General features: G+C 67.7%; 58 protein-coding genes (2 of these 58 running past the window's edge). 29 read left to right on the top strand and 29 right to left on the bottom strand.

Translation table 11 applies throughout. The features are described from left to right. Positions 1-951, bottom strand: partial view of an FAD-binding oxidoreductase gene (locus tag ACH0AE_RS13540; RefSeq protein ID WP_294442107.1) — the 5' portion only. Its footprint begins 498 nt before the window's first position; the window shows 951 of its 1449 coding nt (coding positions 1-951); the start codon lies at positions 949-951; the stop codon falls past the left edge of the window. Between the two features lie 58 nt (positions 952-1009). Here ACH0AE_RS13540 and ACH0AE_RS13535 point away from each other — a divergent pair, with 58 nt between their 5' ends. The 4 genes from ACH0AE_RS13535 to ACH0AE_RS13520 all read left to right on the top strand — a co-directional run bounded on the left by ACH0AE_RS13535 (position 1010) and on the right by ACH0AE_RS13520 (position 3630). Further along, positions 1010-1471, top strand: coding sequence for a hypothetical protein (locus tag ACH0AE_RS13535; RefSeq protein ID WP_294442108.1), 462 nt, complete (start codon positions 1010-1012; stop codon positions 1469-1471). A 97-nt stretch (positions 1472-1568) separates the two neighbouring features. Further along, positions 1569-2957 carry a DEAD/DEAH box helicase gene (locus ACH0AE_RS13530; protein ID WP_294442109.1) on the top strand — a complete coding sequence of 463 codons (1389 nt, stop codon included), beginning with the start codon at positions 1569-1571 and terminating at the stop codon, positions 2955-2957. Positions 2958-2959: 2 nt separating this feature from the next. Continuing rightward, a complete protein-coding gene (locus ACH0AE_RS13525) occupies positions 2960-3430 on the top strand; it encodes an NUDIX domain-containing protein (RefSeq protein WP_294442110.1) in 471 nt (156 codons plus the stop codon). After that, positions 3424-3630 (top strand): DUF1289 domain-containing protein, encoded by a 207-nt coding sequence (locus ACH0AE_RS13520; protein ID WP_406875798.1) that lies wholly within the window; start codon positions 3424-3426, stop codon positions 3628-3630. The genes ACH0AE_RS13525 and ACH0AE_RS13520 overlap by 7 nt, the downstream gene beginning before the upstream one ends. Here the strand turns inward: ACH0AE_RS13520 and ACH0AE_RS13515 are convergent. From ACH0AE_RS13515 to ACH0AE_RS13480, 8 genes are all read right to left on the bottom strand, one after another. Next, positions 3616-4425, bottom strand: coding sequence for an energy transducer TonB (locus ACH0AE_RS13515; RefSeq protein ID WP_294442112.1), 810 nt, complete (start codon positions 4423-4425; stop codon positions 3616-3618). The genes ACH0AE_RS13520 and ACH0AE_RS13515 overlap by 15 nt on opposite strands. Positions 4426-4486: 61 nt before the next feature. After that, complete coding sequence (locus tag ACH0AE_RS13510; protein ID WP_294442113.1) at positions 4487-5101, bottom strand: glutathione S-transferase family protein; 615 nt, start codon at positions 5099-5101, stop codon at positions 4487-4489. Between the two features lie 51 nt (positions 5102-5152). Next, positions 5153-6025, bottom strand: coding sequence for a dienelactone hydrolase family protein (locus ACH0AE_RS13505; RefSeq protein WP_294442114.1), 873 nt, complete (start codon positions 6023-6025; stop codon positions 5153-5155). A gap of 91 nt (positions 6026-6116) precedes the next feature. Next, on the bottom strand, positions 6117-6854 hold the full coding sequence (locus tag ACH0AE_RS13500) for an NYN domain-containing protein (RefSeq protein WP_294442115.1): 738 nt from the start codon (positions 6852-6854) through the stop codon (positions 6117-6119). A gap of 98 nt (positions 6855-6952) precedes the next feature. Further along, a complete protein-coding gene (locus ACH0AE_RS13495; RefSeq protein ID WP_294442116.1) occupies positions 6953-7717 on the bottom strand; it encodes a ZIP family metal transporter in 765 nt (254 codons plus the stop codon). Between the two features lie 71 nt (positions 7718-7788). Next, positions 7789-8244, bottom strand: coding sequence for a GNAT family N-acetyltransferase (locus tag ACH0AE_RS13490; RefSeq protein ID WP_406875797.1), 456 nt, complete (start codon positions 8242-8244; stop codon positions 7789-7791). Beyond that, on the bottom strand, positions 8244-9380 hold the full coding sequence (locus tag ACH0AE_RS13485; protein ID WP_294442118.1) for a M14-type cytosolic carboxypeptidase: 1137 nt from the start codon (positions 9378-9380) through the stop codon (positions 8244-8246). Before ACH0AE_RS13485 ends, ACH0AE_RS13490 begins: the two co-directional genes overlap by 1 nt. Next, positions 9377-9976: a hypothetical protein gene (locus ACH0AE_RS13480; protein WP_294442119.1), complete on the bottom strand. Its 600-nt coding sequence runs from the start codon at positions 9974-9976 to the stop codon at positions 9377-9379. The genes ACH0AE_RS13485 and ACH0AE_RS13480 overlap by 4 nt, the downstream gene beginning before the upstream one ends. A 130-nt stretch (positions 9977-10106) precedes the next feature. On the opposite strand from ACH0AE_RS13480, the gene ykgO reads away from it, so the two are divergent. Continuing rightward, a complete protein-coding gene (gene ykgO / locus ACH0AE_RS13475; RefSeq protein WP_003046794.1) occupies positions 10107-10232 on the top strand; it encodes a type B 50S ribosomal protein L36 in 126 nt (41 codons plus the stop codon). Between the two features lie 17 nt (positions 10233-10249). Beyond that, positions 10250-10864 carry an HAD family phosphatase gene (locus ACH0AE_RS13470; protein ID WP_294442120.1) on the top strand — a complete coding sequence of 205 codons (615 nt, stop codon included), beginning with the start codon at positions 10250-10252 and terminating at the stop codon, positions 10862-10864. A 36-nt stretch (positions 10865-10900) separates the two neighbouring features. Here the strand turns inward: ACH0AE_RS13470 and pyk are convergent, their stop codons facing one another. Beyond that, positions 10901-12355, bottom strand: coding sequence for a pyruvate kinase (gene pyk, locus ACH0AE_RS13465; protein ID WP_294442121.1), 1455 nt, complete (start codon positions 12353-12355; stop codon positions 10901-10903). 72 nt (positions 12356-12427) lie between these two features. Here pyk and ACH0AE_RS13460 point away from each other — a divergent pair, with 72 nt between their 5' ends. The 3 genes from ACH0AE_RS13460 (at position 12428) to ACH0AE_RS13450 (ending at position 14627) form a co-directional block, all read left to right on the top strand. After that, positions 12428-12721, top strand: coding sequence for a DUF1244 domain-containing protein (locus ACH0AE_RS13460; protein WP_294442122.1), 294 nt, complete (start codon positions 12428-12430; stop codon positions 12719-12721). 113 nt (positions 12722-12834) lie between these two features. Continuing rightward, positions 12835-14223, top strand: coding sequence for an amidohydrolase family protein (locus tag ACH0AE_RS13455; RefSeq protein WP_294442123.1), 1389 nt, complete (start codon positions 12835-12837; stop codon positions 14221-14223). A 161-nt stretch (positions 14224-14384) separates the two neighbouring features. Beyond that, on the top strand, positions 14385-14627 hold the full coding sequence (locus ACH0AE_RS13450) for a DUF2312 domain-containing protein (RefSeq protein ID WP_227771924.1): 243 nt from the start codon (positions 14385-14387) through the stop codon (positions 14625-14627). A 79-nt stretch (positions 14628-14706) separates the two neighbouring features. On the opposite strand, the gene ACH0AE_RS13445 is transcribed toward ACH0AE_RS13450, so the two are convergent. Further along, positions 14707-16170, bottom strand: coding sequence for an ATP-binding protein (locus ACH0AE_RS13445; RefSeq protein ID WP_294442124.1), 1464 nt, complete (start codon positions 16168-16170; stop codon positions 14707-14709). Between the two features lie 94 nt (positions 16171-16264). On the opposite strand from ACH0AE_RS13445, the gene ACH0AE_RS13440 reads away from it, so the two are divergent. From ACH0AE_RS13440 to ftsH, 11 genes are all read left to right on the top strand, one after another. Continuing rightward, positions 16265-16801, top strand: coding sequence for a DUF1003 domain-containing protein (locus ACH0AE_RS13440; protein WP_406875796.1), 537 nt, complete (start codon positions 16265-16267; stop codon positions 16799-16801). Between the two features lie 47 nt (positions 16802-16848). Then, positions 16849-17592, top strand: coding sequence for a YebC/PmpR family DNA-binding transcriptional regulator (locus ACH0AE_RS13435; RefSeq protein WP_294442126.1), 744 nt, complete (start codon positions 16849-16851; stop codon positions 17590-17592). 10 nt (positions 17593-17602) lie between these two features. Beyond that, positions 17603-18106 carry a crossover junction endodeoxyribonuclease RuvC gene (gene ruvC / locus ACH0AE_RS13430; protein ID WP_294442127.1) on the top strand — a complete coding sequence of 168 codons (504 nt, stop codon included), beginning with the start codon at positions 17603-17605 and terminating at the stop codon, positions 18104-18106. A gap of 78 nt (positions 18107-18184) precedes the next feature. After that, positions 18185-18781 carry a Holliday junction branch migration protein RuvA gene (gene ruvA, locus ACH0AE_RS13425; protein ID WP_294442128.1) on the top strand — a complete coding sequence of 199 codons (597 nt, stop codon included), beginning with the start codon at positions 18185-18187 and terminating at the stop codon, positions 18779-18781. Positions 18782-18853: 72 nt separating this feature from the next. Continuing rightward, positions 18854-19876: a Holliday junction branch migration DNA helicase RuvB gene (ruvB, locus tag ACH0AE_RS13420; RefSeq protein ID WP_294442129.1), complete on the top strand. Its 1023-nt coding sequence runs from the start codon at positions 18854-18856 to the stop codon at positions 19874-19876. Between the two features lie 54 nt (positions 19877-19930). Next, positions 19931-20281 carry a hypothetical protein gene (locus ACH0AE_RS13415; RefSeq protein ID WP_406875795.1) on the top strand — a complete coding sequence of 117 codons (351 nt, stop codon included), beginning with the start codon at positions 19931-19933 and terminating at the stop codon, positions 20279-20281. A gap of 107 nt (positions 20282-20388) precedes the next feature. Further along, positions 20389-22662, top strand: coding sequence for a phosphoenolpyruvate--protein phosphotransferase (gene ptsP / locus ACH0AE_RS13410; protein ID WP_294442131.1), 2274 nt, complete (start codon positions 20389-20391; stop codon positions 22660-22662). Between the two features lie 158 nt (positions 22663-22820). Further along, positions 22821-23711 carry a helix-turn-helix domain-containing protein gene (locus tag ACH0AE_RS13405; protein ID WP_294442132.1) on the top strand — a complete coding sequence of 297 codons (891 nt, stop codon included), beginning with the start codon at positions 22821-22823 and terminating at the stop codon, positions 23709-23711. A 66-nt stretch (positions 23712-23777) separates the two neighbouring features. Then, positions 23778-24719: an outer membrane protein assembly factor BamD gene (locus tag ACH0AE_RS13400; protein WP_294442133.1), complete on the top strand. Its 942-nt coding sequence runs from the start codon at positions 23778-23780 to the stop codon at positions 24717-24719. 4 nt (positions 24720-24723) lie between these two features. Beyond that, positions 24724-25707 carry a tRNA lysidine(34) synthetase TilS gene (tilS, locus tag ACH0AE_RS13395; protein WP_294442134.1) on the top strand — a complete coding sequence of 328 codons (984 nt, stop codon included), beginning with the start codon at positions 24724-24726 and terminating at the stop codon, positions 25705-25707. An 85-nt stretch (positions 25708-25792) separates the two neighbouring features. Then, positions 25793-27763 carry an ATP-dependent zinc metalloprotease FtsH gene (gene ftsH, locus ACH0AE_RS13390; RefSeq protein ID WP_294442135.1) on the top strand — a complete coding sequence of 657 codons (1971 nt, stop codon included), beginning with the start codon at positions 25793-25795 and terminating at the stop codon, positions 27761-27763. Between the two features lie 176 nt (positions 27764-27939). Here the strand turns inward: ftsH and ACH0AE_RS13385 are convergent, their stop codons facing one another. From ACH0AE_RS13385 to ACH0AE_RS13370, 4 genes are all read right to left on the bottom strand, one after another. Continuing rightward, the gene (locus ACH0AE_RS13385) at positions 27940-29055 is read right to left on the bottom strand and encodes a DUF3667 domain-containing protein (protein WP_294442137.1); all 1116 of its coding nucleotides are present in this window, start codon (positions 29053-29055) and stop codon (positions 27940-27942) included. A gap of 100 nt (positions 29056-29155) precedes the next feature. Beyond that, entirely contained in the window at positions 29156-30403 is a 1248-nt protein-coding gene (locus tag ACH0AE_RS13380) for a cytochrome P450 (RefSeq protein WP_294442138.1), read from the bottom strand. 55 nt (positions 30404-30458) lie between these two features. Continuing rightward, the gene (locus ACH0AE_RS13375; protein WP_294442139.1) at positions 30459-31715 is read right to left on the bottom strand and encodes an ABC transporter permease; all 1257 of its coding nucleotides are present in this window, start codon (positions 31713-31715) and stop codon (positions 30459-30461) included. Next, a complete protein-coding gene (locus ACH0AE_RS13370; RefSeq protein ID WP_406875794.1) occupies positions 31712-32641 on the bottom strand; it encodes an ABC transporter ATP-binding protein in 930 nt (309 codons plus the stop codon). The genes ACH0AE_RS13375 and ACH0AE_RS13370 overlap by 4 nt, the downstream gene beginning before the upstream one ends. A 75-nt stretch (positions 32642-32716) precedes the next feature. Between ACH0AE_RS13370 and queG the strand changes: the two genes are divergently transcribed. Continuing rightward, entirely contained in the window at positions 32717-33760 is a 1044-nt protein-coding gene (gene queG, locus ACH0AE_RS13365; RefSeq protein ID WP_294442141.1) for a tRNA epoxyqueuosine(34) reductase QueG, read from the top strand. Here queG and ACH0AE_RS13360 read toward each other — a convergent pair. After that, entirely contained in the window at positions 33735-34100 is a 366-nt protein-coding gene (locus tag ACH0AE_RS13360) for a hypothetical protein (protein WP_294442142.1), read from the bottom strand. The genes queG and ACH0AE_RS13360 overlap by 26 nt on opposite strands. Next, positions 34097-34786, bottom strand: a complete 690-nt coding sequence (locus tag ACH0AE_RS13355; protein WP_406875793.1) for an EI24 domain-containing protein — start codon at positions 34784-34786, stop codon at positions 34097-34099. Before ACH0AE_RS13355 ends, ACH0AE_RS13360 begins: the two co-directional genes overlap by 4 nt. 144 nt (positions 34787-34930) lie before the next feature. Between ACH0AE_RS13355 and ACH0AE_RS13350 the strand changes: the two genes are divergently transcribed. The 4 genes from ACH0AE_RS13350 (at position 34931) to ACH0AE_RS13335 (ending at position 39216) form a co-directional block, all read left to right on the top strand. Further along, positions 34931-35923, top strand: coding sequence for an adenosine kinase (locus tag ACH0AE_RS13350; RefSeq protein ID WP_294442144.1), 993 nt, complete (start codon positions 34931-34933; stop codon positions 35921-35923). 92 nt (positions 35924-36015) lie between these two features. Continuing rightward, the gene (locus ACH0AE_RS13345; protein ID WP_406875792.1) at positions 36016-36429 is read left to right on the top strand and encodes a hypothetical protein; all 414 of its coding nucleotides are present in this window, start codon (positions 36016-36018) and stop codon (positions 36427-36429) included. A gap of 30 nt (positions 36430-36459) precedes the next feature. Continuing rightward, on the top strand, positions 36460-38925 hold the full coding sequence (hrpB, locus tag ACH0AE_RS13340) for an ATP-dependent helicase HrpB (protein ID WP_294442146.1): 2466 nt from the start codon (positions 36460-36462) through the stop codon (positions 38923-38925). A gap of 9 nt (positions 38926-38934) precedes the next feature. Continuing rightward, entirely contained in the window at positions 38935-39216 is a 282-nt protein-coding gene (locus ACH0AE_RS13335) for an ETC complex I subunit (RefSeq protein WP_294442147.1), read from the top strand. A 49-nt stretch (positions 39217-39265) separates the two neighbouring features. On the opposite strand, the gene ACH0AE_RS13330 is transcribed toward ACH0AE_RS13335, so the two are convergent. The 7 genes from ACH0AE_RS13330 to thpR all read right to left on the bottom strand — a co-directional run bounded on the left by ACH0AE_RS13330 (position 39266) and on the right by thpR (position 46233). Further along, a complete protein-coding gene (locus tag ACH0AE_RS13330) occupies positions 39266-40171 on the bottom strand; it encodes a hemolysin family protein (protein WP_294442148.1) in 906 nt (301 codons plus the stop codon). After that, positions 40172-40681 carry an rRNA maturation RNase YbeY gene (ybeY, locus tag ACH0AE_RS13325; RefSeq protein WP_294442149.1) on the bottom strand — a complete coding sequence of 170 codons (510 nt, stop codon included), beginning with the start codon at positions 40679-40681 and terminating at the stop codon, positions 40172-40174. A gap of 56 nt (positions 40682-40737) precedes the next feature. Continuing rightward, on the bottom strand, positions 40738-41742 hold the full coding sequence (locus tag ACH0AE_RS13320) for a PhoH family protein (protein ID WP_294442150.1): 1005 nt from the start codon (positions 41740-41742) through the stop codon (positions 40738-40740). A 229-nt stretch (positions 41743-41971) separates the two neighbouring features. Further along, entirely contained in the window at positions 41972-43312 is a 1341-nt protein-coding gene (miaB, locus tag ACH0AE_RS13315) for a tRNA (N6-isopentenyl adenosine(37)-C2)-methylthiotransferase MiaB (RefSeq protein ID WP_294442151.1), read from the bottom strand. Between the two features lie 10 nt (positions 43313-43322). Continuing rightward, positions 43323-44057 (bottom strand): 1-acyl-sn-glycerol-3-phosphate acyltransferase, encoded by a 735-nt coding sequence (locus ACH0AE_RS13310; RefSeq protein ID WP_294442152.1) that lies wholly within the window; start codon positions 44055-44057, stop codon positions 43323-43325. 7 nt (positions 44058-44064) lie between these two features. Beyond that, positions 44065-45642 (bottom strand): MFS transporter, encoded by a 1578-nt coding sequence (locus tag ACH0AE_RS13305; protein ID WP_294442191.1) that lies wholly within the window; start codon positions 45640-45642, stop codon positions 44065-44067. A 48-nt stretch (positions 45643-45690) separates the two neighbouring features. Continuing rightward, on the bottom strand, positions 45691-46233 hold the full coding sequence (gene thpR / locus ACH0AE_RS13300) for an RNA 2',3'-cyclic phosphodiesterase (RefSeq protein WP_406875791.1): 543 nt from the start codon (positions 46231-46233) through the stop codon (positions 45691-45693). Between the two features lie 119 nt (positions 46234-46352). Here thpR and ACH0AE_RS13295 point away from each other — a divergent pair, with 119 nt between their 5' ends. The 4 genes from ACH0AE_RS13295 (at position 46353) to ACH0AE_RS13280 (ending at position 48983) form a co-directional block, all read left to right on the top strand. Next, complete coding sequence (locus ACH0AE_RS13295) at positions 46353-47099, top strand: Bax inhibitor-1/YccA family protein (protein WP_294442154.1); 747 nt, start codon at positions 46353-46355, stop codon at positions 47097-47099. 84 nt (positions 47100-47183) lie between these two features. Further along, positions 47184-48005, top strand: coding sequence for a transglutaminase family protein (locus tag ACH0AE_RS13290; protein ID WP_294442155.1), 822 nt, complete (start codon positions 47184-47186; stop codon positions 48003-48005). A 25-nt stretch (positions 48006-48030) separates the two neighbouring features. Continuing rightward, the gene (locus ACH0AE_RS13285; protein WP_406875790.1) at positions 48031-48249 is read left to right on the top strand and encodes a hypothetical protein; all 219 of its coding nucleotides are present in this window, start codon (positions 48031-48033) and stop codon (positions 48247-48249) included. 182 nt (positions 48250-48431) lie between these two features. After that, positions 48432-48983: a hypothetical protein gene (locus ACH0AE_RS13280; RefSeq protein ID WP_294442157.1), complete on the top strand. Its 552-nt coding sequence runs from the start codon at positions 48432-48434 to the stop codon at positions 48981-48983. 15 nt (positions 48984-48998) lie between these two features. Here ACH0AE_RS13280 and ACH0AE_RS13275 read toward each other — a convergent pair whose 3' ends face one another. The 5 genes from ACH0AE_RS13275 to ACH0AE_RS13255 form a co-directional block, all read right to left on the bottom strand. Next, on the bottom strand, positions 48999-49751 hold the full coding sequence (locus ACH0AE_RS13275; RefSeq protein WP_294442158.1) for an extensin family protein: 753 nt from the start codon (positions 49749-49751) through the stop codon (positions 48999-49001). Further along, entirely contained in the window at positions 49751-50509 is a 759-nt protein-coding gene (locus ACH0AE_RS13270; RefSeq protein ID WP_294442159.1) for an NUDIX domain-containing protein, read from the bottom strand. Before ACH0AE_RS13270 ends, ACH0AE_RS13275 begins: the two co-directional genes overlap by 1 nt. A 672-nt stretch (positions 50510-51181) precedes the next feature. Continuing rightward, positions 51182-51976, bottom strand: a complete 795-nt coding sequence (cobS, locus tag ACH0AE_RS13265) for an adenosylcobinamide-GDP ribazoletransferase (protein WP_294442160.1) — start codon at positions 51974-51976, stop codon at positions 51182-51184. Position 51977: 1 nt separating this feature from the next. Next, complete coding sequence (gene cobT / locus ACH0AE_RS13260; protein WP_294442162.1) at positions 51978-52997, bottom strand: nicotinate-nucleotide--dimethylbenzimidazole phosphoribosyltransferase; 1020 nt, start codon at positions 52995-52997, stop codon at positions 51978-51980. Continuing rightward, positions 52994-54380, bottom strand: partial view of a cobyric acid synthase gene (locus ACH0AE_RS13255; RefSeq protein ID WP_294442163.1) — the 3' portion only. It continues 74 nt past the right edge of the window; 1387 of the gene's 1461 nt are visible here — the last part of the coding sequence; the start codon falls outside the window, past its right edge; it ends in the stop codon at positions 52994-52996. The genes cobT and ACH0AE_RS13255 overlap by 4 nt, the downstream gene beginning before the upstream one ends.

Below are 54380 nucleotides of genomic sequence, written 5' to 3'. Positions count from 1 at the left end.
GTCCGCAACGATGCCGTCCGCAATGGCGGCGGCGAGCACCTGTTCGACGACCGACTGGGGCGAAGCGTCGCTGCCCGACACCGCCTCTATCAGGACGTGCCACGGATGGTCGTCCGACAGCGGCGCGCGGGCGCCCGGCACATGCGCCAATACCGCAGCGAGCGATTCGGCCGGCAGCAGCTCGAAGCTTTCCACCGCCTCCGTCGTCGCCTGAAAGCGGCGCAGCAGGGTGAGCGCGGCGTCGGGCGAGGCGAGGCCGACCCATGCCACGGTGCGCGCGATGATGGCGGGCGCAAGCCGGAGCGTCGCCGCGGTGACGACGCCGACCGTGCCTTCGGCGCCGATCAGCAGTTGCGTCAGATCATAGCCGCGATTGTCCTTCTTCAGCGCGGACAGGCCCTGGTACAGGCTGCCATCGGGCAGCACCGCCTCGATCCCCGCGACGAGCCCGCGCATCGTTCCCCAGCGCAGCACCTGCGTGCCGCCGGCATTGGTGGAGACGAGGCCGCCGATCGTCGCCGAGCCGCGGCTGCCGAGCGTCAGCGGGAAGCGGCGGCCGGCCCGGTGCGCGGCCTCGTGCAGGTCGGCGAGGATGACGCCGGCCTCGGCCACCGCAAGGTTCGCTTCGGCATCGATGGCGCGAATCGCGTTCAGGCGGCGCAGCGACAGGATGGCGGCGCTGCCGTCCGGCGGCGGCGTCGCGCCGCCCACCATCGAGGTGTTGCCGCCCTGCGGCACCAGCGGCACGCCGGCGGCCGACGCCGCGGTGACGATCGCCTGCACTTCGGCCACGGAGGCGGGCTGGAGCAGGATCGCAGCGTGGCCGTGCCAGCGCTGGCGCCAGTCCGTTTCCCACGGGCTGATGAGATCACGGTCGGTGACGATCGCTGCGGGCGGCACGACCGGCGCAAGCGATTGCAGAAGACGGGTTTGAGAAGGGGTCACTGCCATATATTCGCCCCAATTCATCCGATGTTCAAACAGTTCAGGCCACCGACCGCCCGATCCGATGTCATTCCTTGCCCGTCCTGCCCTGCCCCTCGCGCTACTTGCCCCGATCGTCGTTTCGGCGAGCGGGCCGCGTAGCATGGAGGGCGCGGCGGTCGCGCAGATCGGCTTTCGCGAGCGCGTGGTGATCCGGATCCCGCGCCTGCCGCCGCGTCGCGCTTCGGCGGACGAGGGGATCACCTGGCACGAACGCAAGGCGCCAAAGTGCGTTGCCGCGTCGACCCTGGCGAGCGCGGCGATCGCGGAGACCGGCGACGTCGACTTGATCGTCACCGACGGACGGCGTCTGCGTGCCAAGCTCGACGATGATTGCCCCACGTTGAACTTCTACACCGGCTTCTACATCAAGCGCGCGCCGGACGGGATGGTCTGTGCGAAGCGCGACGCGCTGCGTTCGCGATCGGGCGCGCGGTGCCAGATAAGCCGTTTTCGGACGCTGCAGCCAAAGAATAGCGGGAAATAGCCGGGAAATTTCCCGTTTTCCTTGACAACACGGGCGCAATCGCGTCTCGCGCGCAAGATCAGGCGCGGCATCGACCCGCGCTCTTTTCAGGATCGCCATGAGCTTCGCCGACCTCGGCCTATCAGACGAACTTCTCCGCGCCGTTGGTGACACCGGCTATACGGAGCCGACGCCGATCCAGGCGTCCGCCATCCCCAGCGTGCTGATGATGCGCGACATCATCGGAATCGCCCAGACGGGCACCGGAAAGACCGCGTCTTTCGTGCTGCCGATGATCGACATCCTGGCCCACGGCCGGGCCCGAGCGCTGATGCCGCGCAGCCTGATCCTGGAGCCGACTCGCGAACTTGCCGCGCAGGTCGCCGAAAATTTCGAGATTTACGGCAAGTATCACAAGCTCTCGATGGCGCTGCTGATCGGCGGTGTTCAGATGGGCGATCAGGTGAAGGCGCTGGAAAAGGGCGTCGACGTGCTGATCGCGACGCCGGGCCGCCTGATGGACCTGTTCAGCCGCGGCAAGATACTGCTCAACGGCTGCAACATGCTCGTCATCGACGAGGCGGATCGCATGCTCGACATGGGGTTCATCCCCGACATCGAAGAAATCTGCACCAAGCTGCCCAAGCAGCGCCAGACGTTGCTGTTCTCGGCCACGATGCCGCCGCCGATCAAGAAGCTGGCCGACAAGTTCCTCAGCAATCCCAAGACGATCGAAGTCGCGCGCCCCGCCTCCACCAACATCAACATCACCCAGTGGGTGGTGCCGGTGAAGGGATCGGCCTTCGACAAGCGCGAGCGGCTGCGCGATCTGCTGCGCGCCGAAGACGTCACCAACGCGATCATCTTCTGCAACCGCAAGACGACCGTGCGCGAGCTCAACAAGAGCCTGAAGAAGCATGGCTTCCGGGCCGGTGAGATCCATGGCGACATGGAGCAGTCGGCGCGCATTGCGGAGCTCGACCGGTTCAAGCGCGGTGAGATCAACATCCTCGTCGCCTCCGACGTCGCGGCACGCGGGCTCGACATCAAGGGCGTGAGCCACGTCTTCAACTTCGATGCGCCGTGGCACCCGGACGATTACGTTCACCGCATCGGCCGCACCGGCCGCGCTGGGGCCACCGGCACCGCTTACACGATGGTCGGGCCGGATGATGCCGAGAACATCGAGAATATCGAGAAGCTGACCGGCCAGAAGATCCCGCGGCTGGCGGCGTCTGCGGCTCCTTCGGCCCCTGCTGCTGACGAGGCGGGAGAGGCACCGCGGCGTGGTTCGCGCCGTAGGGGCGGGGCGAAGCCGGCGGCGGACGAGCGGGCGGCACCGATTGCACCGGCAGCGCAGGAACCTCGCGCACCGCGGCGTGAGGAGAAGGCGCCGGCCCGCGCTCGCGACGAGCGGCGCGAGCAACCGCAGCGCGATGACGGCGCGGCCGACGATGGCTGGAACGGGCCGATCCCTGCATTCCTGAGCGTCTCGCTCGGCAGCTGACGATGGTGGCATGGCGCTACCGGATCGCCGGGCGCGTCATGCGGCTCTACTGGCGTGTCGCCCGCCCGCGGACTTTCGGCGTGCGCGCGGTGCTGCGGGATCCGCAGGGGCGGATCGCGCTGGTGCGGCACCATTATGTCGCAGGCTGGTACCTGCCGGGCGGCGGGGTCGACAAGCGCGAGAGTGCGGAAGAGGCGATCCGGCGCGAATTGCGCGAGGAAGTGGCCGTGGCGGAGGCGCAGATCGCCGGGGTGCTGGGGGTCTATCACAACCGGGTGGAAGCGAAGGACGATCACGTGATCGTGTTCATCGCCGATGTGGCACGGCCGGATGAGCTGCGCGCCGCCGATCCGCGCGAGATTGCCGAGGCCGGATGGTTTGCGCCTGATGCGCTGCCGGAAAGAACCTCGCCCGCTACGCGACGGCGGATCGCGGAGTTGCTGGGCGGGCGGCAGGGGCATGGGACGTGGTGAGCGACGCGTCGCCCCAATCGCCGCCGTCGCCGTGCATCGGCGTGTGCCGGCTGGATGCAGCGGGCGCGATGTGCCTTGGCTGCTTCCGTACCTTAGTAGAAATCGGCGACTGGTCGGGGGCGGACGCGGCCCGGCGGCAAAAGATCGTCAGTGCAGCCGAGGAGCGGCGGTTCGAGCAGGCGACGTCACCACGGGGTTAGGCGGCGGCGGCGGACGGTTTCCACCGTCTCGACCGTGTCGGCCTCCACTTCCCATGTGTGATTCTCGACGATGGTCGATTCGACCGGGCGGCCGGCGGCGTCGCGCGAGGGGCGGTAGCGGAAGCGTTCGCGGATCAGGCGGCAGGTGATGGCGTCGACCGTGGCGTTGCCGCTGGAGCGGGTGACCTCGCAGTAAGGCACGCGGCCGCTACGGTCGACGACATAGCGGACGCCGACCGTGCCGTTGAAGCCAGTGACGAACAGCTCCTCAGGAAGGTCGGAGGTGCTCATCCGTCCGCGCAGGAAGCGGGGCGGGGTCTCGCCGGCGTCGCGGCCGCGCGAACCATCGCCGTCGCCATCACCGCCGCTGCCGAAGCCGTCACCCGAACCGCCGGCGCCGGTGCCCGGCCCGCGCACCAAGGCGGAGCCCGAGGTGGGATCGTTCTGGGTGAAGGGCTTGGGTGCAACAACCACGGGTGGCGGGGGCACGGGGATGACCACCTCCGGCTCCGGGGCTGCGATTTCCGTGGCGCGGCTGCGCAAATTCGGTGCCGATGCGCGCCCTTCCGGTCGTTTGGCGGCGAGCTTTGGTGCAGGGATGGTGCGCGGTGGTGGCGGTTTGGGTGGCGATTCCGCCGAAAAGAGCTTCAAACTCTGCTCGACCGCGTCCGGAAACCGCACCGAGAGGCCGCGGATCAGCGCATAGCCAAGCGCCAGCTGGACCGCGATCGCGAGCAACGCGGCGACGACGCGGTCCCGGTTCCAGGGATGACGATGCGGCACGGCATAGGCCATGCGCGGCTAAACGCATGACGCTGCTGAACGGCTGCTGGCCGAACCTATCGGCCCGGCAGCGCTATTGCTGCTGGCCGGCGATGAGCGCGTCGTCGATCTCGCGGGCACGGACCGCCGCGGGGCGATCATTGATCCGCGCGAGATAGGCGTCGAACACATCGGACTTTGGCAGCGAGCCGAACTGCACGCCCCAGCCGATGTGGCTGCCGACATAGACGTCCGCCGCAGTGAAGCGGTCGCCGGCAATAAAGTCGTGCGCGCTGACCGCCTTTGTCAGCGTATCGACCACGCGATCGAGATCGCCATAGCCGACCATCGCCTTCTGATCGTCGTTCACCGTTACGCCTAGCGCGCGATCAGTGGTTGCGGCCTCGACCGGCCCGGCGGCGAAGAACATCCAGCGATAATAATCCGCGCGTTCGTCCACGGTCGGCGCGAGGCCTGCTTCGGGGAAGCTATCCGCCAGATAGGCGATGATCGCGCCGCATTCGGTGACGACGCGGCCCTTGTGGACGATGGTGGGCACCTTCGCCATCGGATTGGCGGCGAGGAAGTCATCAGGCTTCGCCGTCCAGTCGACGAGCCGCGTCTCGTACGGCGCGCCGACTTCCTCCAGCATCCAGCGGGCGATCCGCCCGCGCGACATAGGGTTGGTGTAGAAGATCAAGTCCGCCACGGCATCTCTCCCGGCCGATTCTTTCGCGAACAGAATAGGAACAAAGATCCCCTAGCCGTCAAGATGTTTATGCAGGAACGCGGTGGTTCGGCCCCAGGCGAGATCGGCCGCAGCCTTGTTGTAGCGGGCGGCCGAGGTGTCGTTGTTGAAGGCGTGATCGACGTTGGGATAGGTGAACGCCTCGACCGGCTTGCCGGCTGCCTTGAGCGCGGCGACCCATGGCTCGCCGGTCTGCGCGACGCGGGCGTCGGTGCCGGCATAATGGAGCATCAGCGGGACAGAGACGCGGGCAGCTTCGGACGGAGCGGGGGCCGGGCCGTAATAGGAGACGCCGGCGTCGATCCCGCCGGCCACCGCCATGCGGTTCACGAAGGCGCCGCCCCAGCAGAAGCCGATCATGCCGACCTTTCCGTCGCTGCGCGGCAGGCGGCGCGCCTCATCGGCAAAGGCACGCGCCTGGGCCAGCGCGAGATCATAGTCGACGCTGCCGATCAGTGCGCGCGCCTTGTCCTCATCCGCCGGGGTGCCGCCCTGCGGCGCGAGGAGGTCGGGCGCGATGGCGATGAAGCCGTCCAGCGCCACGCGGCGCGCGACATCTTGGATATGCGAGGTGAGGCCGCGGTTCTCGTGTATGACGAGGACCACGCCGAGCTTCTTCTTGCCCCTGGGCATGGCGACATAGGCGCGCGCGGGTTTTCCCGCCTGCGTGCCGGTGCGCATTTCCGTCTCCAGCCGCTTGTCGGCGGGATCGATGATCGCGGCCGCGGCTGGCGAAGCAGCGATCCCGGCGATCAGCGCCTCCGCCGCGACCGCCGACCCGGCGAGCGCGGTCATCTGGCGCAGCAGCGTGCGGCGATCGCGATGTTCGTGGGTGAAGGCATCGTAAAGCTGGACGGCGCGGTCGCGCAGCGAAGGATCGGTCACACGTCTCTCCTCGAATCGGCCTCCACCCCGGGGCTCGGCGGCAGGCTAGCGGTGGAGAGATGGAGGTGAAAGGTTGGCAACGGTTCGCCGCTCACTTCGGACGAATGTGAACGGCCATGTTGTTTCGCCGAACGTGGAATTTTCCGCATTTCTCGATGAGCGTTGCCATCTTCGGGCAGCCATAGCTGCGGGGATCGAAGTCTGGCGTCAGCACCTTCAAACGGTTTCCCAGCGCGCCTAGCGCGTACCAGCCGTTTGCGTGATCAACGTCACTCAGGGCCGACATGATCAGCGGGACAGCTGCTGACGGCGGGTGTTTGCCAGGTTCCGTCGGGGTCGGTGGCACCGGAATCGCGGGCCTCAGGTTTGCTGACTCCGGAGCAGGATCGAGCTTTTCGATGTAGATGAAGCGCTTGCACGCTTTCCTGAAACTCTCCGGCGTGTTGCGTGCGCCGAACCCGAAAACATCGACACCTTGTTCACGGATGCGCGCCGCCAGCCGAGTGAAGTCGCTGTCGGACGATATGAGGCAGAAGCCGTCGAACCTGCCGGAGAAGAGAAGATCCATCGCATCGATGACGAGCGCGATGTCGGACGCGTTCTTGCCCACGGCATAGGCAAAGGTCTGGCCGGGAAGAATGGCGTGGACTGACATGATGTCCGTCCATGGCTTCAGCCGAGCTTCGGTGAAATCGCCGTAGGCTCTGCGCACGCTGGCCTCGCCGAGTGTAGCGATCTTCTCGAACAGCGGCGATGCGATCCGCGCCGGTATATTGTCGGCGTCGATCAGGACGGCGAGTCGGGGAAGGCGATCGGCAATCGACGTCATTTGCCCAAGCTAGGATGTACTGGTGATGCAAAGATTAAACCTGCGCACCATTCGTTCTGGTCAAGGAAGATCCATTTACGACCCGGACAGTTCGACCGTCAGCCGCCGCCGGACTTGGAGAGGATGAAGGCGAGGAGGAAGCCGGTGACGGCGATGAGGCCGGAGAATTCGTGAGTCTTCTCGGTCGCTTCCGGGATCATCGTATCGACCAGCATCGCGAGGATCGCGCCGGCAGCGAGCGCGGTGACGGTGGAGATGACGGCGGGGCTTGTGCCGGCCAGCGCGACGTTGCCGATCATCGCGGCGAGGCCCGAGGCGAGCGCGATCCCGCCCCACACGCCGAAGACGTAAGCGGCGCTGCGGCCGGCCCTCTTCATGCCCGCCGCGCTCGACAGGCCTTCGGGCACGTTCGACAGGAAGACGGCGGCGACGGTGACCGCGCTGACCTTGCCGCCGCCGAGCAGGCTGACGCCGATGACGACCGATTCCGGGACCCCATCGAGCAGCGCGCCGACCGCGATAGCCGTGCCGGAGCCTTCGCTGGCATGCGCCTGGCGTTCATCAGGATTGGACCCGGAGCGCTTGCGGTGGCGCGCGCCTCGGCGCGAGATGACGACATTGGCGGCGGTGTAGAGCGCGGCGCCGGCTAGGAAGCCGAGCGCGGTGGAGCCGAAGCCGCCCTGTTCGAGCGCTTCGTCCATCAGATCGAAGGCGACCGCAGAGATCAGCACGCCCGCGCCGATCGCCATCACGGCGGCGATCAGCCGCTGCGGCAGCGAGGCGAACCAGGCGATGGCAGCGCCGAGGATCAGCGCCGAGCCGCCGACCGCGCCCCAGAAGCCAGCCGCCCACATCGTGCCCATGCCCTCATCCCCCTGCCGCGCGATGCGCCGGGGGGTGCAACGCACGGGAGGCGCAAGCTCTCCCGCAGGCGCTACAGCGCGAGCGTCATGAAGCGGTTGTGCGGGCTTTCGGGATAGCCGCCGAATACCGGGCCATCGACGAAGCCGGCGGCCTCGTACATCCGGTTGGCAGCGTCGAACATCGGCGCGGTGCCGGTTTCGAGGCTGATGCGGGAATAGCCGCGGGTGCGCGCGAGCGACACCAGGTGGTGGAGGATCGCGCGGCCGACGCCGCGGCGCAAATGGCCGGGCGCGGTGCGCATCGACTTGATCTCACCATGATCGGGCGCGAGCTGCCGCAGCGCGCCGATGCCGAGCAACATTTCGCCTTCCCACAGGGCCCAGAAGCTGATGTCGGGGCGGCGCAACGCCTCGGCACCCATCGCGTGAGCGTTGTCTGCTGGCGTCGTGCCGCGCGCCTCGGCGAGATGGTGCGCGATCAGCGCCACGACACGGGGATCGTCGAGGCCGCCTTCGCGCATTTCCATCACACTTCTCCGATCATCCCGGTGATCACTTCGAGGCACGCGACGCCAAGCTTCGCCGAGCGCTCGGGCGACCAGCCGTGGACCGGATCCGGATTGGGATCGTGATCCTTGAACGGCATCTCCAGCGTGACGCTGACCGCGCCGAAGCGCTCCGCGACCTGGTTGGTCGACATGGACAGGTTCGCGCGGCCGGGCTGCGCGACATCATAGCCGAGCTTGGTCTGGAAATCGGGCGTGTGCGCGGCGAGTCGCTGGCCGAACTGGAGGAATGCCTCGCTCTGGCGCGGGGTGAGCGAGGGGATGCCTTCGAAGCCGGCGATGAAGTTCGCCGGGATCGCCTCGTCGCCATGGACGTCCATCGCGAAATCGACGCCGCTCTCGTCCATTGCGGCGAGGACGTGGAACACCTCCGGGCTGCGATCGAGCGAGGGGGCGTGCCATTCGCGGTTGAGGTTCACGCCGGCGGCATTGGTGCGCAAATGGCCACGGCGCGTGCCATCCGGGTTCATGTTCGGCACGACATGCACCGTCGCGGCCTCGAGCAGCGCGGCGGCGGCGGGGCTGGTGAGCCAGTCGAGCGCGCCGTCCATCCAATATTCCGCCATCGATTCGCCCGGATGCTGGCGGGCGTAGAGCCACACCTGCTTGGGCCCCGAGCCGAGGCGGAAATAGTCGATCGCCTGGCCATCGAGCGTGGTGCCGAGTTCACGATGCGTGACGCCGGGGCGCGCGGCGATGCGCGCGACGAGATCGGCGTGCTGCTCCATCGTGTAGGGCGCGAAATAGGCGAACCAGGCGATCGGCGCGTCGCCCGACCAATCAAATTCGAGCACGCCATCGACATAGCGCGTCTCGATCATCCGCCACTCGCGCCGATCCGTGGAGACGCGGGTGCGATAGCCGGGCCAGCCGAAGGGGTAGGCTGATTGCGCGGCGTTGAGGATGCGGAAGGTAAGGCGGCGGGGCCCGCCCGCATTGGCCCCCACCGCGTCGCCGAGGCCGGCGACGCGGAAGTAGAACCACTGGAAGAAATCGGACTGGTGATCCTTGACGATCTCCAGATCGACCCGATCGCCATCGATCGCGACGAGGCGAATATTGCCGCTGTCGAAGGCGGCGTTGATGCTGAGACTCATGGCACCTGGATAGTGCGCCCACTCTCTCCGGGGAAGCCGGTGAACAGCGCGCGGGCGAGCCGGCGCGCGATGGCGGGCGTATCCGCATCGGCGGCGCTGGCGTCGGTCAGCGACTGTGCCTGGCCTTCCCAGACGGCGTCGGCGCCGTGGCGGATGCGCACCGACAGCTCGGTGAGGATGCCTTCGCCGGCACCTGACCCGCCGACCGGGAAGCTGACGCCGCCGCCGAGCCCGACACCGCCGCCGCGCCCGCCGCTGATCCCGCCGCCGCCAAGGCCGATTGACACCGGCGAGCGGCGCGGCGGCAGCGGCCGTGCGACTCGGCTGAACGAGACGGTGGCGAGGAACTGGGGCGTCGTGCCGGGCGGCGGGGGCGTATAGCCGAGCCGCAGCAGCTCGCTTTCCACGGCGGCGGCATAGGTCTTGTACTCGATACTGGCCATGCCGCTGCCGGCGAGCGGCTCCACCGCGATGGTGCCGCGATCCGTCATCGCGTTGAAGTGATAGCGGGTTGCCTGCACCGGGAAACGGCTTGGGCCGGTGGCGCAGCCGCCCAGGGCGGCAGCCAGGCCGATCATGATCAATCCCTTGCGCATCGCCAATTCCCCTGTTGTTACGCAACCTCAACGCACGGCGCTGTCGCCCGCTCCGACTTGACTTGCAAGGGGGGTGGCACTAGGCGCGCACGCTTTCCGATCACGCCTATTATAAAGAAGCGAATCCGCCATGAAGATCCGCAACAGCCTGAAGTCGCTCAAGGACCGCCATCGCGACAACCGCGTCATCCGTCGTCGCGGCCGGACCTATGTCATCAACAAGACGAACCGCCGCTTCAAGGCCCGCCAGGGCTGATTCAAGCGGCTGTCGTCATGTCGAGGCCGACTGCCGTCGTCTTCGACATCGGCAACGTCCTGTACGATTGGGACCCGCGGGTCCTCTACCGGCGCCTCATCCCCGATGATGAGGCGCTGGACGCGTTCCTGCGCGACGTGTGCACCAAGGAATGGCATTTCCAGCATGATGCCGGGCGGCCGTTCGCGGAAACGTCGGCGGAGCTGAGCGCGCAATATCCCGAGCATGCGCATCTGATCGCGCAATGGGGGCCGCGCTTTTCCGAACAGATCCCGGGGCCGGTGGCGGGGATGCCCGAACTGGTCGCTGAGCTGGATGACGCGGGGGTGCCGCTCTACGCGATCACCAACTTCTCCGACGAGTTCTTCGCGCCGTTCCGCGCGCAGGAAGCGGCGATGTTCGGCCATTTCCGCGACATCGTGGTATCGGGCGCGGAGCGGCTGGTGAAGCCGCATGCGCCGATCTACGAACTGGCGCTGAAGCGCTTCGACCTGGCGCCGGACGAGGCGCTGTTCGTCGATGATCGGCAGGACAATGTCGACGGCGCGGCGGCCGTCGGCATGCATGCGGTGCTGTTCACGGACGCCGCGACGCTGCGCGCGGACCTCAGGCGCTTCGGGCTGCTCGACTAGCCGCGGCCGGGCGACCCGCGGCCGCCCGGCGCCGGATCAGCCGTAACCCTTCAGTTCGTCACCCACGATGCGCACGACGTGGATCACGTTGGTGGAGCCGGGCGTGCGGAAGGGGACGCCCGCGGTGATGATCACCCGGTCGCCCGGTTCGACGATGCGGTGGCGCAGCGCCATGCGCTTGGCCTTGGCAACCATCTCCTCGAACGAATCGACGTCGCGGGTGTGGACCGCGTGGGTGCCCCACAGGAGGCCCATGCGACGCGCCGTCTCCATCCTGGGCGTCAGCACGAGGAGCGGAACCGAGGGCCGCTCGCGCGCGATGCGCCGCGCGGTGGAGCCCGAGGTGGTGAAGCAGATGATCGCCCGGGCCGAGATGGTGATGGCGATGTTCTTCGCCGCTTCCGCCAGCGCGTCCGCGGTCGTCGGATCGGGGCGGGTGACGGTGAAGCGCACGCGATCGCCGTGCATCGGATCGCGTTCCACCGCCTCGCCGATCGCGTTCATCATCGCGACCGATTCGACCGGCCAATTGCCGGCCGCGCTTTCGGCCGAGAGCATGATCGCGTCCGCGCCGTCGTAGATCGCAGTCGCGACGTCCGACACCTCGGCGCGCGTCGGCGAGGGCGAGGTGATCATCGATTCGAGCATCTGCGTCGCGACCACTACCGGACGACCCTGACGCCGCGCCGTCTCGACGATGCGCTTCTGCAGTGGCGGCACCGATTGCGGCGGGAGTTCGACGCCGAGGTCACCGCGCGCGACCATGACGCCGTCGCACATCTCGACGATTTCCTCGAGCCGCTCGATCGCGGCCGGCTTCTCGATCTTGGCGAGGAGCGCGGCGCGGCCGCCGATGAGCTTGCGCGCCTCGGCGAGATCCTCGGGCCGCTGCACGAAGGAAAGCGCGATCCAGTCGACGCCTTCCTCGATCGCAAAGGCAAGGTCCGAGCGATCCTTGTCGGTCAGCGCCGCCATGGGCACGACGACGTCGGGGACGTTCAGGCCCTTGTTGTTGCTCAAGGGGCCGCCGATCTCGACCCGCGTGACGATGCGATCGGCATCGTGTTCGGTGACGCGCAGCACCAGCTTGCCATCGTCGAGCAGCAGGCGGGCGCCCGGCTCGATCGCCTCGAAGATCTCGCGGTGCGGCAGCTCGACACGGGTCGAATCGCCAAGGTCAGGATTGCGATCGAGCGTGAAGGTGGCGCCCTGCGACAGCACGACGCGGCCATCGACGAAGCGGCCGACGCGGAGCTTGGGCCCCTGCAGATCGGCGAGGATGGTCGTGGGGCGGCCGAACTTCTTTTCCAGCGCGCGAATCGCCTTGATCACGCCCACCTTCGAGGCCTGATCGCCGTGGCTCATGTTGATGCGGAACGCGTCGGCACCCGCCTCGTACAAGTGCGAGATCATTTCCGGCGTGTTGCTTGCCGGGCCCAACGTCGCGAGCACGCGTACCTTGCGGCTGCGGGGGCTGATCGCTCTGGTCATGATATTCGTTCCTCGGCTTTGCCGCGGCCGGCCCTAGCCTCTATCTCCACCGGATCAACCGTGGAGAATGACATGGACCCGATCGACGCGATCGACGACCACGCGGCAGCCGAGGCCTTTCGCCGCCTCGTGCGGCATCTGAGGCACCGGACCGACGCGCAGAATGTCGACTTGATGGGCCTTGCCGGCTTCTGCCGCAACTGCCTGTCGGACTGGATCGGCGAGGCGGGCGACCTGTCCAAGGATCAGGCGCGCGAGGCGATCTACGGCATGCCCTATGCGCAGTGGAAGGCGGAGCATCAGGCGGAGGCGACGCCCGAGCAGTTGCGCCGGATGGAGGAAAGCGTGGCGAAGAACGCCGCCTGAACGCGATTCGCCGGTGTCGGGGCGAGCAGCGCGCTTGTTTCGCCCCTGCACTTTCTTCTAGGCCGCTTGCCGAATGACGCCCCCGCAGCGGGCGGCGCAAACGGGGGGTGGCAATGATTCGAACGATTGCGATGGTAGCCGGCGTGATGGCGGCCGCACCGGCGGCGGCGCAGACCGCAAGCCCGGCAGCAGCACCGGCCGAGGCCGCAGGCGCGACGCCGGTCGCGACGGCACCCGCTGCATCCGTGCCCGCGGCGCAGAAGACCAGCTACATCCATGCCGGCGCGCTGCTCGCCCGCGCGGGCCAGCCGCCGCGCGCCAACAGCACGATCATCGTGCGCGCCGGCAAGATCGCCGAAATCCGCGACGGCTTCGTGGCGCCGGAACCGGGCGCGGAACTGATCGACCTCAAGGACAAGTTCGTCCTGCCGGGCCTGATCGATCTTCACGTCCATCTGCTGGGCATCGGCGGCGATCCGATGCGCGCGCGCCTGACCGCGCTCAACACCGAACAGGCCGACGACCTGCTCTATGGCGCGGGCAATGCGCGTACGACGCTGCGGTCCGGCTTCACCACGGTGCGCGACCTGGGCGGTGATCCGCGCGCGATCCGGGCGCTGCGCGATGCGATCGCGCGCGGCGACGTCGACGGACCGACGATCATCAACGCGGGCGCGCCGATTTCCGTCACCGGCGGGCATGGCGACCCGCTGAACGGCATTGCGGAACCGTTCGCCCATGCGATCGCGCCGACGGTGGAGAATACCTGCGACGGCGTCGACGACTGCGTCCGCGCGACGCGGCGCCAGGTTGGCCTTGGCGCACAGGTGATCAAGATCACCGCGACAGGGGGCGTGCTGTCGAACGTGTCCGGCGGGCTTGGCCGCGCCTTCACGCCCGAGGAGATGAAGGCGATCGTCGACACCGCGCACGGGCTTGGCCGCAAGGTTGCCGCGCACAGCCATGCGGCCGAGGGCACGAAGGCGGCGCTGCTCGCCGGCGTCGACACGATCGAGCATGGCAGCTTCCTCGACGACGAGACGATCGCGCTGCTGCGGCGCACGGGCGCCTATCTGGTGCCGACCGAGATCGCGCCCGTGGCCGCGCTGGCGCAGGCGCGCGCCGGGGCGCTGCCGGCCGCGACCATCCCCAAGGCGGAAGCGGCCGCCGCGGCGATGCAGGAAAGCCATCGCAAGGCCTACAAGGCCGGCGTGCGCTTCGCCTTCGGCACCGACAGCGGTGTTTCCCATCATGGCGAGAACGGGACCGAATTTGCTTTGCTGGTCGACAAGGTGGGGATGAGCCCCACCGAGGCGATCCGCAGCGCGACGCTGACCGCCGCGGAGGTGCTGGGCCAGGGCACCACGATCGGCAGCATCGAGCCGGGGAAGAATGCCGACATCATCGCGGTGGACGCCTCGCCGCTTGGTGACGTGCGCGAACTGGAGCGCGTGCGCTTCGTGATGCGCAATGGCGCCGTCGCCCGCCGCATCGGTGAATAGCGGCTGATCGCATAAGATTTGATCGCGGCGGCGCCTTTCCATAAAGGCCGCCGCCGCAACCGACACGATCAATTGCTCCGCCACTCGCACGTCACCCGCGCGAGGCTGGCGGCGCTTCAATTTCATGGGGATATTCGATGGTCGAGGAACGTGGTGAGGGCATGGGTGGCGGCCAGGTGGCAGCCGAAGAACTGCGCCTGCTGATCGAGCGCGCGGAGCGGCTCGAGGAAGAGAAGAAGGGCATCGCGGACGACATCAAGGACGTGTTCGCCGAGGCGAAGAGCCGCGGATACGACCCGAAGGCGATCAAGAAGATCATGTCGATCCGCAAGAAGAAGCGCGAGGAATATCAGGAAGAGGAAGCGATCCTCGAAACCTACATGCAGGCGCTTGGCATGCTTTGATTCGATGCCGGGGCGGCCCCTTCCCCTGTTCCAACGTGGAAGGGGTGGCCGGTTCGAGGGAATTAGCCGTGCGCGCGCCTCAGGCGGCTTCCGCGGCGGCGGTGGTCCAGCCCAGGCGGGCGATGGTGATCGAGCGCTTCCCCGACAGATCGGTGCGGGTGATGATGAGATCGCGGCTTTCGATATAGGTCATTAGTCGGCGGACGCGGCCGAGCGAGGACGTGCCGTAGGTTCGGGCCAGCGCGGCGTCGCTGGGGCAGGGGGAGCCTTCGCGCGCGGCCTTGGCGACGAGCAGGAACGGGCCGACCATCTCGTCCGGCAAGGCGCCGGCGAGCGCGATCGCCTCCGCCCATTGCGGATCGTGGATGTCGAAGATGCCGGCCCGCGCGCACGACAGGCGGCGGGTAAAATCGCCGAGGTCGACGCCCGAGCGCGAGAGCCCCTGCATGCGGCAGCGGACCTGGAAATCCTGGAACAGCACCGATGCCGGGCGTCCGGCCGATTCGGGATCCTCGACGATCGCCTGCAGCACATTGGCGACGATCGCCAAAATTTCCTCCGGCGTGCGTTCCGGCTCCGACGGGAGCGCTGTGGGCGCGGGGCGGGCCATGTCGGCGATGATCTCGTCCGCCGGTACGCGGCGCGGGCGCGCTTCGAACGCCATCGGCAGCTGGGGCGCGGCCTCCGGCTCCGGTGCGGCGAAGATCAGTTCCTGCAGGTCCGCCGGCGGGGCGGAGGGGAGCGGCGTCAGCTTCGGGCTGCCGCTGCGCGCGCTGGTTTCGACCGCGCCGATCTTCACCGTCAGCGGGCGGCGGCAGACCGCGGGGCCGAGCGCGAGGAAGGTGCCGCGCGGCAGATCGCGGATCGCCTCCGCCTGGCGGCGCTCCATGCCGAGGAGATCGGCGGCGCGGGCCATGTCGATATCGAGGAAGGTGCGGCCCATCAGGAAGTTCGACGCTTCGGCGGCGACGTTCTTGGCGAGCTTCGCCAACCGCTGAGTCGCGATGACGCCGGCGAGGCCGCGCTTGCGGCCGCGGCACATGAGGTTCGTCATCGCAGATAGCGACGCGCGGCGCACGTCCTCGGCCACTTCGCCGCCGGTGGTGGGGGCGAAGAGCTGCGCCTCGTCGACCACGACGAGCGCGGGATACCAGTGTTCGCGCGGGGCATCGAACATCGCCGAGAGGAAGGTGGCGGCGCAGCGCATCTGGCCCTCCGCTTCCAGCCCTTCGAGGCTGAGCACCACGGACGCGCGGTGTTCGCGCAGGCGGCCGGCGATTCGCGCGATCTCGCGTTCCGAATAGTCCGTCGCCTCGACCACGACATGGCCGTAGGCTGGCCCGAGCGTGACGAAATCACCCTCCGGGTCGATCACCACCTGCTGCACCTGGCCGGCCGACCGCTCCAGGAGGCGGCGCAGCAGGTGCGACTTTCCCGAGCCCGAATTGCCCTGAACAAGCAATCGGGTGGCCAGCAATTCCTCAAGGTCGATCAGGACCGGCGCGCCCGAGGCATCGGCGCCCATGTCCACCGCTATCGTCATGGGCGTGCGTTTGGCCGAAACCGGCCAGCAGGGGAAGATGTTTGCGAAAATGCCAGCGCCGCCATAGCGATACGAGGTAGCCGGAGAATGCGCGATGCAGGAGCACAGGGCGGACCTCGACGAGCTGGCGCGGCACCTGCTCGGCAAGCCATCGTCGGCGCTCGACGAGGAGGAACGGCGGGTCCTGTCGGCGATCGCGTCGGGCACGACGGGGGTACGCGATGCGTCCGACGTTGCCGAGGAACAGGCGACATTCGGCGAGCGGCTGGCCGACCGGGTGGCGGCCGTCGGCGGCTCCTGGGGCTTCATCGGCACCTTCACCGTGGTGCTGCTGGGCTGGATGGTGCTGAACAGCAACGTGCTGGGGCGGCTGGGGCTGGTGTTCGACCCCTATCCCTACATCTTCCTCAACCTGATGCTGTCGACGCTGGCGGCGGTGCAGGCACCCGTCATCATGATGAGCCAGAACCGGCAGGCGGCGAAGGACCGGCTGACCGCCGCGCTGGATTACGAGACCAACCTTCGGGCGGAACTGGAAATCCTGCGGCTGCATCGCAAGATGGACGAGGGTGTGATCGCGCGACTGACGCGGATCGAGGCAATGGTGGCGGAAAAAGGCAACGGCGGATGAGCGCAGCGACTTGAGCAGGGCACATATCCGGCGCTAGAGGCGCGCACATGGCAGGTCATTCCAAGTTCAAGAACATCATGCACCGCAAGGGTGCACAGGATAAGAAGCGTTCGGGCATGTTCTCGAAGCTTTCCCGCGAAATCACCGTCGCGGCAAAGATGGGTTTGCCTGATCCGGACATGAATCCACGCCTGCGCGCCGCGGTGAATGCCGCCAAGGCGCAGTCGATGCCCAAGGACAACATCCAGCGCGCGATCGACAAGGCGAGCCGCGGCGACGCGGAGAATTACGAGGAAATCCGCTACGAGGGTTTCGGCCCCGGCGGCGTCAGCCTGATCATCGAGGCGCTGAGCGACAATCGCAACCGCACCGCGACGAACGTGCGCACCGCGGTGAGCAAGAACGGCGGCAACCTCGGCGCGTCCGGCTCCGTCAGCCACGGCTTCGATCGCATGGGCCTGATCAACTATCCGGCGAGCGCGGGCGACGCGGACAAGGTGTTCGAGGCGGCGCTGGAGGCGGGTGCCGAGGACGTGACGTCGAGCGAGGACGGCCACGAGATCTGGACCGCGCAGGGCGATCTCCACGAAGTCGCCAAGGCGTTGGAGCCAGTGCTGGGCGAGGCGGAAAGCGCGAAGCTCGCGTGGCGGCCGCAGACCATGGTGGCGGTGGACGAAAGCGACGCGGCGACCCTGTTCAAGCTGATCGACGCGCTGGACGATGACGACGACGTCCAGCAGGTGTGGGGCAATTACGAAGTCTCCGACGAGGTGATGGCGAAGCTGGGCTGATGGCCCGGCGATGATCATCCTTGGCCTCGATCCGGGTCTTGGCACCACCGGCTGGGGCGTGATCGCGGCCGAGGGCAATCGGTTGCGGCATCTCGCCAACGGGCAGATTCGCACCGATCCGTCGATGCCGCTGCCGCGGCGGCTGGCCAACCTCTACAATGCGCTGATCGACGTGATCCGGGCGGAGCGGCCCGATGGCGCGGCGGTGGAAGAGGTGCTGGGCAATACCAATGCCCAGTCGACGCTGAAGCTGGGCCAGGCGCGGGGCGTGGTGCTGCTGGCCGCGGCTGGCGCCGGGCTCACCATCGGCGAATATCATCCCTCCACGGTGAAGAAGGCGGTGGTGGGTACCGGCGGCGCGGAGAAACGGCAGATCCAGGCGATGATGGGCGTGCTGCTGCCGGGCGCGAAGCTTGCCGGGCCTGACGCGGCGGACGCGCTGGCGGTGGCGATCTGCCACGCGCATCACCAGGCGAGCGCGGCGGGGATGATGCGGCGGGCGCGGCACGACTGAGGCGATGGCCCGCCCGCGCGGGTGTTGGCCGCCACTGGCGGACCCGCTATTGCCCCGATCCATGACGGACAGCAGCCGGTGATCGCCTATCTAAAGGGCGTGCTCCACAGCACGACCGCCGACCATGCGGTGATCGAGGTGGGCGGGATCGGCTATTTCGTCGGTGCCTCGTCGCGCACGCTCGCGGCGCTCGGCCCCGTCGGCGAGGCAGTGATGGTGCATACCGAGATGCTCGTCGGCGAGGATTTCCAGCGGCTGGTTGGCTTTGCCAGTGCGGACGAGCGCGACTGGTTCCGCCTGCTGACCGGCGTTCAGGGCGTTGGCGCGCGGGTCGCGCTGGCGATCCTGTCCGCACTGGAGCCGGCCGAGCTCAACCGCGCGGTCGCGGCGCAGGACAAGGCGATGGTGGCGCGCGCCAATGGCGTCGGCCCGAAGCTTGCCGAGCGGATCGTGCGCGAGCTGAAGGACAAGGCCGGCGGGATCACGCTGGGCCCTGCGGCGGCCGCGCAGGTGGCGCCGGTGGGCGCGAGCGGAGACGCGGTATCGGCGTTGCTCAACCTGGGTTTCCGCCCGGCGGAGGCGAGCGCGGCGGTGGCGGCGGCGGAGGACGAGCTTGGTGTCGGCGCGACGCTGGACGCACTTGTCCGCCTCGCCCTGCGCAAGGCGGCGAAGTGAGCGGGGTGCGCTGCGCCAGGGTGATGACAAGCGGCGCTGGCGTGCCGGCGAAACTGCGGTATCGAGCCGGCAATGAGTGACGAGGATCGCCTGATCACGCCGGCGCGCCGGGCCGAGGACGCCGATGCGGCGCTGCGCCCCAAGCGGCTGGACGAATTCGTCGGCCAGGCCGCGGCGCGCGACAATCTGCGCGTGTTCATCGAGGCGGCGCGATCGCGTGGCGATGCGCTGGACCATGTGCTGTTCTTCGGCCCGCCGGGCCTGGGCAAGACGACGCTGGCGCAGATCGTGGCGCGCGAGATGGGCGTCGGCTTCCGCGCGACATCGGGCCCGGTGATCGCCAAGTCGGGCGACCTGGCGGCGCTGCTCACCAACCTCGAGGATGGCGACGTCCTGTTCATCGACGAGATCCACCGGCTGCAGCCGGCGGTCGAGGAAGTGCTGTACCCGGCGATGGAGGATCGCGCGCTGGACCTCATGATCGGCGAGGGGCCGTCGGCGCGCAGCGTGCGGATCGACCTGCCGCGCTTCACCCTGGTCGGCGCGACGACGCGGCAGGGGCTGTTGACGACGCCGCTGCGCGACCGGTTCGGCATCCCGATCCGGCTGCAATTCTATACGGTGGAGGAGCTGACCCGCGTCGTGACGCGTGCCGCGTCGATGCTCGACCTGCACATTGCGCCTGATGGAGCGGCGGAAGTGGCGCGCCGCTCGCGGGGCACGCCGCGCATTGCCGGACGGCTGCTGCGCCGGGTGCGCGACTTCGCCAATGTTGCCGGCGTCATCGAGGTGGATGCCGTGGCGGCGGACCGGGCGCTCAACCGCCTGGAAGTCGACAAGCTTGGCCTTGATGCGATGGACCGGCGCTATCTGACGATGATCGCGGATATCTATCGCGGCGGCCCGGTGGGCGTGGAGACGCTGGCGGCGGGGCTTTCCGAGCCGCGTGACACGATCGAGGAAGTGATCGAGCCCTATCTGATCCAGCTCGGCCTCGTCGCGCGGACGGCGCGCGGACGCGTGCTGAATGCCGGCGGATGGAAGCACCTAGGGCTCGATCCGCCGAGCGGAAGCCAGGATGGACTGTTCGATTGAGCGGGAGCCGCTGTCGGCCAGCGGCGTTCATTCATTTCTAGCAAGAGGATGACGATGTCTCACACGCCGCCCGTACCCCCCGGTAACCAGTCCCCCTTCCCGATCCAGGAACCGCCGCACGCGCCGACCGAATCGGAAATCCCGGTCGCCGCTGCACCCGAGGCAACGGGACCTGAGAATAGCGGGCCTGAGAAGACGGGAGAGCCCGAAGCGCTGGTGAAGACGGCGGCCAAAACGTCGCAGCCATCGGACGATGCCGAGGGCTGGTCGCTCGGCCGGATCGTGGGTGCGGCTGCCGGCGTCGGTGCGGTAGCGATCGGGGTTGCCGCAGTGCTGTTCCCGCGCGAGGCACCGGCCAAGGACAAGCCCAAGCCGAAGCCGAAGGCCAAGAAGCAGGCCAAGTGACATGATGCTGAGCGCCGCCGGAACCTCGCAAGTGCGCGGTTTTTCCGGCGGTGCAGCAAACAAATGTTGCGTGGCACCCATGGCACCCGCCTGCTAGCCAAGCGCCCATGCCGCTTTCCGCCGCCGCCTCCGCCCGCGAGATCCTGGTCAATCTGCATGACGTGATGGCCGCGCGTACCAATGCGCAGGCCAAGCTGAACCAGGTCGTCGACATCATCGGCGAGGCGCTGGATAGCGAAGTCTGCTCGATCTACCTCCTGCGCGAAGGGGTGCTGGAGCTGTTCGCGACGCGCGGGCTGGACCCGGCGGCGGTGCACGTCACGAAGCTGGCGCTGGGCGAAGGCCTGGTCGGGACGATCGCGGAAACGGGCGAGGTGCTGAACCTCGACCAGGCGGCGAGCCACCCCGATTTCGCCTACAAGCCTGAAACGGGCGAGGATCGATTCCACAGTTTTGCCGGCGTGCCGATCATCCGGCGTGAGCGTTCGGTCGGCGTGCTCGCAGTGCAGCATGCCGAGCCGCGCCGCTACGCCGATGTCGAGATAGAGGCGCTGCAGACCGTCGCCATGGTGCTGAGCGAGCTGATCGCCAATGCCGGCCTCATCGACCAGGGTGGTCCGAAGGATCGGCCGCAGCAGTCGACCGCGACGGTGCGGCTGCCCGGCCAGAAGCTCGTCGACGGGATGGCCGCCGGATACGCGGTGTTCCACCAGCCGCGGATCGTGATCGAGCATACCGTGGCGGAGGACACCGAGGCGGAGCGCCACCGCGTCTATGCCGCGTTCGACAAGATGCGCGAGCAGATCGACCGCATGACGCGCGAGGCCGAGTTCGGCGTCGGCGGCGAGCATGAGGAGGTGCTCGAGACGTACAAGATGTTCGCCTATGACGAGGGCTGGTCACGGCGGATCAACGAGGCGATCGACAGCGGGCTGACCGCGGAGGCGGCGATCGAGCGCGTGCAGCAGCGCACGCGTCAGCGGATGCGGCAGATCGACGACCCGTTGCTCGCCGACCGGATGCACGACCTGGAGGATCTGTCGAACCGCCTGCTGCGGATAGTTTCGGGTCAGATGGGCACGGCGGCGCAGATGGGCCTTCGCCAGGACACGATCCTGATCGCGCGAAACCTGGGGCCGGCGGAACTGCTGGAATACGATCGCCGGCGGCTGAAGGGCGTGATCCTGGAGGAAGGATCGCTGACCGCGCACGTCACCATTGTGGCGCGCGCGATGGGCGTGCCCGTGCTTGGCCGGGTGCGGGACGTGCGCCGGGTGATCGTGGAAGGCGACCTGCTGCTGCTGGACGTTGGCGAGGGATCGGTGCTCGTTCGCCCGTCGACGGCGATGGAGGAAGCGTTCGAGGCCAAGCTGGCGCTGCGCCAGAAGCGCCGCGCTGCTTATGCCGCGCTGCGCGATGTGGCACCCGAGACGAAGGACGGCCATCGCATCCGCGTGATGGTGAATGCGGGCCTGCGCGATGACGTCGCAGCGCTGGACGTGACCGGCGCCGACGGGATCGGGCTGTTCCGCACCGAGTTCCAGTTCTTGGTCAGCGCGACGCTGCCGCAGCGCGAGCGCCAGCAGCGGTTGTACCGCGAGGTGCTGGACGTGGCCGGCGACCGGCCGGTGATCTTCCGCACTGTCGATATTGGCGGGGACAAGGCGCTGCCGTACCTGACGCAGGACCATGCCGACGAGGAAAACCCGGCGATGGGTTGGCGCGCGCTGCGGTTGGCGCTGGAGCGCAACGGTCTGATGAAGGCGCAGGCGCGCGCGCTGCTGGAAGCGGCGGCGGGGCGGACGCTGAACGTCATGTTCCCGATGGTCAGCGAGGCTTGGGAATTCGCCGAGGCTCGCGCCTTGTTCGAGAAGCAGCGCGAGTGGATCGCCTCACGCAACCGCCGCCTGCCGCTGGAGGTGCGTTATGGCGCGATGCTGGAGGTGCCGAGCCTTGCCTATCAACTGGACCTCTTGCTGCCGCAGGTGGATTTCCTGTCGATCGGCACCAACGACCTGACGCAGTTCCTGTTTGCGGCGGATCGCGCCAATCCGAAGCTCGCCGAGCGGTACGACTGGCTTTCCGCCTCGATCCTGCGCTTCCTGGCGCGCGTGATCGAACCGTGTCGTGCGGCAGGCGTGCCGCTCGCCGTATGCGGCGAGATGGGTGGGCGGCCGCTGGAGGCGCTGGCGCTGATCGGCATCGGCATCGAGCGCCTCTCCATCACGCCTGCCGCGGTTGGCCCGATCAAGGCGATGATCCGGTCGCTCGATCGCGCCGCCATCACCGCGGAGATGACGCGCCTGCTGGCGGACCCGCCACGCGACATGCGCGGCGCCTTGTCGCACTGGGCCGAGGCGCAAGGTGTTGAACTGGGCTGAGTTGCCCCGTCGGGCTATCCTGCCGGGCCGAAGTCACGCCGAATTGCGGTGAACCGTCAAACGAAAGCGGTGTGGCTCGATTGACACAGGTAGCCTGCTCTGTGACACGTGCGGGGGCAAGGGTGGACAGGGTCGATCCGCCCGGAGCGGAGATCTGAATGACTGAGGCCGAGCGCGGCGAGAAGGCGACGCTCTTTCCCCAACCCGTCGGCGAGAGGCTGCGCGAGGCTCGCGAGCGGCTTGGCATGTCCTTGTCCGAAATCGCGGCACGCACGCGCGTGCCGCTGCGGCACCTCGAGGCGATCGAGGCATCCAATTACGGGGCGCTGCCGTCTTCCACCTACGCCGTCGGCTTCGTCCGGGCCTATGCCCGCGCGGTCGGCGAAGACGAGGTGGCGCTGGCGCGGGACGTGCGCGTCGAAGCGATGAACGCGCCGCGCGAGAAGCCGCGCTACGAACCGTATGAAGTCGCCGATCCGACGCGCGTGCCGAGCCGCGGGCTGGTGATTGCGGCTGCCGGCGTCGCGCTGGCGATCGTCGTGCTGGCGGTTCTTTGGTTCGCGACCGGGCTGATGCGCGGCGGCGATGCGGATGCGCCCGCGGGCGCGCCCTCCGTCGCAGTCGCGGTGCCGGCAGCGCAGCCATCCACCGCGCCGAGCCCGGCGAGCGGTGGCCAGGTCGCGCTGGTGGCGACCGACGAGGTGTGGCTGCGCGTCTACGACAAGGCGGACAAGACGCTGTTCACCGGCACGCTGAAGAAGGGCGAGCGGTTCGACGTACCGCCGGATGCGGACGCACCGATGATCAACGTCGGCCGGCCGGACAAGCTGCAGGTGACGCTGAACGGATCGGTGCTGCCGCCGCTCGGCACGGGCGAGCGCCCGATCAAGAACGTGCCGGTGGGTGCGGCGGCGCTGCTCGCCAAGTCGAACGGCCAGGCCGAGACGGCGAGCGCCGCTATGGCGCCGGCCGCGGTGCCGGTGCGCCGCACCGACACGGCCGTGCCGCCGGCATTTGCGGGATCGGGCAGTGATCCCGCGCAACCTTAAGCCTGGAGACAGGATCGCGAAGCTAGCTATAGCGCGCTGGCAAGATCATGCCGGGGGGTGTCGTTGATGCGTAAGTTCCTGATCGCCGTCACGCTGGCTGGGTGCGCGACGCCGGCATTCGCCCAGTCGGGGCTGGAAGGCCGGGTGGGCAAGCTCGAGAGCGAGATGCGCGCGGTGCAGCGCAAGGTGTTCCCGGGCGGCGCAGGCGCGTATCTCGAGCCGCAGGTACGCCCGACCGAGACGCCGCGCGAGGTGATCGGCGCGCCCTCGTCGAGCGCGGTCGACGATTTGACGCAGCGCGTGTCATCGCTGGAATCGCAGATCGCTTCGATGACCGGGCAGATCGAGCAGGCGCAGTTCCGGCTGCGGCAGCTGGAAGAGCAGTTCAACGCCTACAAGCAATCCACCGACGCGCGGCTGAGCAGCGGTGCGCCCGTGCCGATGGGTGGCGGCGTCGAAATGACAGGCCCCGTCGTGCCGCCGCCACCGCGCGCGACCGGCACCACGCCGGCGCGCCCCGGCATTCGCCCGCCAGGGAGCCTTGAGGCGCAGCTCGGCGAAACGACGCCCGCCGCGCGCCCGGCAGCAGCGGGCGGGATCGAGAAGCCCTCGACCGGCCAGCCGGACGAGGACGAATATATCTACGGCTACCGTCTGTGGGCGGCGAAGCGCTACGCCGAGGCGGCGGAGCAGCTGAAGAAGGTGGTGGCGACTTACCCGCGGTCGCGCCGCGCGAGCTACGCACAGAACCTGCTTGGCCGCTCATATCTCGACGACGGCAAGCCAAGCCTCGCCTCGATCGCCTTCTACGACAATTACAAGAAATATCCGGATGGCGAGCGTGCGCCCGAGAGCCTCTATTTCCTCGGCCAGGCGCTCTTGAAGCTCAACAAGCCGGCGGATGCGTGCAAGGTCTATGGCGAACTGAGCGATGTCTATGGCGACAAGATCGGCCAGGGCATGAAGGACAATGTCGCGCGCGCCCGCACCTCCGCAAAGTGCAAGTGAGCGGGTGGCCGACCCGGCCGATGTCGAGCGTTTCCGCACCGATCTGATCGCCCTTACCGGCGAGGCGCCGAGCTTCGCGCGGCCGATTGGCGTCGCCGTATCTGGAGGCCCGGACAGCATGGCGCTGCTGGTGCTGGCGGCGCGCGCCTTTCCGCAGGCCTGTATCGCGGCAACGGTGGATCATGGGCTGCGCGAGAGTGCGGCGAGCGAAGCGCGGATGGTGGCGGGGCAGGCCGAAGCGCTCGGCGTGCCGCATACGACGCTGACCGTTGCGACACCGATCACTGGCGCGAGCATGCAGGGGCAGGCACGCCGCGCGCGCTACCAGCTGCTGGCCGGTTGGGCGGAGGAGATGAAGGCGCTGGCGGTGGCGACCGCCCATCATGCCGACGATCAGGCCGAAACCTTTTTGATGCGCGCCGGGCGTGCCTCCGGCATCACCGGGCTTGCGGCGATCCGGCCGCGAGCGACGGTGGCGGGGGCCACGCTGGTGCGGCCGCTGCTCGGCTGGCGGCGCGCGGCGCTGCGCGCGATCGTGCGGCGCGAGGGCGTGTCGTTCGTCGACGACCCGTCGAACGCCGATCCGCGACATGACCGTACGCGCTACCGCCGCCTGCTCGACCAGAACGAGTGGCTCGATCCGCCGGCGCTGGCGCGCACGGCGGCCTGGGTGGGCGAGGCGGAGCGCGACCTGGCGGCGATCGGCGCGCTGATGTGGCGTGAGCGGGCACAGGTGACCGAGGGGAACGTGACGTTTGTGCCCGATGACCTGCCGCGTGACACGCTGCGGCGGATGGCGCGGCGGGCGATCACGACCGTGCGCGAGCACCACGGAATCACCACCCCCCCGTTCGAGGCGGGCGCCAATATCGAGCCGCTGCTCGATTCGCTGCTGATGGGCAAAAGAGCGACTCACGCAGAGGTGATCGCGGCGGCGCGCAAGACCGGCTGGCACTTCCGCCCCGCCCCGCCGCGTCGATCACTCTGACCGGGGAAATGGCGCGGAAATCCGCGCTCCGTTCCATTGCCATTAACATCGCGCAGCCTACATTGCAGGCGTTGAAAGGTAACGCATGAACGACAACGACAAGCAGTCTGGCGGCGACAACGGCGGCAATGGCCCCAACCCCTGGATGAAGAGCCTGCTCATCTGGGTGGGCATCCTGCTGTCGCTGGCAATCGTGGTCACGATGTTCGACGGCCGCACTGCGGCTGGCGGCGGCACGTCGATCGCCTATTCGCAGTTCCTCGACAAGGTCGATGAAGGCACCGTCAAGGACGTCACGATCTCGCGCGAGCAGATCAGCGGCACCCTTTCGAGCGGCGAGAAGTTCCGCACCGATCCGGTGAGCGATCCGCAGCTTACCGACCGCCTGCGCAAGGCGGGCGTCGAGATTTCGGGTAAGCGCGACGATGGCCCGTCGATCTGGATGGTGCTGCTGTACCAGTCGCTGCCGTTCCTCCTGTTCCTGGGCATCGCTTTCTTCGTGGTGCGCCAGATGCAGAAGGGTGGCGGCGCAGGCGGCGCGATGGGCTTTGGCAAGAGCCGCGCGAAGATGCTGACGCAGAAGGAAGGCAAGGTCACCTTTGCCGACGTCGCGGGCATCGACGAGGCGCGCGAGGAGCTGGAGGAAATCGTCGAGTTTCTGAAGGACCCGTCGAAGTTCGCCCGTCTTGGCGGCAAGATCCCGAAGGGCGCGCTGCTGGTCGGCTCGCCCGGTACCGGCAAGACGCTGCTTGCCCGCGCGATCGCGGGTGAGGCGGGCGTGCCGTTCTTCACCATCTCGGGCTCGGACTTCGTCGAGATGTTCGTCGGCGTCGGTGCCAGCCGCGTGCGCGACATGTTCGAACAGGCCAAGAAGAGCGCGCCATGCATCGTCTTCATCGACGAAATCGACGCGGTCGGCCGTCATCGCGGTGCCGGCCTCGGCAATGGCAATGACGAGCGCGAGCAGACGCTGAACCAGCTTCTGGTGGAGATGGACGGCTTCGAGGCGAACGAAGGCATCATCATCATCGCGGCGACCAACCGCCCCGACGTGCTTGACCCCGCGCTGCTGCGCCCGGGCCGCTTCGACCGCCAGGTCGTGGTGCCGCGCCCGGACATCGAGGGCCGCGTGAAGATCCTCGAAGTGCACATGAAGAAGGTGCCGCTGGCGCCGGACGTCGACAGCCGCACCATCGCGCGTGGCACGCCGGGCTTCTCGGGCGCGGATCTCGCCAACCTCGTCAACGAGGCGGCGCTGACGGCGGCGCGCAAGGGCAAGCGCCTGGTTGCCATGGCCGAGTTCGAAGAGGCCAAGGACAAGGTCATGATGGGTGCCGAGCGGCGCTCCATGGTGATGACCGAGGACGAGAAGCGCATGACCGCCTATCACGAGGCGGGCCACGCGATCGTTGCGCTGCACGAGCCGGCGTCCGACCCGATCCACAAGGCGACGATCATCCCGCGCGGCCGCGCGCTGGGCATGGTGATGCGCCTGCCGGAACGCGACAGCTACAGCTACCATCGCGACAAGATGTACGCGAACCTGGCGGTGGCGATGGGCGGCCGCGTCGCGGAAGAAATCATCTTCGGGTACGACAAGGTTTCGTCGGGCGCGTCTGGTGACATCCAATATGCCACGGGTCTCGCACGCGACATGGTTACCAAGTGGGGCATGTCGGACAAGGTCGGCCCGGTCGACTATGCACAGCCCGAGGGCGAGAGCTTCCTAGGCTATTCGTCCTCGCAGCCGACGCACATGTCGAACGAGACGGCGCAGCTGATCGATCATGAGATTAAGACGATCGTCGAGGGCGGGCTGTCACGCGCGAAGACGGTGCTGACCGAGAACATCGACCAGCTTCACCTGCTGGCCGGCGCGCTGCTCGAGTATGAGACGCTGTCGGGCGACGAGATCAAGAAGCTGATCGCGGGCGAGAATATCGGCCGCATCGATCAGGGGCCGAAGAAGGCCGCGATCCCGTCGGTCGGCACGTCGATCCCCAAGACGCACCGCCCGCAGGGGCCGTTCGGCAACCCGTCTCCGGCGGGCGCCTGACGCGCCGCCGGGCCGCGCCGGTGTGGCGCGGGCCTGGTGAGCTAGAGAATAAATGGCGGATGCCGTGCGATGGCTCGGCATCCGCTTTTTTGTGCCCGTAGCGGGCCGGCGTGAGTGTGACTGAGGGAGAAGCGGGACCCCGGCTCAAGGCCGGGGTGACGTGTACCAGCCGCCCGTCAGGCGAGGCCGAGGTAGAGGAGCAGCAGCGCGAAGGACGGGACGACGCCGCCGACGATGAGCATCACGAGCAAGGTGGTGCGCACCAGCGCGCCGGTGCGGCCGAGGCGATACGCGCCCTTCATCTGCTTGTAGATGTGGAAGGGCGGGATCAGCACTGCGGCGGTAAACAGGATGCCGGGCGAGACGCCGAGCGTGCCGAGGATCGCCAGTGCGATCGTCAGCAGCGACATGAAGGTGAGCGAATAGGTGGTGAACACCGCGTGATCATACAGGCCGAAGCGGCGGCTGAAGGGGAACAGGAGCCACAGGAACGGGATCGACAGCGGGATCAGTGCCCAGCTGAACTTATAGGCCGAGGTCTTGAGCTTGTAGAGCAGCAGCGTCGGGTTCTCGCGCGCGTGGCGAACCTTGGCCTGCAGCCAGTTGTCGCCGTCCGCGGCGGGCGCACCTTCAACGTCGAAGGTGGTGGCGAGCGGCAAGATCCGTTCGGCCTCCGCCAGCTGGCGCCGCGATTCGGTGGCCTTAGCGAGCCGCTGTTCGAGCCGGGCGATATCCTCGGCATCGGGGCTGGCGGCGGCGCGCTCCCGACCAAGGGACTTCGTGATCTTCGCCACTTCGGCATCGGCGCGGGTGCGCTCCTGCGTCAGCTTGGCGCGCGCATCGGCAATGCCGCCGTTCAGGCCCGGCTTCAGGAAGTCGGGCCCGCCAAAGCTCCAGCCCGGCAGGTTCGCCACAATGGCGAACATCAGGAAGACGGTGAACAGGAACATCGCGAGCGGCGAGACGAAGCGCGCGCGTTCGCCGTCGACGTAGCGGCGGGTAAGCTCGCCCGGCCGCCGGATGAGCATCGGCAGCGTGTGCCAGGCCTTGCCCTCGAAGTGGAACACGCCGTGGGCGATATCATGGAGGATCGCGCCGGCGGTGCGGTGCACGTGCGCCGACTGGCCGCAATTGTGGCAGTGCGCGCCGATCAGGCCGGTGCCGCAGTTGAGACAATTGGCAGGATGAGCGTGCGTGTCCGCGGAAGATAACGCACCAGCGTGCGGCTCCACGGCGCGGCCGATCAGCCCGCCGGTCACGATATCAACCCCTGCTTCAAACCCGTCGGCCATGCCCCCGCCTCCGCCTGCTCTGCCTTCATAAGGGCGGGCAGGGGCAAAGCAAAGCGGCCGCCGGACGAGCGGCGGCCGCAATGGCTCAGGGATCAGCCGATCAGTATTTGCTGATTTCCACCGGCAGCTTGCGATAGCCGTGGACGAAGCAGGCGGCGACCCGCTCCGGCGCGCCGGTGACATTCACGCGCATCCGCCGCTTGGCCATTTCTTCCAGCAGGATGCCGATCTGGAGCTCCGCGAGGCGCGCCCCGACGCAGCGGTGGATGCCGTGGCCGAAGGCGAGGTGACGGCGGGCGTTGGGGCGATCGACGACCAGCTTGTCGGCGTCCTCACCAAACACGCTCTGGTCGCGGTTACCCGAAATGTACCACATGGCGAGCTTGTCACCGGCCTTGATCTGCTGGCCCATCAGCTCGGTATCCTGCGTCGCCGTGCGGCGCATATGCGCGAGCGGCGTCTGCCAGCGGATGATCTCGCTGACGGCGTTGGGGATAAGCGAGGGATCAGCCTCCAGCTTGGCGCGCTGGTCAGGATATTTGTCGAGGCCATAGGCGAGGCCCGACATGGTGTTGCGCGTCGTATCGTTGCCGCCGACGATCAGCAGGATGAGGTTCCCGAGGAACTCATGGTCGTCCATCTCGCGCATGGCATCGGAATGGATCATCATGCTGATGAGATCGGGCTGCGGCGGCTTGTTCAGCTTCTCGTTCCAGAGGCCGCGGAAATAGGTGCCGCACTCATACATGTGCATCAGCCGCTGCTGGCGCAGATCCGGGTTCTTGATGATCTCGATATCGCCGGCCCAATCGGACCAGAAGGTGAGCTTGCGGCGATCCTCCCACGGGAAGTCGAACAGGATCGCCAGCATCTGCGTGGTGAGTTCGATCGAGACGGTGTCCACCCAGTCGAAGGGCTGGCCCCAGGGGAGCGTATCGAGCACCTCTTCGGTGCGGCGGCGGATGTCGGAGGAGAGGCGCGTCATTTCCGACGGGGTGAAGGCGGGCGCAACCGTTCGGCGCTGCGCCGTGTGGACCGGGCGATCGCGCGCGATGAACATCGGCATGCGCACCGCGTTGGGATCCTCGGCGTCGAAATTGGCGATCGTGATGCCGCCTGCTTCCGAGGAATAGAGATCGGGAAGCGATTCGACTTCGACGATCGGCTTGTAGGAGGAGACCGACCAGTACGGCCCGAATTCGGAATCCGCGACATAGTGGACGGGCGCCTCGGCGCGCAGCTTTGCGAAGGGTTCGCGCCAGGTATCGTCCCGATACAGTTCCGGCCGGCTGACGTCGAAGGGGTCGACTGCCCGCGTTTCCGCCACGTTCTTGGCAAGCGTCGCCATCAATTCTCTCCCGCGTCTATTTCAGTTGCGAGAGAAAACCTAACTGACAGTCTTGTCAATACGTGGCGCGATCCTTCGCGTTACGGTTGCGACCAAACCGTCTCTTCCAAGCGCCAGCCGGGCTTCCGGATTGCAGCACGCCGCGGCGGAACAGCCGCGCGCCGACCCAGATGAAGATCGCCACCCACAGCAATTGCCAGGCAAGCGCGACGATGTGCGGCCAGATTTCGGGCGAGTTCGCGGCGCGGCCGGCCATGGCGAAGGGCGAGGAAAGCGGGAACCATTCCGCAACGCGCGCGACCCAGCCGTCCGGGTTCGACGCCGCCGCCGAGGCGAGCGCGAACATCGCCACCTGGAGGATGGTGATCGGCAGCGAGAGCATCTGGATCTCGCGCATCGTCGATGCCTGTGCGCCGACGCCAAGGAAGACCGAGCCGAGCAGCAGATAGGCGGTGGTGAAATAGGCCGCGAAGAGGATCGCGAAGGTGCCGAAGCCGACTGCCGGGGTAAGCTCTGCAATGCCGGCGCTGGCCGGGAGCAGCGCGCCGATCTGGCTGACGATCGTGCCCCAGAAGGCGACGAAGAGCACCGCGACGCCGAACATGCCGAGGAGCTTGCCGAGGAAGACACTCTCCAGCGGCACCGCGGCGGCGAGCACCTCGATGACCTTGTTGTTGCGCTCCTCCGCCATGGTGCCGACGACCTGGCCGGAGAGGAACAGCGTCAGGAAGAAGATGCCGAACACGGCGAAGAAGCCCGAGGCGTTGCGCCCGCCCAGCGATGGCGAACTGCGTTCGGCACGTACCAGCATCGGCGTGCTCACCTGCTCTACGCCGCTGCGGTTGATGCGCAGGGCCTGTTCGGCGAGCGCGGCGAGATAGAGCGCGGGGCGGCGGCTCTGGCCGTAAAGGATCTGCGGTCTCTCAAGCGGGCCGCTCATCACGGCGGCGACGTCGACGTCGCGTGAGTCGAGCGCGGTGCGTGCCTGGTGCGAGACGTTGCTGGCCGACGGGCGCAGATCGAGCACGGGGGGCCTGGCATCGGCGCTGAACAGCGGGCGCAATGCGCGATCGGCGGCGACGAGCGCCCCGGCTTCCGCAGGCGACGCGATCACCACCAGCCGCTCCTTGTCCGCAGAGCCGGCGGAGACCGAGGCGGCGCCAAGGCCGCCGATCGCGCCGAACGAGCCCATGATGACGGGCGCGAAGAGAAACAGGAGGAAGATCGGCGTGAAGACCGTGGCGACGAAATCGCGGCGTGCGATCGTCAGCGTTTGGCGCAGGCGCCGGCGGATGTTGCCGGAGGCGCTCATGCGGCGTGCTCCGGCGCGGCGGGCGCAGCAGCGGCTTCGCCGACGATCCGCACGAATGCCTCGTGCAGACCCGGGCGCTCGATCGAGAGGCCGGAGATGCCATAGCCAGCGTCGATCAGGCGCTTCAGCAGCCCTTCGATCCCCTCGCGCGGGAGCTCGAACGTCCAGCCGTCGCCATCGGCCACCGCATCCCGCGGGAGTTGTTCGCTGAGGCCCGGATTGGGGAAGTGCGGCACGTAATGGACCTGTTGCGGGAGCATGCCGCGCGCCTCGTTGACCGTGCCTTCGAACCGGCGCTTGCCGCCGGCGATGATCGCCAGCCGATCACACAATCTCTGGGCGTGGGCCATGACATGGGTGGAGAAGAGGATCGTCGCGCCGCGATCGCGTTCCTTGAGAATGAGCGCCTCCAGCCGTTCCTGATTGACCGGATCAAGGCCGGAAAAGGGCTCGTCGAGGACGAGGAGATCGGGCTGATGGACGATCGAGCCCAGCAACTGCACGAGTTGCGCCATGCCCTTTGAAAGCTTGCGGATCTTCTGGTCACTCGCATGTCCCAGGCCGGCTGATTCGAGGAGTGTGCCGGCGCGTGCGCGCCCTTCCCGCCACGGCAGGCCGCGAAGGGCGCCCATGAAGGCGATCGCGTCGCGCGCTTTCATCGCGGGGTAAAGACCGCGTTCCTCGGGAAGGTAGCCGACCCGGTCGCTGGCGTCGCGCGGATGCGGCGTGCCGAGCAGCGTGCGGGTGCCGCTGTCGGGCTCGATGATGCCCAGCAGCATGCGCAGCGTCGTCGTCTTGCCGGCGCCGTTCGGGCCGAGCACGCCATAGACGGCGCCGCGTGGCACGACGAGATCGATGCCGTCCACGACGGGGCGGTCACCAAAGCGTTTCACCAGACCGCTGGCGATGATGGCGGGATCGGACACGTCGTTCACTATCCTCGTAACGTGCGCTGGCGAGGCGGACGTGTCTTCGCAGGCGTCTCGTGGTAGCGGGGCGTCATGTCGCAAGACAAGCTTGAAGCAGCGTTAAAGGCGAAGGCGACGGAGCTTGGCTTCGCGGCGTGCGGGATCGCGCGCGCCGATGCCGCGCCGCGCGCGGGCGAACGGCTGCGCCAGTGGCTGGCCGAGGGCTGCCACGGCGACATGATGTGGATGGAGGCGCGTGCGCACCATCGCGAATCGCCCGCTGGGCTCTGGCCGGAGGCGAAGAGCGTCATCGCCCTCGGCATGAGCTATACCCCCGCAGAGGACCCGCTGCGGCTGGCCGGCGAGGGGAGCATCGGGCGCATCTCCACTTATGCACAGGGCGCGGATTACCACGATGTCGTCAAGAAGGCGCTGAAGGCGCTCGCGCGGTGGCTGGTGACGGTCGCGGATGGTGACCTGAAGGTGTTCGTCGACACCGCGCCGGTGATGGAGAAGCCGCTGGCGGAAGCAGCCGGCCTCGGATGGCAGGGCAAGCACACCAACCTAGTCAGCCGCACGGACGGCAGCTGGCTGTTCCTGGGCGCGATCTACACCACCATTGCGCTGGAGCCCGACCAGCCGGGCCAGCCTTCCTGCGGATCGTGCGACGCCTGCCAACGGGCCTGCCCGACCAACGCCTTTCCGGCGCCATATCGGCTGGATGCGCGGCGGTGTATCTCGTACCTCACGATCGAATATGCCGGCCCGATTCCGCACGAGTTCCGGCATGCGATGGGCAATCGCATCTATGGTTGTGACGATTGCCTGGCAGTGTGCCCGTGGAACAAGTTCGCCGCGACGGGGCGGGCGAACCGGGCATTCGCGCCGCGCGCCGAGCTCGCCGCGCCGGAACTTGCCGACCTGCTGGCGCTGGATGACGCGGGGTTCCGCCAGGTGTTCTCGGGATCGCCAATCAAGCGGATCGGGCGCAACCGGATGATGCGCAACTGCCTGATCGCGGCCGGCAACAGCGGCGACGCGGCGCTGATCGCTCCCGCCACCCGGCTGCTGGACGATCCTGATCCGGTGGTGGCGGAAGCCGCCGGGTGGGCTATTTCCCGCCTTCGCGGCGGGTGAGCGCGGCGACGCAGCTGGCGCGATCGATCGCACGGCCATCGGGCTGGCGCGCATCGACATAGGTGACGCGGGGCTCGGACGAGCCCTTGGGATAGAGATAGGTATCGAGCACGCAGATCCGGCTCTGGAACTGGAGCTTGCGGGCGTTGCCTTCGCGCACATCGGCATTCGGCGCGCCGAACAGGCGGGTAAGCGCGGCGGCGTCCTGCCCGATCACGCGCTCGAGGCCAGCGCTGGTGAAGGGGAGTGGCACGCGATCCGCCGGCACTGCCCCGCCGCCGGGCGCGGTGGCGCAGCCCGAGGCGAGCAGGAGGATGACAGCGGGGGCGAGAAACTTCATCGACGACTCCGGTGGAACAGATGCGTGGCCATCGCCGCGCCGAGCACCGGCGCGAGGAAGTTGGCCACGGGCACGAGGAACAGGCCTGCTGCGGCAAGCCCCAGGAGGAAGCGGCGTGCCGCAGTGGCGCGGCGCCACGCCGGCATATCGGCAGGCGACAAATGGCGCGCCGCGACCATGTCGCCGAGGTCGCGGCCGAGCAACCAGGCATTGACCGCGAGGAACAGTGCCGCGGTGCCGATGCCGGTTGCGAGCAGCACCACATAGAGCGGCAGCAGCAGGAGGTTGATCGCGACGAACCGAACCGCGGAGCCGATGCCCATCCGCAGCGAAACGGCGAGCGGCACATCGCGGGCGCTCGCCAGCGCGTCACGATAATATTTCGCCTCGACCGCGGCGACGATCGTGTCGGCGAACAGGCCGACGACCGCGACCGCGACAGCGCGGAACAGCAGCCAGAGCGCGAGCGCGGTGACCACCACCGATGCCGCGGCGGCAAGCGCATTGCCCCACGACCAAGTGGCGAGGAATGCATCCATGCCCCACCAGACGCCAGCGCCAAGCACGAGGAACAGCGCCAGCGTCAGCGCGATGCTGCGCGCGAGCACGCCGAGCACCGCACGATCGCCGAGCTGTCCGAGGCTGAGAGCGAAGGCACCGAGCATTGCGGCGGGAATTGCGCGCAACCCGCCAGTTGCGCAAGGGACTGGGCACAGTTACGGCGCGCGCAACCCTCAACCCGTTCCGGATGAGCCTGTCCCGCCGTTGCGTGCGACCCACGCAGGCGGTGATCGGCGCCAAGGAGCGGCATTGTTCCAGGACCGCTCTTCTTGACCCAGCCTGCTTACGACATCGTCGCGATCGGCAATGCCATCGTCGATATTCTTTCGCCCGCGACCGATACCTTCGTTGCCGACAATGGCATGACCAAGGGCGCGATGGCGCTGGTCTTCTCACCCGAGGAAGCGGACGCGCTCTACGCCAAGATGGGCCCGGGGCAGGAAGTGTCCGGCGGTTCGGCGGCGAACACGATCGCAGGCATGGCGGCGCTGGGCGGCAAGTGCGCCTTCATCGGCCAGGTGGCCGACGATCAGCTGGGCAATGTCTTCGCGCATGACATCCGGGCGGCCGGCATCCGCTTCGATACCGAGGCGCGGCCGGGCAGCCCGACCACGGGCCGCTGCCTGATCTTCGTGACGCCGGACGGCCAGCGCACGATGAACACCTTCCTCGGCGCGTCGCACTATTTGCCCGAAGCGGCGCTTGACCGCACGTTGATCGCGGATGCCAAGTACCTCTACCTCGAGGGCTATCTCTGGGACCCGGAAGAGCCGCGCGCTGCCATGCGTGCCGCGATCGACGTGGCGCGGGCCGCTGGTCGCAAGGTGGCCTTCACCCTGTCGGCGGAATTCGTGATCGACCGCCACCGCGCGGCGTTCCTCCAGCTGATCGAGGATGGCCTCATTGACGTTCTGTTCGCCAACCAGGCGGAGATCATCTCGCTGACCGAGGCGGCCGACGCCGATGCCGCGATCGCCGCGGTGAAGGGCAAGGTGCCGCTGCTCGTCGTGACGATGAGCGAGGAGGGCGCCTGCGCCATTGCCGGTGACGAGCATGTGCGGGTACCTGCGGCGCCGGTCGACAAGGTGGTCGACACCACCGGTGCGGGCGATCTGTTTGCGGCCGGCTTCCTCCACGGCCAGGCGCAGGGCTGGGACCTGGAACGTTCGCTGAAGCTTGGCGCGGTGTGCGCGGCGGAAGTGATCAGCCACTTCGGTGCGCGGCCGCTGGCCGATCTGAAGGCGCTCGCCACCCACGTGTAGGGGGAAGGGGCGCCGCACGCTCCTCGGTTGCAACGTTGGAACGCTTCGCCGGCACCGCTCGTATCCTCCGCGGCAAGAGGAGGAGGCGGGCGATGATCGGCAGAGCTCTGGTTGTTGGAGCGGGGCTTGTCGCGGTCCCGGCCGCGGCACAGCAGGCGGCGCCGCTGGCCATGACCTGTCATCTGAAGATCGGCGGCCTTCCTTCACCCCGGATGACGACGTTCACGCTGTCCGGTAATACCCTGTTCTCCGATGCCGGCGGCGAACGGCGGCGGATCTCCACTGCCGGCACGCCGCTGTTCCTGGATCGCAGCACGGACAAAGACGGCGTGACCCTGTCCTACGCGTCGCATGTGCGCGACGGCACGACGGTCAGGCGGAACGTCTACTGGAAGACCGGCAGCAAGCCGCGCTACCTGCGCTTCAGCGAAACCTATGACTTCAAGCGCCAGACCATCACCACGACCGGCGAGCCCGGCGACAGCTGCCACCACGACGGGCGCTAAGCCGACGCGTCGGCCGAACGGCGGCGCGCGATGAGCGAGGCGCTGCCGATCCACGCGGTGTTGCCGGATCTGCTGGAGACGCTGCGCGCACGTTCCTCAGCGGTGCTTGTCGCGCCTCCAGGCGCCGGCAAGACGACGGCGGTGGCGCCGGCGCTGCTGGGCGAGGAATGGTGCACTGGCGAGATCCTGCTGCTGTCGCCGCGGCGGCTGGCAGCGCGAGCAGCGGCCGAGCGGATGGCGGCGCTGGCGGAAGAGCCGGTGGGGCGGACGTTCGGCTATGCGACCCGGCTCGACACGAAGAGATCGGCCGAGACGCGCGTCACCGTCGTCACCGAGGGGATCTTCACCGCGCGGATCCAGCGCGACCCGGAACTGGCGGGCGTGTCCGCAGTGCTGTTCGACGAGGTGCATGAACGCAGCCTCGACGGGGACTTCGGGCTGGCGCTGGCACTGGATGCGCAAGGCGGCCTGCGCGAGGATCTGCGCATCCTTGCCATGTCGGCAACGCTCGATGGGGCGCGGTTCGCCGCGCTGATGGATGGCGCGCCGGTGATCGAGAGCGAGGGGCGAAGCTGGCCGCTGGCGCTGCGCCACGTCGGCCGCACCCATGAACGAATCGAGGACGCGGTGGCGGCGGCGGTGCGGCAGGCGCTGTCGGAGGCGGAGGGCGGCGTGCTCGCCTTCCTGCCGGGGGTGGCGGAGATCGAGCGGACGGCGGAGCGGCTGGAGGGGATCGCCGGCGTGGCGCTTCACCGGCTTCACGGCAGCCTCGACCCGGCAGCGCAGCGCGCGGCGATCCGCGCCGAGCCGGATGGACGACGCAAGCTGGTGCTGGCGACCTCGATCGCGGAGACGAGCCTGACGCTGGACGGAATCCGCATCGTCGTCGATTCGGGGCTGGCGCGCCGCCCGCGCTACGACCGGGCGGCGGGGATGACCCGGCTGGTGACCGAGCGGGCAAGCCAGGCGGCAGTGACGCAGCGTGCGGGGCGCGCGGCGCGGCAGGGGCCGGGTGTCGCCTATCGCCTGTGGGAGGAAGCGGCGACCTCGGGGTTGCCGCGCTTCGACCCGCCGGAGATACTGGAAGCGGACCTTTCCGCGCTGGTGCTGGCAAGCGCGATCTGGGGCGTTGCCGATCCGCGCGACCTGAAGTGGATCGACCCCCCGCCGGCCTCCGCAGTGGCGGAGGCGCAGACGCGGCTGGCGAGTCTGGACGCGGTGGACGATGCCGGCCGCCCGACTGCGCACGGCCGGGCGATGGCCGCGCTGCCGATGCCGCCGCGGCTCGCCCACATGCTGCTGCGCGCAGGCGAGATCGGGCTGGGCGGCGTGGCAGCCGAAGTCGCGGTGCTGCTCGGCGAGCGCGGGCTTGGCGGTAGCGACGTTGACCTGGAATTGCGGCTACGGCGCTGGCGCAGTGACCGCTCCCCTAAGGCGCAAGCGGCGCGCAAGCTCGCCGAGCGCTGGGCGCGGGCGGTGCCGCGTGGCGGCGGCGAGCGCTCGCCGGTGCTCGATCTGGCAAGCGCGAGCGGAGTCGAGGTGGCGGTGGCGCTCGCTTTTCCCGATCGGGTGGCGAAGCGACGCGATTCGTCGGGCGAGCGCTGGGCCTCGGTGGGCGGGCGTGGGTTCCGGCTTGATCCGACCGCGTCGCTGGCGCGCGAACCTTGGCTGACGGTAGCGGAAACGCAGGGCATGGCGGCCGGCGCGCGGATCCTCTCCGCCGCGCCGATCGAGGAGGCGGTCGTGGAGGCGCTGTTCGCCGACCGGATCGAGACGCGACGGACGGCCGATTTCGACCCCGCGACCGGCGGGGTGCGGCCGGTGCGCGAGCGGCGGCTGGGGGCGATACGCCTGTCCGGCGGTCCTGACAGCGATGCCGATCCCGTCGCGCTCGAGACGGCGCTGGTGACGGGGGTACGGGAGCATGGGCTGGCGCTGCTGCCGTGGAGCAAGGACATGGCGGCGTATCGCCAGCGCGCTGTTTATGCGGGCGTGCCGCTCGACGATGAGGCGCTGCTCGAGCGGCTCGACGAGTGGCTGCCGCCGCTGGTGGCGGGGCGGCGTAGGCTGGATGCCATCCCCGCGGGTGCGCTCAGGGAGGCGGTGCGCGGGCTGCTTTCCTGGGACGAGCAGCAGCGGATCGAGCGGATCGCCCCGTCGCATTTCACCAGTCCCGCGGGCAGCAGCCACCCGATCGATTATGCTGCGGAAGGCGGCCCGCGCGTCGAGCTGCGCGTGCAGGCGCTGTTCGGGCTGGCGGAGCATCCCACGATCGGCGCCGAGCGTGTGCCACTGGTACTGTCGCTCACTTCGCCGGCCGGTCGACCGATCCAGACGACGCGCGACCTGCCGGGTTTCTGGGCCGGCAGCTGGGCCGCGGTGGCGAAGGAAATGCGCGGCCGTTATCCGCGCCATCCTTGGCCGGACGATCCGGCGAGCGCGGCGGCGACGCTTCGGACGAAAAATGCCGATGCACGCGCGCGCAGTTCGCGGTAAGGCAGGCCCATGTCGACCGCCCGCATCTATCAGCGCCCGAAGAATGCCATGCAATCGGGCAAGTCTCGCACCGACCTCTGGCAGCTGGATTTCGCGTCCGACGACCCCAAGCGGCCCGATCCGCTGACCGGCTGGGCCGGCGGGGCGGAGACGCGCGAGCAGGTTCGGCTCGGCTTCCCGACGCGGGAGGCAGCAATCGCCTACGCCGAACGCGAGGGAATCCCTTACACCGTGATCCCCGCACCCGAGCGCAAGCTGAAGCTGCAGAGCTACGCCGACAATTTCCGCTGACGGCTGGATCGCCCCCCGGTCGCCCCGGGGGTGATCGCCACTAACGGCGTTACTCGTCCTCCGGCTCGGGGATCGGCGGGTGAAGGCGCACGCGATTGACGCGTCGCTCGTCGGCATCGACCACCTCGATCTTCCAGCCGCTCGGATGGTCCAGCCACTCGCCGGGCTCGGGCACCCGGCCGGCCAGCACTGCCGTCAGGCCGCCGATCGTATCGACGTCGCTGTCCGCCTCGGCGAGACGCTCGTCGACCGCCTCCCCGATATCCTCGAGTTCGACGCGGGCATCGGCTTCCCAGGCGCCGCCCTCAAGCGGGAACAGCAGGCGTGCGGGCGCCTCGTCATGCTCGTCCTCGATCTCACCGACGATTTCCTCGATCAGATCCTCGATCGTGACGAGGCCTTCGGTGCCGGAATATTCGTCCAGCACGATGGCGAGGTGGACGCGGGTCTGGCGCATGTCGGCAAGCAGATCCAGCGCGCCGCGGCTCATCGGCACGAACAGCGGCTGACGGATCAGTGCCGAAATGTCCGCTGGGTGCGGGGCGCCACTCGCCAGGATCGTGAACACGTCCTTGATGTGGACCATGCCGACGATCGTATCGAGCCGTTCGCGATAGACCGGCAGGCGGCTGACGCCAGCGTCGGCGAAGACGTTCACCAGCTCGGCAAAGGTCGTCTGTTCCTCGATCGCGATGATATCGGCGCGCGGCACGCCGACGTCGCCGGCATCGCGCTCGCCGAAATGGAGCAGGTTGCGGACCATCTGCCGCTCCAGAAGCGTCAGATCGCCCTTTGCCTCTGGCGCGGGATCGTCCTCGTGACGATCGATGGCATCTTCCAGCTGATCACGCAGCCGCCCTTCGGACGTGTCGCCGAAAATGAGGGAGCGCAAGCTGCGCCAGATGCCGGATTCATTGGAGTCGCCGTTTCCGGCGCTACTTCGGTCTTCGGACACTTAGTCCTCTCGTATGGCGTAGGGATCCGCAATGCCAAGCGTGGCGAGCGCGTCACGCTCGATCGCCTCCATCGCATCACCCTCTTCGTCGGTCATGTGATCATAACCTAGCAGATGCAGCGTGCCGTGCACGATCAAATGCGAGAGATGATCCTCGGTGGAGATGTTCCGCTCCGCCGCCTCCGCAAGGCAGACACCGCGGGCGAGCACGATGTCACCAAGCAGCACCTCGCCGTCGTCGGAATTCTGGCTGACGGTGTCGATCAGGTCCGGCTGCACCATCGGGAAGGACAGGACGTTGGTGGGCTTGTCCTTGTCGCGATACTGCCGGTTCAGCGCGTGCACCTCGTCATCCGACGTCAGCCGGACGCTGATTTCGACCGAGGCGTCGGTGGTGAGGATGGTGCCGTACGGGGTGGCGCCCACGGCGGCACGTGCGGCGGCGGTGGCGAGTTCCTCCCACGGCCCGCCTGGCCAGGACTCGTCCGTCGACAAAGCAATTTCGATCATGTCCTGCCTGTGTGCATCAAATCCGGGCGCTTGTGGAGCGACTTTGCGTGCGCCGATCAGGCTTCACGGCCCTCATAGGCCTCGACGATCCGTCCGACGATCGGGTGGCGCACCACGTCAGCCGCGCTGAAGCGGACGAGCGAGATACCCTCGACGCCTTCCAGCCGCATCGTCGCATCGGCAAGACCGCTTGCCGCGACGCCGCCGGGAAGATCGGTCTGGTTCGGATCGCCGCAGATCACCATCCGGCTGTTCTGGCCGAAGCGGGTAAGGAACATCTTCATCTGCGCCGGCGTGGTATTCTGCGCCTCGTCGAGGATGACGAAGGCGTCGGCGAGCGTGCGGCCGCGCATGAAGGCGATCGGCGCGATCTCGATCTCGCCCGATGCGATGCGCCGCTCGACCTGCTCGGCGGGGAGGCAATCGTAGAGCGCGTCGTAGAGCGGGCGCAGGTACGGGTCGACTTTCTCCTTCATGTCGCCCGGAAGGAAGCCGAGCCGCTCGCCTGCCTCGACGGCGGGACGGGAGAGGATCAGCCGCTGCACGCTGCCCGTGATGAGCTGCGCCACCGCCTGCGCGACCGCCAGATACGTCTTGCCGGTACCCGCCGGGCCGAGCGCGAAGATCATGTCGTTGCTGACCAGTTCGCGCATGTAATGCGCCTGCGCCGGCGTGCGCGGCACGATCGTCTTCTTGCGCGTGCGGATCATGATCGACGGCGGGCCGCCGTTGCTGCGCTCGGCAGAGATGATGCCGTCGAGCGTCGGTTCGGACGCCATGGCGATCGAGGCATCGACGAGGCCGCCATCGATCTCCTCGCCGCGCTGGATGCGCTGATACAGATCGTTCAGCACGTCGCGGGCGAGCGCGACCTGTTCGGCGCTCCCTTCCAGACCGACGCGGTTGCCCCGAGCCGTAATGTACACGCCGAGGCGGTTTTCGAGCGCAACGAGATTTCGGTCGTACTGGCCGAAGAGCACGCTCAGCAATTGGGGCCGATCGAAGGTGAGTTCGGTACGGCTGCGATCGCCCGGCTGGGCGGGTACGGGCTTGCGGCTCATCTTGCTCCTTGGCGGCGCGTCATCCGTGCCATTTCTGACAGCGCCAACAAGTTCGCGTAAGCCCCTTTCGTTCCGTCACGAAAAAGGCCCGGAAGTACCGCAACGATGGCGCGGCAGTCCGGGGCCATGATCGATGAAGGGACCGACGTTGTGCGATGTAAAAGGTGTATCCCTTTCGTGTGCGACCGGAGAACTTTGCACCCCGGAGACCATCGTCAGCCCGTTCAAGTCACGCGACAAAAGAAAGCTTCGGGACACCAGCAAGAGAGTTCGGGCCCGCCTGAACCAGGGTGACCGACACCAAGTCTCCGATCGCGTGGGCGCCGGAAAGATGAACGGATTGCAGCCACGGCGATTTGCCCAGCATCTGGCCCGGATGCTTGCCGGCGCGTTCGATCAGGACGTCGCACGTACGGCCCACGGTGCTGCGGTTGAAGGCATGCTGATCGCGGTTGAGCGCAGCTTGCAGGCGCTGTAGCCGATCATCCATCACGTCTTGCGGGATCTGCCCGTCGAGATCGGCAGCGGGGGTGCCGGGGCGCGGGCTGTACTTGAAGCTGAACGCCTGCGCGTATCCCACCGCATCCACGAGGCTCAGCGTCTCGGCGAACTCCGCCTCCGTCTCGCCGGGGAAACCGACGATGAAATCGCCGGAGAGCGCGATGTCCGGCCGGGCGGCGCGGATGCGATCGAGCAGGCGCAGGTACGAGTCGCGCGTGTGGCTGCGGTTCATCGCCTTCAGCACGCGATCACTGCCAGCCTGTACCGGTAGGTGGAGGAAGGGCATTAGGCTTTCGACGTCTCGGTGGGCGTCGATCAGGCCCTGTTTCATGTCATTGGGATGGCTGGTCGTATAGCGGATCCGCGCGAGGCCGGGGATGCGATCCAGCGTGCGGATAAGATCGTGGAGGCCGCGGCCATCCTCGTCTTCCCACGCGTTCACATTCTGCCCAAGCAAGGTGATCTCGCGCGCGCCAGCGTCTACCAATGCCCTAGCCTCGTCGACGATCGCGGTGAAGAAGCGGCTGACCTCTGCACCTCGCGTGTAGGGCACCACGCAATATGTGCAGAACTTATCGCAGCCTTCCTGCACGGTGAGGAAGGCGGTGGGTCCCACCTTGCGGCGTGCGGGGAGCGCGCCGAACTTGGACGCGATCGGCATGTCGGTGTCGACCGCGGCGGTGCCGGCAGCGGCGGCGGCGACGAGCTTCGGCAAATTGTGATAGGCTTGCGGGCCGACGACCACGTCGACCTTCGCGCGGCGGACGATCTCCTCCCCCTCCGCCTGGGCGACGCAGCCAGCGACCGCGATCATCGGCGCCTGTTCGCCGCGCCCGAGGCGATCCTTGCGCAGCCGCCCGATGTCCGAGAAGACCTTCTCGGTCGCTTTCTCGCGGATGTGGCAGGTGTTGAGCACCACCAGATCGGCGTCTGCGGCGTCGGCCGGGGTCAGGCCCTCGCCCGCCATCAACTCGGCCATGCGTTCGCCGTCATAGACGTTCATCTGGCAGCCGAACGATTTGACCGCGAAGGTCTTTGGCGTTGCTGGGGTTTTGGGGGTAGGCTTCATGGGGCCGCGCCTATAGCGCGCGCGGCGCCTCTCCGCCACCGGCCGCCGCGATCCGTGCGCGCGCCTCGGCAGCGGTGGCCTTGCGGCCCGGATAATCGTGCGGGTCGAAGGGATCGCAGAAGGTGAGGGTGGCCGTGAAGGTGCCGCGGCGGCGAAGCACGCGCAGCGCATGCGATTGGCCCGGCTCGTCACCGATCCAGGCGAGTTCACCGGTGGCGGCGCCGTAATCGATCCGGACCGGCTGGACGAGGACACCCGGCGGCGGGGGATCGAGCACCGCGAGGAGGGCGGCCTTGAACGGCAGCAGCGCCGTGCCGTCGCCGGTGGTGCCTTCGGGGAAGATGGCGATCGCCCAGGTTTCCGCGAGTGCGTCGCGCAAGGCGTTGATCTGGTCGGCGACCGCCATGCGATCCTCCCGACGGACGAAGAGCGTGCGGTTCAGCGTGCACAGCCAGCCAACCAGCGGCACCTCGCGAAGCTCCGCCTTGGCGACGAAAGCGGTGCCAGTGCGCCCGGCGAGGATCGGGATATCCATCCAGCTCAAGTGATTGGCGACGAACACGACGTCGCGCTTCAGCGGCGTACCGACAGTGCGTGCGCGCGCGCCGATGATCCGGCCGAGTACGCCCAGGAACAGGCGCGGCCATGGCGACGGCAGGCGGAACAGCCGCCACAGCAGATGAAGCGGCAGCGCGAGGAGCAGCGCTGCGACGAGCGCGGCCAACCGGAGGATCACGCGCGCCATCGGCGGATCAGGCGGGATCGAGACCCGGTTCGCCCGCGGCCCGGGCCCGCTCCTCGCGCGTGGCTTCGGCGCGCGGCACCAGCTTGAACGCCGCGATCGAGGCCCCGAGGGTGATCGGCACGGTGACGAGCAGCGACAGCATGCCGGTCGAGAGACTGTCGGTAAGCGTTGAGACGCGGCCCGCCAGATACGGCCCCAGCGCGAGGCCAAGCAGCGTCGTGCCAATGAAATAGGTGGCGGTGGCCGCTCCACGCATACGCGGCAGGACGAGATCCTGCGTCGTCGCGGCGGAATTACCCAAGGCCCAGCTGGCGGTGAATTGGGCAATGAAGAGGCAGACGTAGAGGATGATCGGCGTATCGGTGGTGAAGGCGATCGCCAGGAACGGCGTCGGTACCACGGCGCCCAGCGCCACCATGATGAGGCGGCCGCCGGGGTGCTTCTGGCGCAACTTGTCACCGAGGATGCCGCCGATGGTGACACCGAGGAACCCGGACAGCGCGCCTTGCCCGCCCAGGATCAGCCCGGCCTCGGCCGGTGAGATGCCGAGGTCGCGCATCGCATAAGGCGCGGCCCAGAAGCCTGCCGCATAGCTGAGGAAGGCGTTCAGGCCGTAAGCGACGACGGTGCAGAGAAATGCGGGCGTACCGATGATCAGTGCAAAAGTGGGCGCGTCGCGGTGGCGGAGGGTGATAGCCCAGGAGAAAACCGCATAGCAGCCGATGCCGACCGCGATCCATTGTGGCAGCGGTTCGCCCAGGCTGACCAGCAAGACGACTGCAGCCACGGTGACGGCCAAGCCGACGATGTTCCACATCAGCGTCCTGCCGCCGCAACGTGCCGCGCCGATCAGCGTTAGCGGTGGGATGATCGTCAGCAATTCTTCGAAGAACGCCTTGAACGGCGCAGGGTGCGGCGGCTGCGTCAGGCCTTCGGAAAGGCCGCGCACCGGTTCACGGATGGTGGCGATCCACAGTGCAAGGATGACGCCGGGGAAGCCGACGGCCATGAACGCGGCCTGCCAGCCGACCAGCCCGAATGGGCCGCCGTTCGGATAGGCCGCGTTCCAGCTCTGAACGATCAGGCCGCCGATGAAGAGCGAGATGCCCGCGCCGACATAGATGCCGGCGGAATAAATCGAGAGCGCGGTGCCGCGCAGCTTCTTGGGGAAATAATCCGAGATCAGCGAATAGGCCGACGGGCTGGCGGTCGCCTCGCCGATGCCGACGCCGATACGCGCGGCGGCCAGCTGGCCGCCGGACCGCGACAGGCCCGACAGCATCGTCATGGTCGACCAGAGCGCAAGGCCGCCACTGATCAGGCGCACGCGGTGCCAGCTGTCAGCGAGGCGGCCGAGCGGGATGCCGAACAGCGCGTAAAAGACACCGAAAGCCGTGCCATAGAGGAAGCCCAGGTCCTCGTCGCGCAGGCCGAGGTCCCGCTTGATATCCTCGGCGAGGATCGAGATCACCTGCCGGTCGATGAAATTGAGGATGTACACGACGAACAGGATCGCCAGCACGTACCAGGCGTAGCCGGTGGCACGATATTCGCCTTGCTGTTCCTCGACCGGCGTGGCTGCCATCCGCTCCCCCCAATTACTCACGACACGTTCCCCGCGCGTAACAGAGCTTCAGCCGAGGGGCCAGCGGGCGATCGGTTCATAGTGCGCGCCGTCATGCGCCAGATGGCTTTCATAGAGGATGAGGTGCGTCAGCGGAAAAGGCGCACTGGTGAGGGCCGCGTTGCGAGCGAGCCAGCGCTCCACTTCCAGTTCCGCGGACGCGCCGCGGGCGAGCCGCGCAACGGTTATATGGGGCAGGTAGGCGCGGTGCTCCGGCTGGAGCCCGGCACGGATGATCGCCTGATCGACCTTGCGGTGAAGCGCCGCCAGCGCCTCGTGCGGTGTGGCGGCGGCCCACAATATGGCGGTACGGCCGCGCCGGTCGAACCGGCCCACGCCGGCGAGCGATACCACGGGCTCCGGTGCGTGGATCGTGGCGAGCGCCGCTGCGATATCCTCCGCCACAGGGCGATCGACAGCGCCGATGAAGCGGAGCGTCAGGTGCAGTTGCTCGTCATCCTGCCATCGCGCATCGGCAATGCCGTCCATCGTGTCGAGCAGCGCGTCACGGATGGCCGTTGGCGGGCGCAGTGCGACGAACAAACGGTGCATGGCGGACCCTTCCGCTGTGACGAACTGTTGCTGGCCCGCGCCAAACTTGAAATTTTGGCACTTGCGCGCGATATTCAGGACGTGTCCGGCCCCTTGCCGGACGAAGGAGCGAACTGACAATGGCTAACTGGTCCGACCCCCGTCCGACGGCCACCGCCTTCGGCGCGAGCGTGCCGGGCACGCGTGGGACGACGTATGATGCGGGTCTCCGCAAGTACATGCTTTCCGTTTACAATTACATGGCGTCGGGCGTTCTGCTGACCGGCATCGTGGCGATGTTGTTCGCCAGCGGCGGTCGCGAAAGCCTGGCGGCGCAGGTGTTCCTGACGCCGGGGCCGCTGAAGTACATCATCATGTTCTCGCCGCTGGCGTTCGTGATGGTGCTGAGCTTCGGCATCAACCGCCTGTCCACCGGCACTGCGCAGCTGCTGTTCTGGGCATTTGCAGGCATCATGGGCCTGTCGATGTCGACGATCTTCCTCGTCTATACGGGCAGCTCGATCGCCTCCACCTTCTTCGCCACCGCAGTCGCCTTCCTGTCGCTGAGCATCTACGGCTACACGACGAAGCGTAATTTGCAGGCATTCGGCACGTTCCTGATCATGGGCGTCGTCGGCCTGATCGTCGCGTCGCTGCTGAACCTGTGGATGCAGAGCTCGGCGCTGCAGATGGGCATCAGCGCGATCGGCGTGCTGCTGTTCGCTGGCCTGACCGCCTATGACACGCAGCGCATCAAGGAAATGTATGCGCACGTGGCGGGTACAGACATGATGGGCAAGGCCGTGATCATGGGCGCACTGTCGCTCTATCTGGACTTCATCAACATGTTCCAGTTCCTGCTCTCGTTCCTCGGCAGCCGCGAATAAGCGCGCAGCGAGGACAGGTTCGAGGGGCCCGGCGGATGATCCGCCGGGCCCTTTTCTTTTGGCCATCTCTCAAGGGCAGCGACCATGCGGATCGCCATCGACGTCCACCTCGACTATCGTTTTCCCGAAGTGGCGGACGTGCTGCTGCAGATCGAAGCTGCAGCGATGGCCGACCAGCGTATAGAGGCCGAATCGCTGGTCATCCGATCCGACCATCCAATCCGCGCCGTCTGCGGCGAAGAAGGGATCGGGCAACGCTGCTGGGCGCGCGCGGAGCAGCGGCTGGAGGCGAACTATCACGCCATCGTGCGCGTGGAGCGCCAGCCGATCGATCTCGCGGCGCTGAAGAACGGCCCGGTGCGCGATCTGCCAAGCGACCTGGTGCGCTATCTGTTGCCCAGCCGCTATTGCGAATCCGACCGACTGGAGCATTTCGTGCGCCGCGAATTTGCCGGCCTGAGCGACGGCGCGTTGGCGGTGGCGCTGCTCGACTGGGTCCGCGGTACGATCGAGTATTGCAGCGCTGCGACTGAGCCGCGCGGCACCGCGCTGACCACCTTTGCCGAGCGCCGCGGCGTGTGCCGCGACTATGCCCATCTGCTGGTGGCGCTGGCGCGGGCGGGCGAGATCCCGGCGCGCTGCGTCTCGGCCTACGCACCCGGCGTCGACCCGCCCGATTTTCATGCGGTGGCGGAACTGTGGCTCGACGGGCAATGGCGGCTGGTCGACCCCACCGGCATGGCAACGGCCAACGATCTGGTTCGCGTTGCGGTCGGACGGGATGCGACTGACATTGCGTTCATGACGATCTTCGGCACGGCAACGCTCCGGGCGCAGCGTGTATCGGTGACGCGGCTGGTTGAGGGCGCGGCGCCTAAGGAACAGGTCGCCGTACTGGGCCGTTGAGCTTGCGTTACGAAAGGAGTGGCTCATGCCGACGAACCCAACGCCAGACCAGGATGCGGGCCGCGACAAATCGATTGCCAAGCGGCTCGAAAAGCATCCCGAAAGCAAGGATGCGCAGCTCGACAATGCGCTGGATGAATCAATGGACGCGTCGGACCCGCCGCAGACGACGCAGCCCGGGCGCGATGGTCCGGCGGAATCCTCTGGCTATGACGAAGAGGCGGAGCGGCAACGCGGTGCCTGATTGTTGCGCGCGGGACGCACCTATCAGTAATTTGTGACAATTTAACTCGGCTCGTCGCATCGCATGTTGCGGTGCGGCATCCGGCATGATCCTATTCGAAACAGGCACATCAGCGTCAAGGCGGCTGTCGCCGCCCTGCCGCATGATGCGTCGGTTCGGATGCTCTGGGCGGGGTGGTCGAGATGAGTGCCAAGATGAGGCCGGCCGAAGGTGCCATGACACTGGCCGAGATGAAGGAATTCGCGAGCTTCCCGGGGGCGACGCAGCGTTACATACGCCGCAGCCTGGATATCGGACTGGAGCGGGAGGACGCGATGGAACGCTGGTCCCGCGATCTGGTGGAGGCAGCCAGCATCCGGGCACAAGCGCGGCATTATCAGCGCTTTTCCGACATTCGCGCGATGGTGCCCGACGACAGCGGCCTCGATGCGGTGGAGCCGTTCCTGGCGCCGCTCGTCACGGTGACAGCGTTTGACTTGGGGCAGGGGCGGATCACGACATTCTCCGCCTACCGCTTCCTGTACGAGCGGCTGATCGGCGCGGCCGTGCGGCCGTGGCTGCCGGGCGCCTTCTGTGCTGCGGCGGCGCTGCCGCACCTTCACCCTGAGTTGCGCCGCAAGTTGCTGCAATCGATCAGCGAGGCAGCGGCGACAGCATCGGGATGGTCGGCACGGCAGCCGGCGTTCTTCCCGCACTGGGTGGAGAAGGTCGAGGCCGGCGCGCTGCCGCACTGAGGGGCGCGATGAGGCCTAGCGGCAGGAGCGCCAACCCACCGCGCCGCGATCCGCCTGATCAAGGTGCAGGTGATCGCGGTGCGCCGCATTATAGTCGGGCGACAGGACGGTGGCAAAGACGCCGCAGGCGCCATCCCGCACATCGCGCAGGAACCGGGCGCGCGGGCCATCCTTCTTCCAGTCGTCGAGCAGCGAGATGCGGGTTCCGTCCGCCAGGCGGAAGGCGGCGATGTCGACGGCATCGGCAGTGGCGTGCTGGCTGAAATCGCCTTGGCTACGGCCATAGAGGCGGCGGCAATTGTAGCTGCCGAGATGCTCGATGCGGGAGACCCGCATGCGGAAATGGCGTTCGGCGGCGGGCTGGACGACTTCCCATTGCCACAGTGCGAGCGCGGCCGCGACCGGACAAGCGACGCCCAGGTTCGCCGGGCTGAACGGCGTGATCCGCGGTTCCTCCGCTGCGAAGCGCACGCCGTCGGTATAGCCGCAGTTCGGGCCGTCGCGCCGTTCGGGAAGCACGGTATAGCTGACGCCGGCGCGATCGAGCAGTGCCTGGCAGCGGGGGAGATCCTGACTGAGCGCGACGAGCTTGCGCCCGGTGAACATGCCGATCGGCTGCGCGAGGTCTAGCGGCGCCCAGGGCGTGTCCTGAGGATGCCGGACCAGCCAGCTGTAGCCGAGCAGCGCGAGCACCGCCGCGACGGCCAGCGCGACGATCACGCGAAGCGTGCGACGGACGCGCCGGGCCGCGCGATCACGCCGGCGCATCAGCCTCGCATGGCGCTGGAGATCGCCTCTGCCGCAACGGGATAGCCAGCATCGTCCGGAATGCAGAGATAATCCTGGCCGTCGCGGGTTTCCGGCCACGGGGTGATCGTCTTGACCGGAGTGGCATGGGCGTGCGCCACCGTCTCGGCGTAGCTGCCGAACTGCGCCAATCGTTCGAGGTTGCGCCGTGTCGGGAAGATCACCTCGAGCTTGCCGGCATCGGCATCGTCAAGCACTTGCTGGGCGGTGGACCACACCAGTCGTACGTTCTCCGTATGGTCGACGCTGGCATGCGGCGCATCCTTCGGCAATTCAGCAAGGTAGAAGCGGGTGTCGAAGATCCGCATGTGCGCATGAGCCGGACGCCAGCGCGCCCAGGGCGTGAGCAGATCAAGATCGAGCCTTGCACCGGCGGCGGCGAGTGCCTCGGCGAACGGCTTGCTGTCGTGAAGCGCGGCGCGCATCTCGGCTAGCGCGTCTGCCGTTGGCATCTCAGCGAGACCGACCGGTAGGCCCGCCTCCTCGATCGTCTCGCGCACCGCCGCGATGCGTGCGGCCGTCTCATCATCGCCGCCGAGCAGTTCCGCCAGGACATGATCGCCGGGATCGATACGCCCACCCGGGAAAACCATCGCACCGCCAGCGAACACCATCGCCTTGGCGCGCTCGACCATCAGGATCTCGGGCGGCCCATCGCCAGCATCGCGGAAGATGATGAGGGTCGCGGCGGGGATCGGATCGGGCAGCTTATCACTCATACGATCGACTTAAACGACGCTCGGGCAAGAAAGTCACGCGCTACGGCGCGAAATCTGCGGAACATGATGAACGGGCAGCCGAACGCGCGCTATTCCGGGCCGCCATCATGATGAGGATGCGAGGGGAAGGTAGGCGGGTAGAGCCGAAAGCGATCGAACCTCACCTGTGCAGTGCAATCGCAGCGTCAACCCCATTTCGCACGCAAAACTGCACGTTTCAGAAAGCGAATACGCTTCCGAACGATGCTCAAGGCGCAAGTCACGCTACGCGCATGATACGCGGCTGGCTCGAAGTTGGCCCAGCAGGCACGCACAAGAGCGCGACAGTGATGATTTTATTGGCCTTCGGCGGCCGCTACCACCGTTCGACGACCATGACTTCACCATGCACTGGCACATATTTCAACATGGGGTCGATCAGTAGTTGGCAGTTGCATCCGTCCGTGGCGGGCCACGGCGCGCCAGTAGTGTAATGCGCTGACCGTTCATGTCAGAATGGGTGCGGATTCGCGTCGCGCCGGGAGGGCTCATGTGGGTAGCGGGGGAGACGCGAGGTCTTCTGCCAGCCCGCGCGCGGTCGCGAGACGTTTCCGGCTCAGCCCTGCGCCGGAAAACCAAATGCGCTGGCCTGCCCATGCCTCGGCCGGTGGCGCGGAAGCAGGATTGATCGCATCATCCGGCGGCCGCGATGAGGAGCACCGACAGCTGCCCTGCGTAGGTCGCAAAGCCCAGACAGTCTCCCGTGCTGCCGCCGATGCGATCGCGCAGGAATTTCACGATCCACAGGAGGAAGGCCAGCCCGATTGCGGCGCTGAGCAGCAGCACGCCGGGCCGGATCAACGCCAGAGGCACGCAGCCGGGAATGGCCAGCAGAACGCCGCGAACCGCGCACGAGCGTGGGATGCTGCGTCCCATTCGGGTAGCGGTGTCGCCGTCGCTGGAAGGTGGCGGCAGGATCACGTTGAGCAGCACCGCCCATAGACGCCCGATCGTTGCCGCTGCGATGACCGCAGCGACGACAAGGCTGGGGGAGAGCGTCACAAATGCTGCCACGCGCAACCCCAGTGCCAGCGTCAAACCAACAGTGCCATAGCTACCGATGCGACTGTCGCGCATGATGCGAAGCGCGTTCTCACCGCGCGCGGTGCCGCCAAACGCATCGAAGAAGTCCGCGACCGCGTCTTCATGAAAGAAGCCGGTCAGCAACACTTCAACGCCGAGCGATAGCAGCGCGGCAATGATTGCCGGCCAGACCATGCTTGCCACGACAAACACTGCCGCAGAAGTGAGGCCGATCAACGTTCCGACCAGCGGTAACCACGCCATAGCCCGAGCGAGCCCGTCATCGACCTGCTCCCGGCTGAGCTTCGCGAGGACCGGTACCGGAATGCGCGTTAGGAACTGCACGGCAAGCAGCGGCGGCGCCCACGCAGGCGAACGGCTAGTGAAGGGGACGGTGTGCGCCATCTCAGTCTTTACGCGTGACACCGAGGGCGTTTAGCCGTGCGACACCTGTCAGCAGCGCGGCCGCGGCGTCGAGGAGCGGCAATGCGGTGAGCGCACCGCTTCCTTCGCCGAGGCGCATGCCCCATTCGAGGATAGGCGTCAGGCGGAGCGCTGCGAGCGCCGCGGCGTGACCCGGTTCGGCCGACTGATGGCCGGCGATCATCGCGCTCGCGCTGCCCGGTGCAATCCGCTCGGCGATCAGCGCCGCTGCGGTGGTGACATAGCCGTCGAGCAGCAGCGTGGCACCAGCCCTTGCGCCCTGCGCATAAAAGCCGGCCATGGCGGCGATCTCGTAACCTGCAACGGCAGCGATCGCGGCGACCGGGTCATCAGCCAGCAGCGGTCGGGCGTGCTGCAGGGCATCGTTCACGACACGGCGTTTGATGCCCAGCAGCGTATCGTCGCCGCCAGCGCCGCGACCGACCGCATCCGCAGGGGGGACGTCCGCGAGCAATGCAGTGATCGCGGCGGCAGGCGTCGTGTTGCCGATGCCCATTTCGCCAGCGATCAGGACCACTGCGCCGCCGTCGATTGCACGATCGGCTTCTTCACAGCCGACGCGCCAGGCTGCATGAAAATGCTCGGGCTGCATCGCTGGACCGTTCGCCATACTCCTCGTGCCGTCTGCGATGCGAGCGTCGCGGAAGAAGGCGGCTGGACTGACAATGTGCGGGCCGGCAACACCGACGTCGATCAGACGCAAGGCGCAGCCGGTGGCCGCCGCCAAAGCATTGCTTGTCGCTTTGTCTTCCAGGACGGCGCCGACCAGCGCGCGGGTAACATCCGAAGGCCAGGCGGAAACGCCATCGGCGACACAGCCGTGATCGCCCGCAAATAGCGCAATCATGCGCGGTCGAGTCTTAGGCGCGAGCTGTTGCTGGGACGTGGCGAGACGAACGGCGATTTCCTCAAGCCGGCCTAGGCTGCGCTGCGGCTTAGCCAGCGCGTCGAGGTGATCCCAGACGTTGTGCGGTTCGATCATGCGGCAGCGGTTCCGATGGAGATCAGGGCGGGGATGTCGAGCACGCGCTCCAGTGTGCTCGCGATCTCCTCGAGCGCGCTGTCGACAATGTCGTGCTGGGCGATGCCGTGCGACTGAGCGCCAAGCGGCGCGAGAAGCGCGGCACGCGCGGCTGGGTGATCAAACAGGCCATGGATATAACAGCCGGAAATCTGGCCTCCTCGGGTGACTGCGCCATCGATGGTGCCGTCCTCAAACCGCAGCATCGGGAGCGTGCCTGGCTCGACGTGCGTGATGCCAGCATGGATCTCGTAACCGTCGAAGCAGGCCTCGTCGTGTGCGAGCATGCCGGTGATCCGGCGGGTGTGCTTGGCAGCGCTGATGGTGGTGTGAATCGGTAGCAGGTCGAGGCCCTCGACGGTGCCCGACATACCCTCGATCCCGTCTCGATCCGCGATCGTGCGCCCAAGCATCTGGTAACCGCCGCAGATGCCGAGCACGCGGCCGCCGCGGCGCACATGTGCCGCGAGATCGATGTCCCAGCCTTGCGCGCGGAAGAAGGCGAGATCCGCGATAGTCGCCTTGGTGCCCGGCAGGACGACAAGCGCGGCGTCGCCGGGAAGTGGCTGCCCGGGCGGGATCATGCACAGGCGCACACCGGGTTCGGCGGCGAGCGCATCAAAATCATCGAAGTTGGCGATCCGCGATAGCATGGGGATGGCGATCAGAGGACCTGCGCCGCGGTGTCCCGGTTGGTCGAGCGCCACTGCGTCCTCTGCGGGAAGACGTACCGCTGCGGGAAGCCAGGGTACCATTCCGATGCATTGCCAGCCGGTGCTCGCAGCGATCGTTTCGAGGCCAGCGTTAAATAGCGCGGGGTCACCGCGGAACTTGTTGACGATGAAGCCCCGGATCATCGCGGCGTCGCCCGCATCGATCACCCCTTGGGTGCCGACAAGGGATGCAATGACGCCGCCGCGATCGATGTCTCCAACCATCACCACGGGCACGCCGGCGGCGCGGGCGAAACCCATGTTTGCGATGTCGCGGTGGCGCAGGTTGACCTCGGCGGGGGAGCCGGCGCCCTCCACCACGACGATGTCAGCTTCGGCAGACAGGCGATTGTAGGCGTCGAGCACTGCACCCAGCAGCGATGGCCGGCGGGTCCAATGGTCAGCCGCGGAAACGACTCCCACCGGCCTGCCGGCGACGATCAGCTGCGAGGTCCGGTCGCTCTGAGGCTTGAGCAGCACTGGGTTCATGTTGGCCGAGGGCGGAACCCGCGCTGCGATCGCCTGCAGCGCCTGCGCGCGGCCGATCTCGCCGCCGTCATCGGCAACGGCAGCGTTGTTCGACATGTTCTGCGGCTTGAACGGCCGCACCCGATAGCCGCGGTTAGCTAAC

Origin of the sequence: Sphingomonas sp. 179-A 2A2 NHS (assembly GCF_045371305.1) — a bacterium.
GTDB lineage: Bacteria > Pseudomonadota > Alphaproteobacteria > Sphingomonadales > Sphingomonadaceae > Sphingomonas.
This window is presented reverse-complemented; position numbering and strand designations above follow the sequence as displayed.

Bases quoted from the DNA above. Each gene is read 5' to 3' on its own strand.
- ACH0AE_RS13435 (WP_294442126.1), top strand. From the start codon at position 16,849: ATGGCAGGTCATTCCAAGTTCAAGAACATCATGCACCGCAAGGGTGCA.
- ACH0AE_RS13400 (WP_294442133.1), top strand. From the start codon at position 23,778: ATGCGTAAGTTCCTGATCGCCGTCACGCTGGCTGGGTGCGCGACGCCG.
- ACH0AE_RS13415 (WP_406875795.1), top strand. From the start codon at position 19,931: ATGTCTCACACGCCGCCCGTACCCCCCGGTAACCAGTCCCCCTTCCCG.
- ACH0AE_RS13320 (WP_294442150.1), bottom strand. From the start codon at position 41,742: ATGAGCCGCAAGCCCGTACCCGCCCAGCCGGGCGATCGCAGCCGTACC.
- ACH0AE_RS13345 (WP_406875792.1), top strand. From the start codon at position 36,016: ATGATCGGCAGAGCTCTGGTTGTTGGAGCGGGGCTTGTCGCGGTCCCG.
- ACH0AE_RS13535 (WP_294442108.1), top strand. From the start codon at position 1,010: ATGTCATTCCTTGCCCGTCCTGCCCTGCCCCTCGCGCTACTTGCCCCG.
- ACH0AE_RS13480 (WP_294442119.1), bottom strand. From the start codon at position 9,976: ATGCGCAAGGGATTGATCATGATCGGCCTGGCTGCCGCCCTGGGCGGC.
- ACH0AE_RS13460 (WP_294442122.1), top strand. From the start codon at position 12,428: ATGGACCCGATCGACGCGATCGACGACCACGCGGCAGCCGAGGCCTTT.
- ftsH (WP_294442135.1), top strand. From the start codon at position 25,793: ATGAACGACAACGACAAGCAGTCTGGCGGCGACAACGGCGGCAATGGC.
- ACH0AE_RS13470 (WP_294442120.1), top strand. From the start codon at position 10,250: ATGTCGAGGCCGACTGCCGTCGTCTTCGACATCGGCAACGTCCTGTAC.
- ACH0AE_RS13485 (WP_294442118.1), bottom strand. From the start codon at position 9,380: ATGAGTCTCAGCATCAACGCCGCCTTCGACAGCGGCAATATTCGCCTC.
- ACH0AE_RS13450 (WP_227771924.1), top strand. From the start codon at position 14,385: ATGGGTGGCGGCCAGGTGGCAGCCGAAGAACTGCGCCTGCTGATCGAG.
- ACH0AE_RS13405 (WP_294442132.1), top strand. From the start codon at position 22,821: ATGACTGAGGCCGAGCGCGGCGAGAAGGCGACGCTCTTTCCCCAACCC.
- ruvC (WP_294442127.1), top strand. From the start codon at position 17,603: ATGATCATCCTTGGCCTCGATCCGGGTCTTGGCACCACCGGCTGGGGC.
- ACH0AE_RS13295 (WP_294442154.1), top strand. From the start codon at position 46,353: ATGGCTAACTGGTCCGACCCCCGTCCGACGGCCACCGCCTTCGGCGCG.
- ACH0AE_RS13280 (WP_294442157.1), top strand. From the start codon at position 48,432: ATGAGTGCCAAGATGAGGCCGGCCGAAGGTGCCATGACACTGGCCGAG.
- ACH0AE_RS13335 (WP_294442147.1), top strand. From the start codon at position 38,935: ATGTCGACCGCCCGCATCTATCAGCGCCCGAAGAATGCCATGCAATCG.
- ACH0AE_RS13530 (WP_294442109.1), top strand. From the start codon at position 1,569: ATGAGCTTCGCCGACCTCGGCCTATCAGACGAACTTCTCCGCGCCGTT.
- queG (WP_294442141.1), top strand. From the start codon at position 32,717: ATGTCGCAAGACAAGCTTGAAGCAGCGTTAAAGGCGAAGGCGACGGAG.
- ACH0AE_RS13310 (WP_294442152.1), bottom strand. From the start codon at position 44,057: ATGGCGCGCGTGATCCTCCGGTTGGCCGCGCTCGTCGCAGCGCTGCTC.
- ACH0AE_RS13380 (WP_294442138.1), bottom strand. From the start codon at position 30,403: ATGGCGACGCTTGCCAAGAACGTGGCGGAAACGCGGGCAGTCGACCCC.
- pyk (WP_294442121.1), bottom strand. From the start codon at position 12,355: ATGACCAGAGCGATCAGCCCCCGCAGCCGCAAGGTACGCGTGCTCGCG.
- ACH0AE_RS13525 (WP_294442110.1), top strand. From the start codon at position 2,960: ATGGTGGCATGGCGCTACCGGATCGCCGGGCGCGTCATGCGGCTCTAC.
- ACH0AE_RS13515 (WP_294442112.1), bottom strand. From the start codon at position 4,425: ATGGCCTATGCCGTGCCGCATCGTCATCCCTGGAACCGGGACCGCGTC.
- cobT (WP_294442162.1), bottom strand. From the start codon at position 52,997: ATGATCGAACCGCACAACGTCTGGGATCACCTCGACGCGCTGGCTAAG.
- miaB (WP_294442151.1), bottom strand. From the start codon at position 43,312: ATGAAGCCTACCCCCAAAACCCCAGCAACGCCAAAGACCTTCGCGGTC.
- hrpB (WP_294442146.1), top strand. From the start codon at position 36,460: ATGAGCGAGGCGCTGCCGATCCACGCGGTGTTGCCGGATCTGCTGGAG.
- ACH0AE_RS13445 (WP_294442124.1), bottom strand. From the start codon at position 16,170: ATGACGATAGCGGTGGACATGGGCGCCGATGCCTCGGGCGCGCCGGTC.
- ACH0AE_RS13385 (WP_294442137.1), bottom strand. From the start codon at position 29,055: ATGGCCGACGGGTTTGAAGCAGGGGTTGATATCGTGACCGGCGGGCTG.
- ACH0AE_RS13290 (WP_294442155.1), top strand. From the start codon at position 47,184: ATGCGGATCGCCATCGACGTCCACCTCGACTATCGTTTTCCCGAAGTG.
- ykgO (WP_003046794.1), top strand. From the start codon at position 10,107: ATGAAGATCCGCAACAGCCTGAAGTCGCTCAAGGACCGCCATCGCGAC.
- ACH0AE_RS13270 (WP_294442159.1), bottom strand. From the start codon at position 50,509: ATGAGTGATAAGCTGCCCGATCCGATCCCCGCCGCGACCCTCATCATC.
- ACH0AE_RS13275 (WP_294442158.1), bottom strand. From the start codon at position 49,751: ATGCGCCGGCGTGATCGCGCGGCCCGGCGCGTCCGTCGCACGCTTCGC.
- ACH0AE_RS13490 (WP_406875797.1), bottom strand. From the start codon at position 8,244: ATGGAAATGCGCGAAGGCGGCCTCGACGATCCCCGTGTCGTGGCGCTG.
- ACH0AE_RS13360 (WP_294442142.1), bottom strand. From the start codon at position 34,100: ATGAAGTTTCTCGCCCCCGCTGTCATCCTCCTGCTCGCCTCGGGCTGC.
- ybeY (WP_294442149.1), bottom strand. From the start codon at position 40,681: ATGATCGAAATTGCTTTGTCGACGGACGAGTCCTGGCCAGGCGGGCCG.
- ACH0AE_RS13440 (WP_406875796.1), top strand. From the start codon at position 16,265: ATGCAGGAGCACAGGGCGGACCTCGACGAGCTGGCGCGGCACCTGCTC.
- ACH0AE_RS13455 (WP_294442123.1), top strand. From the start codon at position 12,835: ATGATTCGAACGATTGCGATGGTAGCCGGCGTGATGGCGGCCGCACCG.
- ACH0AE_RS13375 (WP_294442139.1), bottom strand. From the start codon at position 31,715: ATGAGCGCCTCCGGCAACATCCGCCGGCGCCTGCGCCAAACGCTGACG.
- ACH0AE_RS13495 (WP_294442116.1), bottom strand. From the start codon at position 7,717: ATGGGCACGATGTGGGCGGCTGGCTTCTGGGGCGCGGTCGGCGGCTCG.
- cobS (WP_294442160.1), bottom strand. From the start codon at position 51,976: ATGGCGCACACCGTCCCCTTCACTAGCCGTTCGCCTGCGTGGGCGCCG.
- ACH0AE_RS13305 (WP_294442191.1), bottom strand. From the start codon at position 45,642: ATGGCAGCCACGCCGGTCGAGGAACAGCAAGGCGAATATCGTGCCACC.
- ruvB (WP_294442129.1), top strand. From the start codon at position 18,854: ATGAGTGACGAGGATCGCCTGATCACGCCGGCGCGCCGGGCCGAGGAC.
- ACH0AE_RS13500 (WP_294442115.1), bottom strand. From the start codon at position 6,854: ATGACGTCGATTGCCGATCGCCTTCCCCGACTCGCCGTCCTGATCGAC.
- thpR (WP_406875791.1), bottom strand. From the start codon at position 46,233: ATGCACCGTTTGTTCGTCGCACTGCGCCCGCCAACGGCCATCCGTGAC.
- ACH0AE_RS13285 (WP_406875790.1), top strand. From the start codon at position 48,031: ATGCCGACGAACCCAACGCCAGACCAGGATGCGGGCCGCGACAAATCG.
- ptsP (WP_294442131.1), top strand. From the start codon at position 20,389: ATGCCGCTTTCCGCCGCCGCCTCCGCCCGCGAGATCCTGGTCAATCTG.